Here is a 55,946-nt window from a genome sequence, read left to right on the forward strand (position 1 = left end):
GCTCGGTGATCGGCAAGCTTGAACTCGACAAGACCTTCGAGGAACGCGACTTCATCAACCATAGCGTCGTGTCGGCGCTCGATGAAGCCGCATCGAACTGGGGCGTGAAGGTGCTGCGTTACGAAATCAAGGATCTCACGCCGCCGAAGGAAATCCTGCACGCCATGCAGGCGCAGATCACCGCCGAGCGCGAAAAGCGCGCGCTCATCGCGGCCTCGGAAGGCCGCAAGCAGGAGCAGATCAACCTGGCAGCCGGCGCGCGCGAGGCAGCGATCCAGAAGTCGGAAGGCGAGCGTCAGGCGGCGATCAACCAGGCGCAGGGTCAGGCGGCCGCCATTCTCGCAGTGGCCGAGGCCAACGCGCAGGCCATCCAGAAGATCGGCAACTCGATCCAGGCGCAGGGCGGGATGGACGCCGTCAACCTCAAGGTGGCCGAACAGTACGTGAATGCTTTCGCCAATCTGGCGAAGCAGGGCAATACGCTGATCGTGCCGGGCAACATGGGCGACTTGAGCTCGATGATCGCTTCAGCGCTGACGATCGTGAACCGGGCAGGCCTGCGCGAGGGGCAGATCAGCGGGGCCGGGGCGGCGAAGGGCGCATAAGCGCTCAGGCCGCTGCAAATGACAACGGGCCGCATGAGCGGCCCGTTGTCCATCAGAACTTCCGGAAGAATCAGGTGGCCGAGCGCATCAGGCGCGCCTTTTCGCGCTCCCAATCGCGTTTCTTCTCGGTTTCGCGCTTGTCGTGCAGCTTCTTGCCCTTGGCGAGGCCGATCTCGCACTTCACGCGGCCGCCCTTGTAGTGAAAGTTCAGCGGCACGAGCGTGAAGCCGCGCTGCTCGACTTTGCCGATCAGCTTGTCGATTTCCTCGCGATGGAGCAGCAGCTTGCGGGTGCGCGTGGGGTCCGGCTGGATGTGCGTCGAGGCCTCGGGCAGCGGGCTGATGTGCGTGCCGATCAGGTAGAGCTCGCCGTCCTTGATCACGACGTAGCTTTCCTTGATGTTGGCTCGCCCGGCGCGCATGGCCTTGACTTCCCATCCTTCCAGCACGAGCCCGGCCTCGTGGCGCTCTTCGATGAAGTAATCGAAGAACGCTTTTCTGTTGTCGATGATGCTCATAGGAAAATGGGATTGGCCCAACTCGTTTAAAATTACGATTTTAGCAAAGCGGGCTCCCGAAAGCCCGTGGCGCTTTCACCCTAGCCACGCATTGCGCAATTTATGGCGGATGTCCAGAAAACCGTGTTGATTCGCCATTCGGCGGAACAAATGTTCGACCTCGTCACCGACGTCGCCGACTACCCCAACTTCCTGCCGTGGTGCGGCGGCGTCGAGATTCGCCGTCAGGACGAGAGCGGCATGGAGGCGAAGATCGACATCAACTTCAAGGGCATCAAGCAACACTTCGCCACGCGCAACTCGCAAAAGCGGCCCGAGCGCATCGACATGGAATTCGCCGATGGCCCGTTCCGCAAGTTCACGGGCTACTGGCGTTTCACGCCGCTGCGCGCCGACGCCTGCAAGATCGAGTTTGCGCTGCATTACGAGTTTTCAAACATCATTCTCGAGAAGCTCATCGGGCCAGTGTTCCATCACATCGCGAACACCTTCGTCGACTCCTTCGTGAAGCGCGCCGACCAGCGCTACGGCAAGCCATGAGCGCGAATCTTTCCATCGACGTCTGCTACGCGCTGCCGGACACGCAGACGCTCATCAGCATCGAGTTGCCGACGGGCGCGACCGTCCAGCAGGCCATCGAAGCAAGCGGCATTCTCGCGCGCCATCCCGAGATCGATCTGGCGAAGCTCAAGGTGGGCGTGTACGGCAAGCTCAAGCCGCTCGACACCGTGCTCGCGGACCACGACCGTGTGGAGATCTATCGGCCGCTGATCGTCGACCCCAAGATGGCGCGCCAGCGTCGCGTCGACAAGACCCGCAAGGAAGGCTCGATCGAAGGGCGCAAGTGGCTGCCCAAGGACTCGCGCTAGAGGTTCGAGCCGGGTTGCCACGGATTTGACGCACAAACGTAATGGGCGGGACAGCTTGCGGGACAGCTTGCGCTGTCTCGCCCATTCGGCATTTTGCGGCCCGGCGCGCTCAGGCGATGGTCGTGCGGCCGTTTTGCTTCGCGTCGACGTTGGGTTGCGCAAGGCGGCTTTCGTTGCCGATGCCCGGCAGATCGCCGTCCGGCACGATGCCGTCGCCGTGCGCGGTGTCTTCCGGACCGCCCGAATGCTGGCGCACCGACCAGCTTACGCCCGCCACGAGCAGCATGATCGCCGCGATTTCCAGCCCGCGCGGCAGCCGGTGATCGTAAATAAAGCCATAGAGCAGGGCGAACAGCGTCTCGAACACGATCATCTGACCCGAGAGCGTGAGCGGCAAGCGCTTGGCGGCGGCGTTCCAGAGTCCGTTGCCGAACCACGAGGCGCCGATCGCGAGCACCAGATTCAGCTGCCAGAACGTGGTCCAGCGGCCGGCGGCCACGGTTTCCTGCACCCAGTGCGACGGCACGACGAGAATGCCGAGCCAGAGCAGGCCGCCGAGCGCGCCCGTGACCACGCCCCAGAGCACCGACCATTCGTTGCCGCTGAAGTGCGCATTGCGCCGCAGATAACGCGCGTTCTCGACCGCGAACCAGGTCCAGCACACGAGCGAGCCGACTGCGCAGCCAATGCCTGCGATGCGCGTGAGGATACTCGCGCCGCCCGCGTCGCCGGCTGCGCTGAACACGTCCACGTTGATGCAGACGATGCCGGCCGCGATCATCGCAAGCGGCCAGACCAGACGCGAAAGCGGCACGGCGCCATGGTCACGGCGGCCGAGCAGCGTGACCGTGACGGGCAGCACGCCGACGATCAGCGAGGCCGGCGCGATGCCCACCAGATGGATGGCGCTCGCGAGAAAGAGGTAATAGAGCACGTTGCCCACCAGCGCGAGTTTCACGAGCGCGACGAGATCGGCGCGCGTCATGCGCGGCCAGACACGGCGCAGCATGGGCAAAAGCGCGGCGAGCGAGACGAGCCCATACATCGCGTAGCGGCCCGCGCTCAGGAGCAGTGGCGAGAACTCCGCCAGTTGCCGGGGCACGATGAACACCGTTCCCCATAATGCGCCGGCGAGCACGCCGTACAACACACCACGCTGCATTTGTATTGCCTCCAGATACTTCGGTGGCCCAAGGCAGGCCGTTTTGACAGAACGGCCCGAAGCATAACTGGAGGTGCGCGCACCCGTCTTGTTCAATCCTGCAGCGTGCGCCCGATATTCGGGTCGGAGGCGGGCCATGCCCGCACGGCTCGCACCGGCAGGGCCGGAGCATGGAAATAATCCCGAAAACGGCGCTAAGCTACTGTTAGCGCTGATGATTTCCAGGGCGCTATCGCGTATAATCTGCTTTTGCGCCTATAGGATTTGCCATGCGTCTGATCCAGAAAGCACTCACGTTCGATGACGTGCTCCTCGTCCCCGCCTTTTCCGACGTTCTCCCGCGCGACACCAGCCTGAAGACCCGGCTGACCCGCAATATCTCCCTGAACATTCCGCTCGTGTCGGCCGCTATGGATACCGTCACGGAAGGCCGTCTGGCAATCGCCATGGCGCAGCAGGGGGGTGTCGGCATCGTTCACAAGAACCTCACGCCGGCCGAGCAGGCGCGCGAGGTCGCGAAGGTGAAGCGCTTCGAGTCGGGCGTCGTGCGCGATCCGATCACGGTTCCGCCGCAAATGAAGGTCGCCGACGTCATCGCGCTCTCGCAGCAGCATGGCATTTCGGGCTTCCCGGTCGTGGAAGGCGCGCAACTCGTCGGCATCGTCACGAACCGCGACCTGCGTTTCGAAACGCGCCTGGATGAGCCGGTGCGCTCGATCATGACGCCGCGCGAGCGCCTCGTCACCGTCAAGGAAGGCACGCCGCTCGTCGAAGCCAAGGCGCTCATGCACAGCCACCGCCTCGAGCGCGTGCTGGTCATCAACGACGCATTCGAGCTGCGCGGTCTCATGACCGTCAAGGACATCACCAAGCAGACCGAGCACCCGGCCGCCTGTAAGGACGAGCACGGCAAGCTGCGCGCGGGCGCGGCAGTCGGCGTCGGTCCGGACAACGAAGAGCGTGTCGAGTTGCTGGTGCAAGCCGGCGTGGACGTGATCGTCGTGGATACGGCGCATGGTCACAGCAAGGGCGTGCTCGAGCGCGTTCGCTGGGTCAAGAAGAACTTTCCGCACGTCGAAGTGATCGGCGGCAACATCGCGACGGCCGACGCGGCGCGCGCGCTCGTCGAGTACGGCGCGGACGGCGTGAAGGTCGGCATCGGCCCGGGCTCCATCTGCACGACGCGTATCGTGGCCGGCGTGGGCGTGCCGCAGATCAGCGCGATCTCCAATGTCTCGGAAGCACTCAAGGGCACGGGCGTGCCGTGCATCGCCGACGGCGGCGTGCGCTACTCGGGCGACGTCTCGAAGGCGCTGGCCGCCGGCGCGAACGCCGTGATGATGGGCAGCATTTTCGCGGGCACCGAAGAGTCGCCGGGCGACGTGTTCCTGTACCAGGGCCGCCAGTACAAGTCGTATCGCGGCATGGGCTCGGTCGGCGCGATGAAGGACGGCGCCGCGGACCGCTACTTCCAGGACAACTCGGCGAACATCGACAAGCTCGTGCCGGAAGGCATCGAAGGCCGTGTCGCCTACAAGGGTCCCATCAACGCCATCCTGTTCCAGCTGATCGGCGGCGTGCGCGCCTCGATGGGTTACTGCGGCTGCCGTACGATCGAAGACCTGCACGCGAAGGCGGAGTTCGTGCAGATTACCGGCGCCGGCCTGCACGAGTCGCACGTGCACGACGTGCAGATCACGAAGGAAGCGCCCAACTATCACGTGGACTAAACCCCGATGAAGCCGCTGCTGCGCGTGCTACTGATTGTCGATGCGTTGACGTTGCTGGGGTTCGGCGTGCTGTTCGTTCTCACGCCCTGGACTCTCGTCTACGACGCGTTGCAACTGGTGCAAACGCAGCCGGCGCTCGTTGGGCAGGCGTTTGGCGTGGTGCTGCTGGGTTTCGCGTGGCTCGCGCTGCGCGCGGCCTTCCACGGGGAGATGACACTGCCTGTGGGCCGCACCGTGGGGCACGTCAACTGGATTGCCGGCGTGCTGATGCTGGTCTGGCTGATCGGACTGCGTGCGCCGCGGCTCACGGGTTTTGGCCAGTTGGTGGCAGGTGCGGTTGGGGTGTGGCTGATCGTCCTCGGCCTCGGCGGCGTCCGGCTCGCGGGCGCGGTGCGCAAGCGCCAGAAGGGGCAGGCGAGCGGCAGTTCCGCGCAGCAGCGCAAGGTGGAGAAGGCCCAGCCCGAACGGCGCGAAGAGCCGGTGTCGTACGCGAAGCCGGGCTTTATGCGAACGATGGCGTGGGGCGGTGCACAAGGGGCAAAACGGCCGGCAGCGCCGGTCGAACCCGTTGTGGAAGTCCCGACCGTGACGCCGGCGGCCGTTCCGCCGGTTGCGCCCCGTCCATCGCCGGTTACGCCGCCGCCCGCCAGTCCCGCGCAAGCTCGAGAGGCTCGCCAGGCGGCTCGCGACGAGGCGGCCGACGCACCGAGGCCGCCGCTGCGTGGCTGAAGCCACGCGCAAACCCGACCTCCCAAACAGCAGACGCAGTGCGCCCGAAGCACACCCGAACTTGCGCCACCCGGTGCCGCCGTAGCGCGGCGCTTGGGTCCTGATGAATTCACGCTGCGCGCATTTGAAGTGTCGCGCGGCTTTCCGTATCCGTTCTTTTTTAGGTCTCGTCCGCAGCCATGCACGACAAAATCCTGATCCTCGACTTCGGCTCGCAAGTCACCCAGCTCATCGCGCGCCGCGTGCGCGAAGCCCACGTTTATTCGGAAATCCATCCGTACGATGTGGATGACGCATTCGTGCGCGAATTCGCGCCAAAGGGCATCATCCTCTCCGGCGGCCCGAACTCGGTCACCGACACCGACACGCCGCGCGCGCCGCAAGCTGTGTTCGAACTGGGCGTGCCGGTTCTCGGCATTTGCTACGGCATGCAGACAATGGCCGAACAGCTCGGCGGCAAGGTCGACGGCGGCCACCTGCGCGAATTCGGCTACGCCGAAGTGCGCGCGCGCAACCACACGAGCTTCCTCGAGGGCATCGAAGACTTCCGCACGAGCGAAGGCCACGGCATGCTCAAGGTGTGGATGAGCCACGGCGACAAGGTCACGGAAATGCCGGCAGGCTTTCAGCTGATGGCGTCGACGGAATCGTGCCCGATCGCGGCCATGGCCGATGAAGCGCGCCACTTCTACGGCCTGCAATGGCACCCGGAAGTCACGCACACGGTGCAGGGCCGCGCGATGCTCGAGCGCTTCGTGCTCGGTATCTGCGGCGCGAAGGCCGACTGGGAGATGGGCCACTACATCGACGAAGCCGTCGAGACGATCCGCAGGCAGGTGGGCAACGAGCACGTGATTCTCGGCCTCTCGGGCGGCGTGGATTCGTCGGTCGCGGCGGCGCTGCTGCATCGTGCGATTGGCGACCAGCTGACCTGCGTGTTCGTCGATCACGGCCTGCTGCGTCTGAACGAAGCCGAGCAGGTGATGTCGATGTTCGCCGACAACCTCGGCGTGAAGGTGATCCATGTCGACGCGAGCGAAGCGTTCATGTCGAAGCTCGCCGGCGTGACCGATCCGGAAGCGAAGCGCAAGATCATCGGCGCGGAGTTCGTCGAAGTGTTCCAGACGGAAGCCGGCAAGCTCACCGACGCCAAATGGCTCGCGCAAGGCACGATCTATCCGGACGTCATCGAGTCGGCCGGCAAGGGCAAGAAGGCCGCGCACACGATCAAGAGCCACCACAACGTGGGCGGCCTGCCGGAAACGCTCAACCTCAAGCTGCTCGAACCGCTGCGTGAACTCTTCAAGGACGAAGTGCGCGAACTGGGTGTGAAGCTCGGCCTGCCGCACGAAATGGTCTATCGCCATCCGTTCCCGGGCCCTGGCCTCGGCGTGCGTATTCTCGGCGAAGTGAAGCGCGATTTTGCGGATCTGCTGCGCCGCGCGGATGCGATCTTCATCGAGACGCTGCGTAACACGATCGACAAGGAAACCGGCAAGTCGTGGTACGAGCTCACGAGCCAGGCGTTCGCCGTGTTTCTGCCGGTGAAGAGCGTGGGCGTGATGGGCGATGGCCGCACGTACGAGTATGTCGTTGCGCTGCGCGCGGTGCAGACGCTCGACTTCATGACGGCGCACTGGGCGCACCTGCCGCACGAGTTGCTGGGCCACGTGTCGAACCGCATCATCAATGAAGTGCGCGGCATCAACCGTGTGGTGTACGACATCTCGGGCAAGCCGCCCGCGACGATCGAATGGGAGTGACGTTCTCCCGCTAGCCTGCAGGCGAAGCAAAAAACCCGCGTTCGGCACGTTGTGCCGGCGCGGGTTTTCTTGCTTCTGGCGCTCAATGCTTCAGGCACGTATCCGCGTTCTTCCAGGTGCAAACGTCGAGACCCGTGTGGACGATCGGCTTCACCGTCTTTCCTTCGGCGAGGTCGCGCATCACCATCGCCGCCTGATAGCCCATTTCCTCAGGCCGCTGCCCGACCAGCGCATTGACCTTGTGGTCCTTGAGGGCCTGCAGCTCCGGCCCGAGCGTATCGGCTGAAACGATCACGAACTGGCCGCTGTTGATCTTGTCCATGATCGGCGCGACGACCTGCGAATACGCCTCGGGTGCGAAGAGCGGCCAGCCGCCCTCGAACACGAACGCCTGGAGCGTGCTGGCGTTCGCGGTGAGCGTGTCCTGCATCATCTGATTCGCTTTCGCGGCATCGTCGTTCACGTAGAGTGGACAGGCGCTGATCTCGTGCCAGTTGTTTTCGCCCGCCAGCTTCTTGATGCCTTTCTTGCCCGAGAGCACGTCGCGTGTGCCCTGGGCGCGCTGGTTGATGTTCTCGGCCGCGGGGTTGCCCATCACGAGGCAGATGTTGCCGCCCTTGGGCATCAGCGTCTTCAACTGCTCGCCGAGCTTCACGCCCAGCTCGTAGTTGTCGGTGCCCACATACGCCTTGCGCAACGACTGGTCCTTCGGCAGCAGATCGGCGTCCGCGGTGATGATCGGGATCTTCGCGTTGCGGCGGCGGATCACCTCGGCAATGGCCGGCGCGTTCGACGGCGAAATGGCAATCGCCGCGACGCCCTTGGTCAGCAGGTCGTCGACGATCTGCACTTCGGCGCTTTCATCCGCGGCTGTCGCGGGGCCCGTGTAGTAGCAGTTGTAGCCCTGTTTGCTGAGCTCCTTGTTGGCCCGGTCGCAGCCCTGGTGCATGAGGTCGAAGTACGGATTGTCGAGGCCCTTCACGACCAGCGCGAGGGTCTTGTCGGCTGCGTAGGCGGAAGAGGCCAGCATCGCGAGCCCTCCGATCGCAGCGAGATACTTCCACGCTTTCTTCATGGTTTCCTCCTGTTCGGCGCCGGTCGTACGGCGCGCGTGTCTCGTACAGTTTTCGTCATCGGAAGGAAAGCCCGCGCCCGTGCCTTGGGCTTTCTGCGGAACCGCGCGCAACGAGTTGCGCTTCTTGTGATGGCTGACGGCCGGCGGTTCCGCGTGCAGTCCGGCCGCGCCTCCCTGAATTCCGTTCAGTCGTTTTGCCGCTCGCCGCCCAGCCGGTTGAACAGCACGGCGATGATGATGAAGCCGCCCACGACGGTACCCTGCCAGAACGAATCGACGCCGAGCAGGATCAGGCTGTTGCGGATCACTTCGATGAGCGCGGCGCCGACAATCGTGCCGAACGCGCTGCCCACGCCGCCCGCGAGATTGGTGCCGCCGATCACCGTGGCGGCGATCACGCGTAGTTCGTCGCCGGTGCCGAGGCCGGTGGTCACCGCGCCGAGCCAGCCGACTTCGAGAATGGCGGCGACGCCTGCCATCAGGCCGCCCAGCACATAGACCGAGCAGATCACGCGCCGTACCGGCACGCCGGTGAGATTGGCCGCATGACGGTTGCCGCCGACCGCGAAGACATAGCGGCCCCAGCGCGTGAAGGCGAAGGCGAACCAGAACAGCAGGCCGAGGACGATCAGAAACCACACGGGATTGGCCACGCCGAGCGTTTTGCCGCCGCCGAGCAGGAGTAACTTGTGCCCGTCGGGTCCGAATTCGAAGATGGTCCGGCTTCCGGAGATCACGAGCGCGAGGCTGCGGCCCACGCTCAGCATGCCGAGCGTCACGACGAACGGCTGCATGTTGAGATAGGCGATGAGCAGGCCGTTCACGAGGCCGACCACTCCCGCGGTGAGCAGGCCGAGGCCGATGCCGGCCCAGATCGGGTAGCCCGCGTTCATCGTGACGGAAAGCACGATGCCGCTCAGGCCGATCGTCGAGCCGACCGAAATGTCGATCCCGCCTGTAATGATGATGGCCATCATCCCCAGCGCGACGATGGCGACAAAGGCGAAGTTGCGCGTGACGTTGAAGAGGTTTTGCTGCGTGGCGAACGTCGAGGTGACGAACGAGAGCAGGAGGCAGGCTGCGAGCGTCGCGAGCACCACCCAGAACACCTGGCTCGCGAGCAGTCCGCTCCAGCGGGTGTGGGTCTTCGCGGATTGGGGATCGTCAAGCAGTGTCGGCATCGGATTCGGCCTTTGCGGCGCATCGTTCAATTCCGGGTCTCCTGTCGGCCGCACTTAGCGCTTCAGCGCTTAGTGCGGCCCCATGCAAAGCGGTCGGCGCGCACTTAGCGCTTCAGCGCTTAGTGCGGCCCCATGCAACACAATCGCGCGCGGGCCGCTTCAGGCGGCGGCGATGGCTCCGGTGATCAGGCCGGTGACTTCCTCCGGCGAAGAGGCTTCGGTCTGCTTGTCCGCAACCTTGCGCCCGCGCCGCATGACGACCACGCGGTGGGCGACTTCGAAAACGTCAGGCATGCGGTGACTGATGAGAATGACGGCAATGCCGTGTTCGGACAGGCGTTTGATGAGGTCGAGCACCTGCGCGACCTGCCGCACGCTGATCGCGGCGGTGGGTTCGTCCATGAGCACGAGCCGCGCTTCGGACAGTCGCGTGCGCGCAATCGCCACGGCCTGGCGCTGGCCGCCCGACATCTGCCGGACGAGATCGCGCGGGCGCGTTTCGGACTTCAGTTCCTTGAACAGCTCGGCAGCGCGCCGGTACATGGCCGCGTGATCGAGTACGCGAAAGGGCCATATGCCGATGCGCGGCTCGCGCCCGAGAAAGACGTTGGCCGCCGCGGTGAGGTTGTCGCAGAGCGCGAGGTCCTGATACACGACCTCGATGCCCTTGGCGCGGGCGTCCACGGGGCGGCTGAAATGAACGGGCTTGCCGTCGATGAGGACTTCGCCGTGAGAGGGCGGGAAGTTGCCGGCGATGACCTTCACCAGCGTCGATTTTCCGGCCCCGTTGTCGCCCATGAGTCCGACCACCTGGCCGGGTTCCAGGCTCAACGTCACGTCGGTCAGCGCCTGGATGGCGCCGAAGTGCCTGGAAACGCCTCTGAGCTCAAGAAGACTCATGGACTGTCGCGCTCGCGCCTGTGAAGCCGCCCGTTGCCGTGTCCAGGATGGCCAGGAGACAGGCTAACTAGCATGTTTTTTAGAGCACGATGGGGCTTTTAGCAAGACTATTTCATCTGGCGGTCTTGCGACGCCGCGAGCAGGCCGCTGATGAGATAAAATTGCGTTTTCGCCGAAAACCCCGCCAGACGGACCTGGCGCGCGCTTGTCTCAGGCTTCCAGCGGCATCGCGCTCGTCCCCTTGAGTTCATCGAGGCAGACGATCGACTGCACGCTGTTCACGCCGGGCGCGCCCATCAGCGTATCGAGCAGGAACTCGGAAAGCGCCTTGAGATCGCGCGCCACCACCTTCAGAACGTAGTCGATATCGCCAGTCACGGAGTAGCACTCCTGCACCTGCGGCAACGTCGCGACGAGTTCCTTGAACTTGACGAGCTCGCGCATGTGCCCGCGCTCCATCGTTACCTGAATGAAGGCGACCACGCCGAAGCCGAGCGCCTGCGCGTCGAGGCGCGTCTCGTAGCGCCGGATCACGCCGAGCTCCTCGAGCCGCCGGTGACGCCTGAGTGTCTGCGCGGGCGAGAGCTTGATCGCGGCCGCGAGTTCGAGGTTCGAAGCGCGTCCGCGCTCCTGCAGTGCGGCGAGAAGCCGCATGTCGATCGTATCGAGCGCGAGATTTTGCATTTATCTTGCGTGAGATGGGTTTGAGGCGAGAGGGAATTGTATCAATCAGGGTTTGCCTGCGTACGAGATGAAATCATATTTTTCCGCGTCAACTATACACTGGGCGCACCCGATCGGGCTGGCGGCCAATACCACCAAGCCCGGCAGCGCGCCGATGCAGAAGGTTGTGTGCGCAATTTTATTTCGTGGAGCGGAGCCGGCGTCCTACCCGGATGCTTCGGCCCTGCGCACATAAGTCGGAGACAGGACGAGACATGGTTTCAAACGACACGCGTGAAAATCGCGGCCAGCTAAAACGCGGCCTCAAGAATCGCCACATCCAGCTCATTGCGCTGGGCGGGGCGATCGGCACGGGCCTGTTCCTCGGCATTGCGCAGACGATTCAGACCGCCGGCCCCTCGGTGCTGCTCGGCTACGGCGTCGCCGGCATCATTGCGTTCTTCATCATGCGGCAACTGGGCGAGATGGTCGTGGACGAGCCCGTCGCCGGTTCGTTCAGCTATTTCGCAGACAAGTATTTCGGCCCGTTCGCGGGCTTTCTCTCCGGCTGGAACTACTGGGTGCTCTACGTGCTCGTGAGCATGGCCGAGCTTTCGGCGGTCGGCATCTACATGCATTACTGGTGGCCGACGCTGCCCACGTGGGTCTCGGCGCTGGTGTTCTTCGTCGTGATCAACGGCATCAACCTCACGAGCGTCAAGTCGTACGGCGAACTCGAGTTCTGGTTCGCCATCATCAAGGTGCTCGCGATCGTCGGCATGATCGCCTTCGGCGGCTGGCTGCTGTTCTCGGGCTCGGCCGGTCCCGAGGCAAGCGTGTCGAACCTCTGGCGCAACGGCGGTTTCTTCCCGCACGGCGTCTCGGGTCTCGTCATGGCCATGGCGGTCGTGATGTTCTCGTTCGGCGGGCTGGAGCTGGTCGGCATCACCGCGGCAGAGGCCGATGATCCCTCGCACAGCATTCCGCGCGCGACGAATCAGGTGATCTACCGCATCCTGATTTTCTACATCGGCGCGCTCGGCGTGCTGCTCTCGCTCTACCCCTGGCAGAAGGTCGTGGCCGGCGGCAGCCCCTTCGTGCTGATCTTCCACGCGATGAACAGCGACCTCGTGGCCAACGTGCTGAATCTCGTCGTGCTGACGGCGGCGCTCTCGGTCTACAACAGCGGCGTGTACTGCAACAGCCGCATGCTCTACGGTCTCGCGCAGCAAGGCAATGCGCCGAAGGCGCTGCTCAAGGTGAGCCGGCGCGGCATTCCGCTGGCGGCGCTCGGCGTGTCGGCGTTCGTCACGGCCGCCTGCGTGATCATCAACTACTTCATGCCGGGCAAGGCGTTCGAACTGCTGATGGGGCTCGTCGTGTCCGCGCTCATCATCAACTGGGCGATGATCAGCCTGATTCACCTGAAGTTCCGCCGCGAGAAGGCGCGTACCGGTCAGACGACCACGTTCCGCAGCCTCGGTTATCCGCTGACGAATTACGTGTGTCTCGCGTTCCTCGGCGGCATTCTCGTTGTAATGTATCTGATCCCGGATCTGCGCATTTCCGTGTACCTGATTCCGGTCTGGCTGGGCGTGCTTGGGCTCGCCTACCGCCTGTGGTGCCGCAAGTCGGTGCCGGCGCTGCAACGCGGCGTGCCGGCTCCGTAAGCGCTGATATTCGTCCCGAATTTCGTCCAGAGAGTTAAACAGCATGTTCGAACACATCGATGCCTATCCCGGCGACCCGATCCTCTCGCTCAACGAGAATTTCCAGAAGGACCCGCGTCAGAACAAGGTCAATCTGAGCATTGGCATCTACTTCGATGACGAAGGCCGTCTGCCCGTCATGAAAGCCGTTCACGCGGCCGAGGCGGCGATTCTCGAGGAGCCGGGTCCGAAGCCGTATCTGCCGATGGCCGGTTTCGCGCAGTATCGCGACGCTGTGCAGGCACTGGTGTTCGGCGCCGACTGCCCGTCGCGCGCGGCCGGCCGCATCGCGACCGTGCAGACACTGGGCGGCTCGGGCGCGCTCAAGGTGGGCGCCGATTTCATCAAGCGCTATTTTGCGACCAGCCAGGTGTGGGTGAGCGATCCGACGTGGGAGAACCACCGTTTCATCTTCGAGCGCGCGGGCTTCACGGTGAACACGTACCCGTACTACGACGAGGTGACGGGCGGCCTGAAGTTCGAGGCGATGCTCTCGGCCATCGACGCGCTGCCGGCGAAGACCGTCGTGCTGCTGCACGCGTGCTGCCATAACCCGACGGGCGTCGACCTGGACCGCGCGCAATGGGAGCAAGTGATCGACGTGCTGCAAAAGCGCGACCTGCTGCCGTTCGTCGATATGGCGTATCAGGGCTTCGGCGCGGGCCTCGAGGACGACGCGTTCGCCGTGCGCGAGTTTGCGCGCCGTGGCGTGCCGGCGCTCGTGGCGAATTCGTTCTCGAAGAACTTCTCGCTTTACGGCGAGCGTTGCGGCGGGCTGCACGTGATCTGCGAAGACGCGGCGGCCGCCGACCGCGTGCTCGGCCAGCTCACGGGCTCGGTGCGCGCGAACTACAGCAATCCGCCGACGCACGGCGCGAAGATCGTCACGCGCGTGCTGGGCACGCCGGAACTGAAGGCGGCGTGGGAGCAGGAGCTGGCGGCGATGTGCGAGCGCATTGCGCGCATGCGCGTGGCGATCCACGACGGCCTGCGCTCGCATGCGAGCGAAGCGGCGCTCGCTCGCTACGTGAAGCAGCGCGGCATGTTCACGTACACGGGCTTGAGCGAGAAGCAGGTCGAGCGCCTGAAAGAAGAATTCGGCGTGTACATCCTGCGCTCGGGCCGTATGTGCGTGGCAGGCCTGAACGAGAAGAACGTGAGCGTGGTGGTCGACGCGGTCGGCAAGGTGATGAAGGACTAAGGGAAGGGCGGGGCGGAATGCCCCGATATCTTTTTGCGCCGCTGGCGTGCCGGTATGTGCCGGACGCTCCAGCGGCGTTTTTGCATCCAGCCCTTGGAACGGCTGCCTCAGCCGGCTGCCATCAGGCGATTCCAGATTGCGACGCCCGAGTCTTTTCATTCGCATCAAACCGTCGGTCTGTCAAGCTGCAGGGGGTAGATGGCACACATGCCGGCCGCGCACGGTCTTCCAGGTCTCACCCTGATAGAATGCGTGAGCCGCAACGTAGTGGATTGCTGATGAAATTGCTTGATGCCCTCGTCGAACAACGGATTGCCGCCGCGGCCGCGCGCGGTGACTTCGACGACCTGCCCGGCGCCGGTGCGCCGCAGACACTCGACGACGACCTGCTCGTGCCCGAAGAAGTGCGCATAGCCCACCGCATCCTGAAGAACGCGGGCTTCGTGCCGCCCGCAGTCGAACAGCTGCGGGCCTTGCGCGACCTCGAGGACGATCTCGCCACGGTGGGCGACAAGGCCGTGCAGTGTCGTCTGCGCGCGCGCATGCTGGCGCTCGACATGGCGCTCGAATCGTTGCGCGGCGGACCGATGGTCGTGCCGCACGAATATCGCCGCCGCATCGCGGAGCGTTTGTCCGAACGCGCAGCGGGCGAGCCCGGCCTCCCGGGGCTCCCGGCGGGGGCGGCGTGACGGGCAGTCCCGTCCAGCCAGACGCCCCCGGCGGCGAACGCGAAGAGGCGCACCCGGTGGTCACTTCGCCCGCTGGATCGGTTCCCGCCGATCCGCTCGTGACGGCGTCCACACCCGCGCCTCAATCCGACGTCCAGCGCAATCCCGTCTCCGAGCGCGACCGGCATTTCATGCGCCTCGCACAGGCCGCGGCCGAAGAGGCGCGCGCCGCCGGCGAAGTGCCCGTGGGCGCGGTGCTCGTGCGTGGCGACGAAGTGATCGCCTCGGGCTTCAACCACCCGATCGGCGCGCACGATCCCTCCGCGCACGCCGAAATGGCGGCCTTGCGCGCGGGCGCGCACGCGCTGGGTAACTACCGCTTGCCGGGCTGCGAACTCTATGTGACCCTTGAACCGTGCCTGATGTGTGCCGGCGCGATCATGCACGCGCGCATCGCACGTGTGGTGTTCGGCGCACATGATCCGAAAACCGGCGCGTGCGGCAGCGTGGTCGACGCCTTCGCCAACGAGCAGCTCAATCATCACACGAGCGTGTCCCCAGGCGTGCTGGCGGACGAGTGCGGCGAGGCGCTGCGCGCGTTCTTCGCCGATCGGCGCCGCGCGAGCCGGGAAGCGCGCCGCAAGGCTCGGGAACAGGCTGAGCAGGCGCAGGGAGGGACTGGCGTAGCCGGTCCGGACGGACCCGCGGGTTGAATCTCACGGTTGAAGCGAATTCGACATGACCATTCATCGCACCATCGAGCTGGTGGCTCCGTCCGGTTATCCGCATGATGCGGAAGCGGTGCACCGAGCGCTTGTCCGGTTGCGGGCGCAGGGCCATCACGTCAACGGCGTGCAGGCGACCGAGCGGCGCTATCAGCGTTTTGCCGGCACGGATGGCCAGCGCGCGGCCGAACTGAATCGCCTCGCCGACCCATCGCGCGACCTGCCGGACATCGTACTCGCCGTACGTGGCGGCTATGGCGCGGTGCGCATCCTGCACGGTCTCGATTACGACGGGCTGCAGCGGCGTTTGACGGATCAGCCCATCGCGTTCGTGGGGCATAGCGATTTCACCGCCATCCAGCTCGCGCTGCTCGCGCGCGCCGGGCTCACGACGTTCGGCGGCCCGATGCTCTGCAGCGACTTCGGCGCCGAGAGTCTCAGCAGCTTCACGATGCATCACTTCTGGGACGCTCTCTCGAAACCGAACTACACGCTCAAGGTGAACGCGCCGCAGGCCCAGTCGACGAGTGTTTCGGGCACGCTCTGGGGCGGCAATCTGGCCGTGCTGACTTCGCTGATCGGCACGCCTTATCTGCCGCCGGTCGAGGGCGGCATCCTGTTCGTCGAAGACGTGAACGAGCAGCCGTTCCGCATCGAGCGCATGATTTATCAGTTGCATCTGACAGGCATCCTTGCTCGCCAGCAAGCCCTGGTGCTGGGCGACTTCACGGGCCACAAGCAGTTCGATTACGACAATGGCTACGATCTGCGCGAAATGGTTGAGCAGGTGCGTGCCGTGGTTGGCATTCCGGTGGTCACGGGCCTGCCGTTCGGCCATATTCCGGATATGGTCACGTTGCCGATGGGCGCACCTGCGCAGTTGACAGCCACCGCACACGGTTTCGAGCTGACCGTGAGCGGGTATCCGCACCTGAGTTGATTTCGCACCGACATGGAAGCGCTTTCGGGCGCTTTTTTTCAGGGAGTCTTATGCAACTAACGGCCAGTCACAAGCGGCATCTGACAATGTTCACGCCAACGCTTCTTCTCTAAATTGTTGACAAAAAATTCGCCCGGATTGGGGCAACAAATCACCATGCAGGTGCTGAATTCCCCGAGTTGGAGCGCCTTTCACCGATACGAGGCACGTGGCAGTCGGCGCGCACGTGGGGATCTTCCCCAGGTTCGCCAACATAATTGTTGACAATATTTATGTCCAACCTAGGATACCCAGCATAGAGACACGAGCCATGCGAAAGACCGATATCGACGCCGAAGCAACCGGCATGAAGCCCGAGGCAATCGCCGCGCGAATCCGCGCAGCGATTCTCGAGCACCGGCTGCCGCCCGGCGCGAAGTTGACCGAAGCACAGTTGTGCGAAGTATTCGGCGTGAAGCGCGGCCCGATCCGCCAGGCGCTCGCGCTGCTCGCGAAGGACCACCTCGTGGATCTGGAGCCCAATCGTGGCGCGTTCGTCGCAAGCCCGTCGCTCCAGGAAGTGCACGAGGTGTTCGAGATGCGACGGATCATCGAGCTGGCAGTAGTGGGGCGCATTTGCAGCGCGCAGCACGGCAACCGTCGGCTGAAGACCATCGGCGAGACGATCCGGCGCGAGCGCAAGGCCTTCGAAGGGCGCGACTTCCCGACGTGGATCCGGCTTTCGGGCGAGTTCCATACGTCGCTGGCCACGCTCACCGGCAATACGGTGCTGTGCGACTGTCTTAACGGGCTCGTGGCGCGCTCCACGCTGATTTCGGCGCTCTACGAATCGCCGGGACGCAGTCCGTGTTCGTTCGACGATCACGAGGCGATTCTCGCGGCGCTCGAGGCCGGAAACGAGAAAGAGGCCGTCGACCTCATGGTGCGCCATTTGCAGGGTGTCGAGCTCAGGATGCTCGACCGGCCGGGAGGCGCCTCGGTCGACTTGCAGGAAGTGTTCAGTGCGCGCGAGGCGACCACGCTTGCACGCTGATACGCATGCGAAGCGGCACTGAAACGGATTGCAGTAAAGGATTGCAGTAAAGCGCGACAGCCCGCTTCGACAGGTGGCTGCCGCGGCTGAAAAGGATGGAGTGGGGCGCATGCAATGCATGCGTACGGCAAGAACAGGCACAGCGTTACAGGGCGCCATTAGGCGGCGACCGGCGCAGTGCCCGCGAAGGCCAGACCATTCGGGGATATCGCGGCGGCCGCGTCCAGCGGCGGTGCGCACGCGTTTCGAGGCGTTCAGGCGTCTTTTTTCCGTCGGCATATCCATCCAAGGAGCGGATCATGGCTCAATTCAGCGCGTCACCTGGCAGTCCGGCAGTGCCCAACTTCGAATCTGGCGAAAGCAGCGAGTCCGCAGACAATCTGCGCTTGCCGGCCGGCTACAGCGAGCGGCTCTACAACCACGACCTGGCTCCCCTCAAGGAGCAGACCTGGGGCGCGTACAACATCTTCGCGTTCTGGATGTCCGACGTGCATAGCGTCGGCGGCTATGTGTTCGCGGGGAGCCTCTTCGCGCTCGGCCTCACGAGCTGGCAAGTGCTCGTCGCGCTGATCGTCGGCATCTCCATCGTCAATGTGCTCTGCAATCTGATCGCGCGGCCGAGCCAGCGTCACGGCGTGCCGTATCCGGTGGCGTGTCGCGGCACCTTCGGCGTACTCGGCGCCAACATTCCCGCCGTGATTCGCGGCCTCATCGCCGTGGCGTGGTACGGCATCCAGACCTATCTCGCTTCGAGCGCGCTCGTGATCGTCGTGCTCAAGTTCGTTCCGCAACTCATGCCTTATGCCGACGTGCACAAGCACGGCTTGCTCGGGCTTTCCGCGGTCGGCTGGGCCGGCTTCATGACGCTCTGGGTGCTGCAGGCCCTCGTGTTCTGGAACGGCATGGAGACCATCAAGAAGTTCATCGACTTCGCGGGGCCGGCTGTTTATGTCGTGATGTTCGCGCTCGCGGGCTACATGGTGTATCGCGCGGGTTGGCGCAACATCGGTTTGAATCTCGGCGGCGTGAAGTATCACGGCACTGAAGTGATTCCCGTGATGATCACGGCGATCTCGCTCGTGGTGTCGTATTTCTCGGGGCCGATGCTCAATTTCGGCGACTTCTCGCGCTACGGCAAGTCGCTCAAGAGCGTGCACAAGGGCAACTTCTGGGGGCTGCCGGTCAACTTCCTCGCCTTCTCTCTCGTCACGGTCATCACGACGTCGGCAACGCTGCCTGTGTTCGGAGAACTGATTACCGATCCCGTCGAAACGGTCGGCCGCATCGATCATCCGACCGCGGTGATTCTCGGCGCGCTCACGTTCACGATCGCGACTATCGGCATCAACATCGTCGCGAACTTCGTTTCGCCCGCGTTCGATTTTTCCAACGTCGCGCCGCGGCTCATCAGCTGGCGTGCGGGTGGCATGCTCGCCGCCGTGGCCTCGATCTTCATCACGCCGTGGAATCTCTTCAACAACCCGGCCGTGATTCACTACACGCTCGACATACTCGGCGCCTTTATCGGGCCTTTGTATGGTGTCCTCATCGTCGACTTTTATCTCGTGAAGCGCGGTCGTCTTGCCGTGGATGATCTCTACACGGTGTCGCCGAACGGGGCGTACTGGTATCGCAACGGCGTGAACTGGCGCGCGGTGTCGGCCTTGCTGCCCGCCGCCGTCATCGCGATTCTCTGCGTGATGGTGCCTTCGCTCGGCGGCGCGGCGAACTTCTCGTGGTTCATCGGTGCCGCACTCGGCGCGTTGTTCTACCGTGCGCTCACGATGGGCGAACGTGCTCGCGCGAACGCATGAGCTGCGCGTAAAACCAGGCATCGACGAAGGAATCGAAATGCGCATCAAACTGATCAATCCGAACACTACGCAGCGTATGACCGCCGCGATGGAGCAGTGCGCGCGCGCCGTGATCGCACCGGGCACGGAGGTGGTGGCGGTGAGCCCGACGATGGGCCCGCCGTCGATCGAAGGCTATTACGACGAGGCGCTCGCCACCCCTGGCCTGCTCGCCGAAGTGGAGGCGGGCGAGCGCGAAGGCTTCGACGGCTACGTGATCGCGTGCTTTGGCGACCCGGGCTTGTACGCGGCGCGCGAGTTGGCGCGCGGGCCCGTCGTGGGCATCGCGGAAGCCGCGATGCATGCGGCGAGCGTGCTCGCGCCGGGCTTCTCGGTCGTGACGACGCTCTCGCGCACGCGCGCCATGGCCTGGCATCTCGCCGAGCGTTACGGCATGACGCGTTTTTGCCGCAACGTGCGCGCGATCGACGTGGCTGTGCTCGAACTCGATGAACCGGGGTCGGCCGCGCGCCGCGCGATCGTCGACGAGTGCCGCCGTGCGCTCGAAGAAGACGGTGCGGACGCGATCGTGCTCGGTTGCGCGGGCATGACGAGCCTGTGCGCGCAGGTGGAAGACGCGCTCGGCGTGCCGGTGGTCGACGGCGTGACGGCCGCCGTGAAGTGGGTCGAGGCGCTCGTCGCACTGCGCCTCACGACCGCCAAGCGCGGCGACTTCGCGCGCCCGCTCGCCAAGCGCTACGACGGCGACTTCGCGCGTTTCAGCCCGGCCAACCCCGCCCCGGCCACGGAAACGCCGCCGCCCGTGCGGCCGCTGCGTTACGGGTAAACGCGCAGCGCGCGCAAGCGGAGGTGGCCACCCGGATCACGTCGTATCGGGCGGCCACATACACCTCGCTTGACCCGTACTATCTGAGCGTGCGTATGGGCGCGTACAGGTGATTTCGCTACACTGGTCCGGTCCTGTGAGCAGGTTGCGCGGACCGTCCGCGAGGCCCTGCAATGCAGCGCCAGCGGCCGTTTCGCGGTGCCTCGCCGTTGTGCGGATATTGCGTTTCATTCTCTCTATTCGATTGATTCGACCAGCATGCCACTCGATCCCCAATATCCCCGCGATCTGATCGGTTATGGCCGGTATCCGGTGCAGGCCAACTGGCCCGGCCAGGCGCGCGTCGCGGTGCAGTTCGTGCTCAACTACGAAGAGGGCGGCGAAAACTGCGTGCTGCACGGCGACCCCGGCTCCGAGCAGTTCCTCTCCGAAATCGTGGGCGCCGCGGCCTATCCCGCGCGCCATATGAGCATGGAGTCGATCTACGAATATGGCTCGCGCGCGGGCGTGTGGCGCATCCTGCGCGAATTCGAAAAGCGCGGCCTGCCGCTCACCGTGTTCGGTGTGGGCATGGCGATCGAGCGTCATCCCGAAGTCGCGCGTGCGTTCGTCGAGTTGGGCCACGAGATCGCGTGCCATGGGTATCGCTGGATTCACTACCAGGACGTCTCGCCCGCCAAGGAAGCCGAGCATATGAAGCTCGGCATGGAAGCGATCGAGCGCGTGACGGGCGTGCGCCCGCTCGGCTGGTACACGGGACGCGACAGCCCGAACACGCATCGCCTCGTGGCCGAGTATGGCGGCTTCCTCTACGACTCCGATTACTACGGCGACGACCTGCCGTTCTGGATGGACGTGGAGGTCACGGGCGGCACGTCGGTGCCGCAACTGATCGTGCCTTACACGCTCGACACCAACGACATGCGCTTCGCGTCGCCCCAGGGCTTCAACACGGCGGACCACTTCTTCACCTATTTGCGCGACGCATTCGACGTGCTCTACGAAGAAGGCGACGAAGCGCCGAAGATGCTCTCGATCGGCATGCACTGCCGGCTGCTCGGGCGCCCCGGGCGTTTTCGCGCGCTGCAGCGCTTTCTCGATCACGTCGAGAAACACGAGCGCGTGTGGGTCACGCGCCGCGTGGACATCGCGCGCCACTGGCGCGAGCATCATCCCTATCAACCGCAGCAGAACGACCACCGCGGGGCCGCCGCATGAAGGCAATGCACTACACCCTCGAACAGCTGAATCAAGCCTCGGTCGACGCCTTCGTGGCGGCACTTTCGGGCATCTTCGAGCACTCGCCCTGGGTCGCCGCTGCGGCCGCGCAGCAACGCCCGTTTGCGAGCATCGACGCGCTGCATCGCGCCATGTCGCAGGCCGTGGAAACCTCCGGCGAGACGCAGCAGCTCGCGCTCATCAACGCCCACCCGGAACTTGCGGGCAAGGCCGCCGTGCGTGGCGAGCTGACCGCCGAATCCACGCGCGAGCAAAGCGGCGCGGGTCTGAACCAGTGCACGCAGGAAGAGTTCGACAAGCTGCTGGCGCTCAACGGCGCGTATCGCGAGAAGTTCGGATTCCCATTCATTCTCGCGGTGCGCGGCTATGACCGCCACGGCATCATCGCGAATTTCGAGGCGCGCGTGAACAACAGCCGCGCCGATGAAATGCGCGCGAGCCTCGACCAGATTTACCGCATTGCGCGCTTCAGGCTGGACGAACTGATCGACGCGTAACGTGGCGACGCGCCCCCCGGCTTCTCGCGGAAGGGGTGCAGCGCCGTTTTGATCTACAGAAAAGACACGAAGGAAGACAACGATGGCACTCCCGACTCTCGATCCCAACGCCCCCGATTTCACGCGCCGCTTCGTGAATCTCGCGGACCCGCGCCTGGGCGCGCAGGCGCTCGAGGCGAGCGACGACTTCTTCGCGCCGAAGGATCGCATGCTCAATCCGGAGCCGGCCGTCTTTATTCCGGGCAAGTACGACGAACACGGCAAGTGGATGGACGGCTGGGAAACGCGCCGCAAGCGCACGAGCGGCTATGACTGGTGCATCGTGAAGCTCGCACGCCCCGGCGTCATCAAGGGCCTCGATATCGACACGAGCCACTTCACGGGCAACTACCCGCCGGCGGCATCGGTGGAGGGCGCGTACGTGGCCGATGGCGCACCCACGGCCACGACACAATGGACGGAGATCGTTCCTTCGACCTCGTTGAACGGCAATAGCCACCATTACGTGGAAGTGTCGAGCGACAAGCCGTACACGCACCTGCGCGTGAATATCTATCCCGATGGCGGCATCGCGCGTCTGCGCGTGTACGGCCAGCCGCAGGTGGACTGGGCGGGCGCGAGCCGTACCGAACTGTTCGACCTGGCCGCGATGGAAAACGGTGCGTACCTCGTTAGCGCGAACAACCAGCACTTTGGCATGGCCTCCACGCTGCTCATGCCGGGCCGCGGCGTGAACATGGGCGACGGCTGGGAAACGCGCCGCCGCCGGGAGCCGGGCAACGACTGGGCGATCATTGCGCTCGCACAGCCGGGCATCATCAAAAAGATCGAAGTCGATACGGCGCACTTCAAGGGCAACTATCCCGATCGCTGCTCGTTCCAGGCCGCGCGCGTGGTGGGCGGCACGGACAGCTCGCTCGTGACCCAGGCCATGTTCTGGCCGGTGCTGCTCGGCGAGCAGAAGCTGCAGATGGACAAGCAGCACTACTACGAAAGCGAACTGGCGGCGCTCGGTCCGGTTACGCACGTGCGCTTCAACATCATCCCGGACGGCGGCGTTTCGCGTGTACGCCTCTGGGGCACGCTCGCCTGATACGCTGACGAGGCCATCATGAGTGAAACAAGGACGACGCTGACTATCGAGCCGCTCACGCCCGAGGCGTTCGCGCCCTTCGGCGACGTGATCGAACTCGCGGGTGCGAAGCAGATTCCGATCAATCTAGGGACGACCATCCGCTTTCACGATCTCGCGAAAGTGGATGTGACCGACGAGGGCGGCCGCACGCTCGTGAATCTCTTTCGCGGGCAGCCGCGCGAGCTGCCGTTCGAAGTGAAGATGCTCGAACGGCATCCGCTGGGCAGTCAGGCGTTCGTGCCGCTCAACGACAAGCCGTATCTCGTGGTGGTCGCACCGGCGGGCGATCTGGATGTCACCCGGGTTCGCGCGTTCGTTTCGCGCGGCTGGCAGGGCGTGAATTATGCAAAGGGCGTTTGGCATCACCCGCTGATTGCGTTGGGCGAGGTGAGCGATTTCATCGTCGTCGACCGCGGTGGAGACGGGCTCAATCTCAACGAGCAGGATCTGCCTGAGTCGTTCTGGTTGACGGAAGAAGCGATGAAGGCGGCGATGCGCTAATTCGCGGAATTACCAGGCAGTCCGTATCAGCAGGAGAAAGCCACGTCCGAGACGTGGCTTTTTTTCGTTTTGCGGATGAAGGCGCGGTGAAACGTGGCGAGTCATTCATGGCTGTGTGCGACGCTTCAATACGTCGATTGGATCAGGTGGCGAGGGTCGTTGGCATACGCGCTCTGTATGCTCAGCGGCGCCCGACTGCGTTATGCGCCTGCCGTCGCCAGCCCGAATGGTTCGCAGCCCAACGCGCAACCCCCTCAGCAACGACCGTACCAAAGGCAAAAGGACCCGAAGCGCGTCGCGCCTCGGGTCCTTCCAGTCACATCTCACGTAGCGCGAGGCAAACCACTCGCGCTGCCAACTACATCATTGCTTCGCACCGCCCTGGAACCAGGTGGCGATCTTCTGCCGCTCGTCGTCGGTCATGTGAGTGACGTTGCCAAGCGGCATCGCCTTGAGCGTCACAGCCTGCTGATAGAGCCGCTGCGCGTTCTGCGAAATCTCGTCGGGCGTATCGAGCATCACGCCGGCCGGCGCTGCGCCCATCAACGTCGGGTGCGCCGAGTGACAGGCCGCACAACGTTGCTGCAGGATAGGCTGAATGTCGGAAACCTTCAGCGACGGTGCGTTCGCGGCTTCGGCCTGAGGCACGACCGGGCGCGGCAGCGTCCACACCAGCGCGACGAACATCAGGGCCACGCCGCCGATCGGCAGATACCAGAGCTGCTGGCCACGGTGACGCATCACGAAGAACTGGCGAATCAGTGCGCCGGCCAGCATGATCACCACGAGCACGGCCCAGTTATAGGCGTGGGCGTAGGTCATGGCGTAGTGGTTCGACAGCATCGCGAACACCACGGGCAGCGTGAAATACGTGTTGTGCACCGAGCGCTGCTTGCCGCGCTTGCCGTAGATCGGGTTCGGCACTTCGCCCTTGAGCATCGCGGCAACCATCTTGCGCTGGCCCGGAATGATGACGAAGAACACGTTGGCCGACATGATCGTCGCGAGCATCGCGCCCATGATGAGGTACGCGGCACGGCCAGAGAAGATGTGGCAGGCGAGGTAGGCGGCGATCACGACATAGAGGCCTACGCATACGCCCAGCAGCTTGTCCTTTGTGCCAAGCACGCGGCACAGCGAGTCATAGACGATCCAGCCGGCGGCGAGGAAGCCGAGCGCGGAGAAGATTGCGACGACAGGACCCATGTCGAGCACGTTCTTGTCGATCAGATACGTGTTCGGCGCCATGAGATACAGCACCGTGAAGAGCGACGCGCCCGAGAGCCACGTGGTGTACGACGGCCACTTCGACCAGTGAAGGTCATCGGGCATTTCGGGCGGCGCCACGGTGTACTTCTGCATGTTGTAGAAGCCGCCGCCGTGCACGTGCCACAGCTCGCCGAACACGCCGCGACGACGCTGGTTCGGGTCCGTGGGCGGTTTGAGGCTGTTGTCGAGCGCGACGAAATAGAACGACTCGCCAATCCAGGCGATCGCCGCGATGACGTGGAACCAGCGCAGTGCGAGGTTCAGCCAATCGGTAATAAAGCCTTCCATGAAACGTCTCCAGTCCTGATGCATTGCGCGCGCGTCTGAACGCACGTGCTAACTGCGGGGTATGAGCGCGCCGCGTAGCGTTGGGGCCGCAGAGTGACCCATGCGCGCTGCCGCGCTGCCATTGTTTTTTGTATGTCCTCGGGCTTGATGAGTCGGGCTGGAAGATCGCCCGGAATGCCCGACGAGTTCGTGTTGCGGTGGCCGCCCAATTGATGCTCAGCTGCCCCGATAGGTGCTGTACGACCACGGCGAAACGAGTAGCGGCACGTGGTAGTGCGAGCCCGCGTCGGCGATGCCGAAGCGCAGCACCACGCGGTCGACGAAGCGCGGCTCGGGCACTTTCGTGCCGAGAGCGGCGAAATAGTCGCCGGCGTGGAACACGAGTTCGTATTCGCCTTTGGCGAGCGCAACGCCCTCGAGCAGCGGCGCGTCGCAGCGGCCGTCGTCATTGGTGGTCACGGTCTTGAGCGCGCGGCGCGCGTCGCCCGAGAGCGCAAAGAGCTCGACCTTGATGCCCGCGCCGGGACGGCCGTTCGCGGTGTCGAGCACGTGGGTAGTCAGCTTGCCCATTCGCAGTTTTCCTTGTGAGTGCCTGGTGCGATTGCGAGGTTTCAGCGGCAGCTCTCGATCCCATGCATGATGCATTGCGGCGGATCGAGGCTCCACATCAGTGGCTACATACCCGTCGGCGGATCGAAGCGAGCGCCGTGAACGCATTTTAAGAACGATCGCACCCGGAGCGCGCGCGCGATAGGAAAGATAAAGCGACACGCATGAGGGTGAGCCCTGGGACTGCCTGGATGCTGTCACTCATTGCGCCCCGGATTCGCGCGTCCCTTGTTGGCATCGTAGCGACGCCAAAAATCGACCTTTATATGCGTGGCGTAAATTTGGGTATCGCAGCGGCGCGAATTGCCACGACTATTTTGGTTGCGGATCGTATAGGCCATGCGCAGCGCGTGCTGCGCGTCCCGAAGACGGCGGTGGACGCCGGGTAACCGGGCCAGCGGCGTCCTCGTCGGGACGCGTCGGCACCGGGCGCCTGGGCGACCGGCGAGGTCGGCGGGTGAGGCGAGGGCGTCTGGTTCACGTGCCGTGCGCGAGTCCGAACGAAAAGCCAGGGCTCGTGGCGGCACGACAACGGAGCGAACAAGGACGATGGAACCCACTCTCGCACAGCGGCAAAACCCGCAAGACCCGCAAAAGCCCGGCAAGACATTGCTGGTGAAAAACGCCGACATGCTGGTGACGATGGACGGCGCGCGTCGCGAGATTCGCGGCGGCGGGCTCTACGTCGAAGGCAACCGCATCGTCGCGGTCGGCCCGACGGCCGACCTGCCCGCCACGGCCGACGAGCTGATCGACGCCAGCGGCCACCTCGTGACGCCGGGGCTCGTCAACACACACCACCACATGTACCAGAGCCTCACGCGCGCCGTGCCCGCCGCGCAGGACGCCGAACTGTTCGGCTGGCTCACCAGCCTCTACAAGGTATGGGCGAACCTCACGCCCGAGATGATCGAGGTCTCGACGCTCACCGCGATGGCGGAGCTGCTGCTCTCGGGTTGCACGACGTCCAGCGATCATCTGTACATCTATCCGAACGGCAGCAGCCTCGACGACAGCATCCGCGCGGCGCAGCGCATCGGCATGCGCTTTCATGCAAGTCGCGGCAGCATGAGCGTCGGCCAGAAGGACGGCGGCTTGCCGCCCGATTCCGTGGTCGAGCGCGAGGACGCGATTCTCGCCGACACGCAGCGCCTCATCGAGACGTATCACGACGAGGGCCGGTACGCGATGCTGCGCGTCGTCGTGGCGCCGTGCTCGCCGTTTTCGGTGAGCCGCGACCTGATGCGCGAATCGGCGGTGCTCGCACGGCACTACGGCGTGTCGATGCACACGCATCTCGCCGAGAACGCCAACGACATTGCTTACAGCCGCGAAAAGTTCGGTATGACGCCCGCCGAATATGCGGAGGACCTGGGCTGGGTGGGCCGCGACGTCTGGCATGCGCACTGCGTACAGCTCGACGATCACGGCATCGGTTTGTTCGGCCGGACCGGCACCGGCGTCGCGCATTGCCCGTGCTCGAACATGCGGCTCGCCTCCGGCATCGCGCCCGTGAAGAAGATGCGGCTCGCCGGCGTACCGGTCGGGCTCGGCGTGGATGGTTCGGCGTCGAACGACGGCGCGCAGATGGTGGCCGAGGCGCGGCAGGCCATGCTGCTCGCGCGCGTGGGCTTCGGGCCGGATGCCATGACGGCGCGCGAAGCGCTCGAAATCGCGACGCTGGGCGGCGCGCAGGTGCTGGGCCGCGACGACATCGGCGCGCTTGCACCCGGCATGGCGGCGGACTTCGTGGCGTTCGACCTGCGCCAGCCGCTTTTCGCGGGTGCGCTGCACGATCCTGTTGCTGCGCTCGTCTTCTGCGCACCCTCGCAGGTCGCGCTGAGCGTGATCGGCGGGCGCGTGGTCGTGAAGGACGGCGTGTTGCAGACGGTGGAGCTTGGGCCGGTCATCGAGCGGCATAACCGGCTCGCGGCGCAACTCGTGCAGATGGCGCGCTGAGGCAAGCGCGCCACGCATGGACGTATTGAAAGTTCAGGCGGCCGCAGCAGCGTGCGGCCGTGCTGCTCAAGGCTTGTCGATCAGCGTCTTCGTCGCTTCGGCGATGAGGCTGCGTAACCAGCGTACTTCGTCCGAGTAATGACAGCGTTCGTGCCACAACTGGTAGTACTGCATCGGCGGGAAGTCGAGCGGCGCGGGTACGACCGTGAGCGGCAGGAAGCGCGCATAGTGGTCGGCGAACAGGCGCGTGGTCGTGAAGACCAGGTCCGACTTCACGAGCACGTAGGGCGCGAGATTGAAGTACGGCAGCGTGACGACCACGTGGCGCTTGAGGCGCTCGCGCGCGAGGTGCACGTCGATGGCGCCGCGCTGGCCCACGGAGTAGGGCGTGGGCGCGAGATGCGGCGCGTTCAGATACTGGTCGAGCGTGAGCCCGCCGCGCTTGGCGAACGGGTGCGAGTTGCTCATCAGGCAGACGATCTGGTCGACGAACAGGTTCGACAGGTGCAGTTGTTCGGGCGGCTCGGGCCAGTTGCCGATGACGATATCGAGCTTGCCTTCCTCGAGCGCGAGCTCGTAGTCGAACGCAGGCCCGAGCGAGTGAAACTCGAGCGTGGCGTTGGGCGCGGCCAGGCGGAAGCGCTCGACCACGGTCGGCACGAACAGGACGTTCAAATAGTCAGGACAGCCAATCCGATAGCAACGGATAGAGGTGGCCGGATCGAAATTGTGCTGCTGGAAGCGGATGCGCTCGATCTCGCGCAGTGCGTTCTGCACGGGCTCGAGCAGGCGCAGGCCGTACTCGGTCGGCACCATGCCGGACTTGCCGCGCACGAGCAGCGGGTCGCCGGTGATGTCGCGCAGGCGCCGAAGCGCCGCGCTGATTGCGGGCTGGGACTGATTGAGCTTGACGGCTGCGCGTGTCACGCTGCGCTCCATCAGAAGCGTGTGCAAGACGCGCAAGAGGTACGTGTCGATCGCCTCGCGTTGCTGACTCATGAATTCTCCGAATTATATGTTCTGGCTGATCGATGAGGCTTGGGGGTATATCGTTTTTAATATGGACAAAAAGTGGCGTCAAGCGAGGCTTACCCCGAGGCTCGCGCCGGGGTCATGCCGGCCAGCCTCATGCAGCGAGGCAACAGCGAATTTTGACGGCTCGACCTTCGCAGGGCTAACAGGTATCGTCACCCCCGCACGGCGGCCAGCGTCAATCGGGTTAACGAACAGCAATTACGTACAACGGCGGAACCTCCATGGGTGATTCTTCTTCTCGTCAGGCAACGCTTGGGCAAAACGGCAGCGATGTGCCGCGCCTCGCGCTTGCCGGCATCACGAAGCAGTACCCGGCGGTGCGCGCGAACGACGATGTCACGCTCTCGGTCGCGCCGGGCGAAATCCACGCCTTGCTCGGCGAGAACGGCGCGGGCAAGAGCACGCTCATGAAGATCGTCTACGGCGCGGTGCGGCCCGACGCGGGCGAGATCCGCTGGGAAGGCCACGCCGTCGAAATCGCGAGTCCGGCTGCGGCGCGCAAACTCGGCATCGGCATGGTGTTCCAGCATTTTTCGTTGTTCGAAACGCTTACCGTCGGCGAGAACATCGCGCTCTCGCTCGACGAACCGTTCGACCTGAAAACGCTCGGCAAACGCATTCGCGAGGTGTCGGCGCAATACGGCCTCGATGTCGATCCGCAGCGCCACGTGCATAGCCTCACGGTGGGCGAGCGTCAGCGCGTGGAGATCGTGCGCTGCCTGCTGCAGAATCCGCGTTTGTTGATCATGGACGAACCGACTTCGGTGCTCACGCCGCAAGCGGTGCGCAAGTTGTTCGGCACGCTGCGGCGTCTCGCTTCCGAAGGCTGCAGCATTCTCTATATCAGCCACAAGCTCGACGAAATCCAGGAGCTTTGCGACACGGCCACCGTGCTGCGCGGCGGCAAGGTCACGGGCCGCGTCATTCCGCGCGAAGAAACGCATGCGTCGCTCGCGCGGCTGATGGTCGGGCGCGAACTGCCCGACTACACGCGGCGCGCACACGCGCCCGGCGACGTGCTGCTCGAAGCACGGCATCTGTCGATGCCGAGCGACGATCCGTTCGGCACCTCGCTCAACGACGTTTCGTTCGGCGTGCATGCGGGCGAGATACTCGGTATCGCCGGCGTCTCGGGCAACGGCCAGGCGGAACTGCTCGCCGCGCTCTCGGGCGAGGCGCAAGCGGCCCGTCACGGGGTGAGCGCCGATGCCGTCAGGATTTGCGGCAAGGCCTCGGGACGCCTTTCGGCTGGGGCGCGCCGAAAGCTCGGCTTCGCTTTCGTGCCGGAGGAACGCCTTGGGCGCGGCGCGGTCCCGGCCATGTCGCTTGCCGAAAACGCCTTGCTCACGGCACACCGCGAAGGCATGGTGCGCTCGGGTTGGCTCAGGACGGGCGCGATGCGCGCGTTCGCCGAGCGCTGCATCGGCGCGTTCGATGTGCGCTGCGGCGGCCCGGATGCGCTCGCGCAAAGCCTCTCGGGCGGCAACTTGCAGAAGTACATCGTGGGGCGCGAGATTCTCCAGGCGCCGAAGGTGCTCGTGGTCGCGCAACCCACCTGGGGCGTGGACGTGGGCGCGGCCGCATTCATTCGCCAGCAGTTGCTCGATCTTTCGGCGCGCGGTGTGGCGATACTCGTGATCTCGGAAGAACTGGAAGAGCTTTTCGACATCTGCGACCGCATTGCCGTGCTCGCGGGCGGACGCCTTTCGCCCGCGCGTTTGACCGGCGAGACGAACGCCGAGGAAATCGGCCGCTGGATGGCGGGGCTCTTCGGCGAGCGCGCGGATCGCGGAGACGGCGGCCGGCCCAACGGCGAGCCGCCCGCGCAGACCGTGGCGAACGCGTGACCTGCGACACATAACAACGCGCTAAAGCACATCGACCACCCGAGACCGACCACCGACTTCACGACCATGATCTTCCCGTACCGACTCGAAGCCCGCACGACGCCGTCGCGCACGGTGCGCATCGCCGTGCCGCTCATCGCGGCGCTGCTCACGCTCGCCATCGGCTTCCTGATCTTCGGCCTCGTGGGCCGCGATCCCTTGCAGGCGATGCACGCGTTCTTCATCGAACCGCTGTCGAGCATCAACGGCTGGTCCGAGCTCCTGCTCAAGGCCTCGCCGCTATGCCTGATCGCGCTCGGTCTCGCGGCGGGGTATCGCGCCAACGTGTGGAACATCGGCGCGGAAGGGCAGATGGTGCTGGGCGGCATCGCGGCGAGCGGCGTGGCGATCTATTTCGATCAGGCCACGGGCTGGTGGATCCTGTTCCTGATGATGTTCGCGGGCGTACTGGGCGGCATGGCGTGGGCGGCGATTCCCGCGTGGCTCAAGAGCCGCTTCAACACCAACGAGATCCTCACGAGCCTGATGCTCACCTACGTCGCCACGCAGCTACTGATCTGGCTCGTGAGCGGTCCGTGGCGCGACCCGCAGGGCATGAACTTTCCGCTCTCCGAAATGTTCAGCGGCGACGCGCTCTATCCGACCTTCGGCGGCGACTGGCGCATCCACTGGCTGCGCGGCACGCGCCTGAACGCATCGATCTTCCTGACGCTCGCGGCCATTCCGCTCGTGTGGCTCTTCATGCGCCGCAGCTTTGCGGGCTATCGCATGAGCGTGGGCGGCCTCGCGCCGCTCGCTGCGCGCTATGCGGGCTTCTCCGAGAAGAAGACGATCTGGACCTCGCTGCTGCTTTCCGGCGGCCTCGCCGGCCTCGCGGGCATGGGCGAGATTGCCGGTCCCATCGGTCAGCTGCAGGCGACCTGGTCGCCGGGCTACGGCTTCACGGCGATCATCGTCGTGTTCGTGGGGCGTCTGCATCCGGTCGGCATCGTGCTCGCGAGCCTCTTGATGGCGCTGCTCTACCTGGGCGGCGAAGCCGTGCAGACATCGCTGCAATTGCCGCAGGCGCTTTCCGGCGTGTTCCAGGGGCTGCTGCTGTTCTGCCTGCTCGGCGCGGACCTCTTCGTGAACTATCGCGTGCGCCGCCGTCATCCGGTCGCGGTTGCGAACTGACCAGCGCAAGCCAGAGAACAATCAAAAGGGCCACACGACATGGATATCCAGCAAGCCAGCTCGCTCGCCTCGAGCGCCGTCACCGCCGCCATCCCGCTCATGTTCGCGGGCGTGGGCGAGCTCGTCACCGAGAAGTCGGGCGTGCTCAACCTCGGCGTGGAAGGCATGATGCTGATGGGCGCCGTCACAGGCTACGCGGTCGCGACCATTACCGGCAGCCCATGGCTCGGCCTCGTTGCGGGTATGGCCGCCGGCATTGCGATGTCGTTGCTGTTCGGCTTTCTCGTGCTCACCATGCTCGCCAACCAGGTCGCCACGGGCCTCTCGCTCACGATCTTCGGCGTCGGGCTCTCGGCGTATGTCGGCAAGCCGTACACCTCGGCCGCGACCTCGGCGACCATCGCGGCCTGGCCGATTCCGGGGCTCTCGCAACTGCCCGTGGTCGGGCAGGCGCTCTTCAGCCTCACGCCTGTCGACTACCTTGCGTTCATCATGTTCGCCGTAGTCGGCTGGTTTCTCTATCGCACGCGCGCCGGGCTCGTGCTGCGCTCGGTCGGGGAGTCGCCGCAGGTCGCGCATTCGGTGGGCTTTCCCGTGATCGGCGTGTGCTATGGCGCGACCGCCTTCGGCGGCGCGATGGCGGGCCTCGCGGGCAGCTACTACTCCGTGGTGCAGCTGCATCTGTGGCAGGAGCAGATCACCGCAGGGCGCGGCTGGATCGCGCTCGCGCTCGTCGTGTTCGCGACGTGGCGCCCGGGCCGCCTCCTGATCGGCGCGCTGCTCTTCGGCGCGGTCACGGGCGCGCAGTTCTATGCGCAGGCCGTGGGCGTGCCGGTGCCCACGCAGTTCCTCGCCATGCTGCCGTACGTCGCGACGATCGTCGTGCTCGTGCTCATTTCGCGCAACCCGAACACGATCCGCCTGAACGCGCCGGCTTCGCTCGGCAAGCCGTTCTTTGGGGCCGCATAGGCGCGGTTGCTTAAGACGGGCAGTCTATCGGGAATACTAACCAAAACGCCTTGAACGCTCGCAGTTCCCCATTCACGACAGGAGATCCACGATGAAAAAAACCATCCTGACCGCTTTCGCCGTCGCCGCCACGTGCGGCACGGCGGCCCTCGCGCCCGTGGCCCACGCCGCCGACGCGCCGGGCGTCGCGTTCGTCTATCTCGGCAATCCGGGCGATGCCGGCTGGACCTTCGCGCACGATCAGGGCTCGAAGGTCGCCGAGCAGAAGTTCGGCAACAAGATCAAGATCACGCGCGTGGAAAACGTGCCGGAGTCGGCGGACTCGGAGCGCGTGTTCCGCGATCTCGCGAACAAGGGCAACAAGATCATCTTCGGCACGAGCTTCGGTTATCAGGACTTCCAGCTCAAGGTGGCGAAGGATTTCCCGGACACCGTGTTCCTGCACGCGACGGGCTACAAGAAGGCGCCGAACTTCGGCACCTATGACGTGCGCATGTATCAGGGCGCGTATCTCGCGGGCGTCGCCGCGGGTTACGCGACGAAGACCAACGCGCTCGGTTTCGTCGCCTCGGTGCCGATTCCCGAAGTCGTGCGCAACATCAACGCGTACACGCTCGGCGCGCGCTCGGTGAATCCGAAGGTGCATACCAAGGTCATCTGGATCAACAGCTGGTTCGATCCGGGCAAGGAGAAGCAGGCCGCCGAAACGTTGATCGGCCAGGGCGCCGACGTGCTGCTGCAAAACACCGATTCGAGCGCGACGCTCGCCACCGCCGAAGAGAAGAAGGTCCACGCGTTCGGCTGGGATTCAAACATGAAGAAGTTCGGCCCGCACGCGCACCTGGGCTCGGTCGAGGCGAACTGGGGCGTGTACTACGTCGCGGCGATCCAGCAGGTGCTCGATGGCAAGTGGAAGAACGACCCCGTGTGGTGGGGCATTCCGCAAAAGGCCGTCGATCTCGGCGACGTCAACACGTCCGAGCTCCCGGCAGACGCGCAAAAGGCGGTCGCCGCGAAGCGCGAACAGATCGCGAGCGGCAAGTGGGACGTCTTCACGGGCCCGATCAAGGATCAGACGGGCGCAGTCAAGGTTCCGGCCGGCAAGACGCTGACCGACCCGGAACTGCAACGCCTGAACTGGTACGTCGAAGGCGTGGACGGCTCGCTGCCGAAATAGGCATATGCCTGCACGGCGCGGGTGCGAGTTGCATTCCTCGTACGATTTCGACGTGCGTACGCGAAGCGGCTGCGTGTAGCGCTGAGAGGCGCGCGCAGCCGTTTGACGTTCTAGCAGCGCAACGCCGCGCCGCGTCAGTCGTCGATGCGTATGCCGACCTTGATCGTGACCTGCCAGTGCGAGACCTGATCGTTTTCGATCAGGCCGCGCGTTTCCACGACCTCGAACCAGTGCAGGTAGCGCAACGTCTTCGATGCCCGCGCGATGGCGCAACGAATGGCGTCGTCGCTGGACACCTTCGACGAGCCGGTAAGTTCGATCTGCTTGTAGACGTGGTCGTTCATGGCAGAGTCTCCTCGTGGGTCGCGCGGCGTCGGCGCGTCAATCGAGTATAGGTAACGGACCGGGGCGCAAGGGCAAAGATGAGAGAAGCCCGGCGCCAGTTATCATGACGCCTCGCGCGAAAACGAGCATTCGACGTGCCCGTTTTGCAGGCGTGAATGCGCAACGGCGATCGACAGGAGACGGAGAAAATGGACGGGCAGGTGTTGGGTTTTTGCGGACCGGGGCTGATGGGCGCGCCGATGATCCGTCACTTGCTGCGCGCCGGGCATGCAGTGCGCGTGTGGAACCGCTCGCCGGCGAAGGCGCAGGCGCTGATCGCCGACGGCGCGCAGGTGGCCGCGACGCCTGGCGAGCTCGCGCGCGAGGCTGACGTGGTGTTGCTGTGCGTCGCCGACGCGGCGGCGGTCGAGCAGGTGGTGTTCGGCGAACACGGGCTTTTGGCCGGTACGCCCGGCGCGAGCGGGCGCGTGCGCGTGCGTCGCATCGTCGATCATTCGAGCATTCCTCCCGACGCGACACGCAGGCTCGCAGAGCGCGCGGCGGCGTTCGGCGTGGATTGGGTCGACGCGCCGGTTTCGGGCGGCGTGGCGGGCGCGCAAAACGGCACGCTGGCGATCATGGCGGGCGGCGCAGCGGCCGACGTCGAAGCCGTTACGCCGATCCTCGGCGCCTACGCGGCGCGCGTGACCCATATGGGTGGCGTGGGCGCGGGTCAGACCACCAAGCTGTGCAACCAGGCCATCGTCACGGCTACGGTTGCCGCAATTGCCGAAGCGGTGAGCCTCGCGCGGCGCAGCGGCATCGAGGCGGCGAAGCTGCCCGAGGCGCTTGCGGGCGGCTGGGCCGATTCGACGTTGCTGCGCACGTTCGTGCCGCGTATGACGCAAGACGGGTTCGAATCCATCGGCACGCTCAAAACGTTCCAGAAAGACGTGGACACGATCGCCGCCGCGGCCGCTCAGACCGGCACGCCTATGCCCGTCTCGGGCACGGTCCAGCAATTGCTGCGTCTCGCGGCAGCCATGGGCCTCGAGCAGGCCGATTTTTCGGGCTTCATCGACGTGCTGCAGACACCGCGCAGCGGCGAAGCGTGACCTGATCAGGCACCCGCAGGCCTCGCGAGCGATGCGGCCCCGTTGTAACCGGCGTGCATGGCGGCCTTCACATTGTTCACTTCCTGCCGTGTCATGCTGCGCGGAGCAAGGCTGTCCGCGCGGCTGGAACTCGCGCGCGAAGTGGCATAACCTGCTAAAATTACAGGTTTTTCGTCGATCTACTTTCCGGGACGCGCTGTGCTCTCTACCGCCAACATCACCATGCAATTCGGGCCGAAGCCCTTGTTCGAGAACATCTCGGTCAAATTCGGCGAAGGCAACCGCTATGGCCTGATCGGCGCGAACGGTTGCGGCAAATCCACGTTCATGAAGATCCTCGGTGGGGATCTCGAGCAGAGTTCGGGCAACGTCATCCTCGAGCCGAACGTGCGTCTGGGCAAGCTGCGTCAGGACCAGTTCGCGTACGAAGACGTGCGCGTGCTCGACGTCGTCATGATGGGCCACACCGAAATGTGGGCCGCGATGAGCGAGCGCGACGCGATCTACGCGAACCCCGAAGCCACCGACGACGACTACATGCATGCCGCCGAACTCGAAGCGAAGTTCGCCGAGTACGACGGTTACACGGCCGAAGCGCGCGCGGGCGAGCTGCTGCTCGGCATCGGCATCGGCACGGAATTCCACAACGGCCCGATGAGCGGCGTGGCGCCGGGCTGGAAGCTGCGCGTGCTGCTCGCGCAGGCGCTGTTCTCGAAGCCGGACGTGCTGCTGCTCGACGAACCGACCAACAACCTCGACATCAATTCGATCCGCTGGCTGGAAGATGTTCTGAACGAGTACAACTCGACCATGATCATCATCTCCCACGATCGACACTTCCTGAACCAGGTCTGCACGCACATGGCGGACATGGACTACGGCACGCTGAAGGTCTGGCCGGGCAATTACGACGACTACATGCTGGCGTCGACGCAGGCGCGCGAGCGTCAGCAGGCCGCGAACCAGAAGGCGAAGGAGCGCGTGGCCGACCTGCAGGACTTCGTGCGCCGCTTCTCGGCGAACAAGTCGAAGGCACGCCAGGCCACCAGCCGCCTGAAGATGATCGACAAGATCAAGATCGAGGACTTCAAGCCCTCGTCGCGCCAGAACCCGTTCATCCGCTTCGAATTCGAGAAGAAGCTGCACAACATCGTCGTGGTCGCGGAAGAGATCACGAAGACGTACGAGCGCCGCATCTTCAACAAGCTCAGCATCAGCGTGCAGCCGGGCGAGCGCATCGCGATCATCGGCGAGAACGGCGCGGGCAAGACCACGCTGCTGCGTTCGCTGCTCGGCAATCTGGCCGTCGACAACGGCTCGGTAAAGTGGGCGGAGAATGCGAACGTCGGCTACATGCCGCAGGACACGTACGAAGAGTTTCCGGCCGACGTGACGCTGATGGACTGGATCGACCAGTACCGCCAGGAAGGCGACGACGAGCAGTCGGTGCGCGGCACGCTGGGCCGTCTGCTCTTCAATGCGGACGACATCAGGAAGTCGGTGAAGGTGCTGTCGGGTGGCGAGAAGGGTCGCATGATCTGGGGCAAGCTGATGCTCGGCCGCCACAACGTGCTGCTCATGGACGAGCCGACCAACCACATGGACATGGAATCGATCGAGTCGTTGCAGATCGCGCTCGAAAAGTTCGAAGGCACGCTTATTTTCGTGTCGCACGACCGCGAGTTCGTGAACGGCCTGGCCAACCGCATCATCGAGGTGAAAACCGATGGCACGGTCAAGGACTACAGCGGCAACTACGAAGACTTCCTGGTGAGCCAGGGGCTGCAATGAATTTCGATCGCTGATCGAGGCGTGAAATGAAAACGGGCGGCGCGTGAGCGTCGCCCGTTTTGTTTTTGGCCTGCGTGCCTTAGCCTACGGCGCGCCCGCTTTACGTATGCGTCAACCACGCTAGAATGCACTGTCGCCGCGGCGAGCGCCGCGATGAAATCGCGAACGAACACAGAGCTTTGCATGGGATGGCAGTAAGCGCTAAAGCGCAAGCCGCCATCGACAGACAGGAGACAAGTAGATGAACGACTACGCGCAGTTCTACATCAACGGCCAATGGGTCGCCCCGCACGGCAAGGGCACGATCGACGTGATCGATTCGGGCACCGAGGCGGTGATGGGCCGCATCCCCGAGGGCGCCGAAGCCGATGCCGAAGCGGCCGTCGCCGCCGCGCGCGCCGCCTTCGACGGTTGGGCCGCGACGCCCGCCGCCGAGCGCGGGGCGTATCTGCAAAAAATTGCCGACAATCTCAAGGCCCGCACCGACGAACTCGCGCAGCTGATCGCAGGCGAAGTCGGCATGCCGCTCAAGCTCGCGCGCGCCATTCAGGTGGGCGGCCCGGTCTACAACTGGGGCGCTTACGCGCAGCTCGCAAGCGAGTTCCAGTACGAGGAGCGCGTGGGCAACTCGCTCGTCGTGCGCGAACCGGTGGGCGTCGTCGCGGCTATCACGCCGTGGAACTATCCGCTCAACCAGATCACGCTCAAGGTCGCCGCCGCGCTCGCCGCCGGCTGCACCGTCGTGCTCAAGCCCTCCGAGATCGCGCCGCTGAACGCATTCGTGCTCGCCGAGGCCATCCACGACGCCGGCCTGCCCGCGGGTGTGTTCAATCTCGTGACGGGCTACGGTCCCGTGGTGGGCGAGCTGCTCGCGCGCCATCCGGACGTCGACATGGTGTCGTTCACCGGTTCGACGCGTGCGGGCAAACGTGTGTCGGAAGTCGCGTCGGCCACGGTCAAGCGCGTCGCGCTGGAGCTGGGCGGAAAATCGGCCTCCGTCGTGCTCGATGACGCCGACTTCGCGGCTGCCGTGAAAGGCACGGTGGGCGCGTGCTTCCTCAACTCGGGGCAGACCTGTTCGGCCCACACGCGCATGATCGTGCCGGAGTCGCGCTACGAAGAAGCGCGAGACCTCGCGAAGCAGGCCGCCGAGGCGTTCAAGGTGGGCGACCCGCGCGACGACAAAGCGAAGCTCGGCCCGCTCGCCTCGAAGGTGCAGCAGGAACGCGTGCTGCACTACATCGAGCGCGGCATGGCCGACGGCGCCGAACTCGTGACGGGCGGCCCCGGCATGCCGGAAGGCGTGACGCAGGGCTTCTTCGTGAAACCGACCGTGTTCGGCCGCGTGCCGCGCGATGCGGCCATCGCGCAGGAAGAGATCTTCGGCCCGGTGCTGACGATTCTCACGGCGAAGGACGAAGACGACGCCGTCGCGATCGCCAACGACTCGCTCTATGGCCTCGGCGGCGCGGTCTGGGCCGGCAGCGACGAGCGCGCGATGCGCGTGGCACGCCGTATCCGTACGGGCCAGATCGACATCAACGGCGGCGCCTGGAACATGGCCGCACCCTTCGGCGGCTTCAAACAGTCGGGACACGGCCGCGAAAACGGCGCGTATGGCCTCGAGGAATACCTCGAATACAAGTCGATGCAGTTCAAGGTGCCGAAGGGCTGATGAGGCATCTCGTCGCGCGCTATCGCAAATCTTTTAATACGACGTGTTGATGCAAGTCATGAACGCGGACTTCTTTGCTGAAGTCCGCGTTTTTGTTTGATGTGCGTCAATGTCATATGTGGGGTACGCGCGACCATAAGCGCTTTGTCATCGACAGAGCACAACATGTTTCCTGGCCACTCCTTCGCTCCCCTCCAGATTCGCGGTCGTCAACTCCTGCCCGTCGTGCAGGGCGGCATGGGTGTCGGCATTTCGGCACACCGGCTGGCCGGCAGTGTGGCGCGTGAAGGCGCGCTCGGCACGATTGCGAGCATCGACCTGCGCCATCATCACAGCGACCTCATGGACATGTGCCGCGCGGACCCGCGGCACGAAACGCTCGCACGCGCGAACCTCGTCGCGCTCGGCCGCGAAATCGCGGCGGCGCGCAAGCTTGCGGGCGGCAACGGCATGATCGCCGTGAACGTCATGAAGGCGGTGAACGCCCATGCCGACTACGTGCGCGCCGCGTGCGAGCACGGCGCCGACGCCATCGTCATGGGCGCGGGCCTGCCGCTGGATCTGCCCGACCTCACGGCGGGCGTGGATATCGCGCTTGTGCCGATCCTGTCGGACGCACGCGGCGTCGCGCTCGTGCTCAAGAAGTGGATGAAGAAGGGTCGCCTGCCCGACGCCATCGTGATCGAGCATCCGGCCTACGCGGGCGGCCACCTCGGCGTGACCGACATCGCCGACATGGGCAACGAGCGCTTCGCCTTCACGAAGATATTCGAGGAACTCGAATGCGTCTATGCCACGCTCGGCATTTCGCGGCGTGACGTGCCGCTCGTCGTGGCGGGCGGCGTCAACAGCCACGAGGCCGTGCGCAAATGGCTCGAGGCGGGCGCGAACGGCGTGCAGGTCGGCACGCCGTTCGCCGTGACCGAGGAGGGCGACGCGCACCCCGACTTCAAGCGCGTGCTCGCCGAAGCGAAGCCTGAAGACATCGTCGAGTTCGTGAGTGTGACGGGCCTGCCCGCGCGCGCGGTGAAAACGCCGTGGCTCGAACGTTACTTGCGCAACGAGTCGCGCATTCGCGCCAAGATCGGCTCGCTCAAGCTTGCTTGCCCAACCGGTCTCGAATGTCTTTCGGCCTGCGGGCTGCGCGACGGCATCGAGAAGTTCGGCCACTTCTGCATCGACACGCGCCTTGCCGCGGCGTTGCGTGGCGACGTCGCGAACGGCTTGTTCTTCCGCGGGCGTGAAGCGTTGCCGTTCGGCAATGCGATCCGCAGCGTCCGCGACCTGTTGGAGTTGCTGCTGACCGGCGCTGCGCGACCTGCGGTCGCACGCCGCGCAGCCTTCGCACTGGCTTGACACGTATCAAAACGGCGCCAGACCCCGTCTCTGACAATTTGTGGGCCTTCAAGGCTAGACCTACAGACACGGGGATCAACGATGTATAAAGCAATTAGAAAGGCAGCAGCAACTGCCGCGCTCACCATGGGCGCGGTCTTTCTGGCAGTGCCGGCCAGCGCGGCCGGTTCGCCCGACTCGGGCATTTACGCGGGCGACTGGCTGGTGCGCCTGCGCGCGATCGAAATCGCGCCGGATGCACGCGGCAGCGGTACGCTCGGCGCGCTTGGCGCGGACGTGAACAACGCCATCGTGCCCGAGGTCGACTTCACCTACATGGCGACCAACAACATCGGCGTCGAACTGATTCTCGGCACGTCGCGCAACCAGGTGACGTCGAATATCGGTGCACTCGGCGGCGTGGGCGTGCTGCCGCCAACGCTGCTCCTGCAGTACCACTTCAATAACGCGGGCAAGGTGCGGCCGTACGTGGGTGCGGGCATCAACTACACGCTGTTCTACAACAACGGTCTGCACGCAGGCGGGCAGTCGGTTTCGATCGACAACCACAGCTGGGGCCCGGCGCTGCAGTTCGGCATCGACTTCCAGGTGACGAAGCGCATCTTCGTGAATGCCGATATCAAGAAGATCTGGATGCACACCGACGCATCGCTAGGTGGCACGTCTATCGGCACGTTGCATATCGATCCGCTCGTGGTGGGTCTGGGCGTCGGCATGAAGTTCTGATCGGTCGCCTCATCACCGCTTTTTCGAACGCCGGCTCGCCCGGCGTTTTTTTATCCGCGTTCAGGCGCGGTCTTTCTGGAAGCGCATGGCGGTGCCGTCGCGCTCGATGCGCTCCCACACGGCGCGCTTTTCTTCGTCGCTCAGAAATACCCAGTTGGAGACTTCCCCGGCGGTGCGCCCGCAGCCTTTGCAGACGTCGTCAAAGAGTGTCGAGCACACGCCGATGCACGGGCTGTCGGGGAGGTCGTGGAGATTGGATGCCATTGAAGAACCTTGGGGCGTGGCCGGGCGTCGCGCGCGCCGGCTTCGGTACGAAACGCCGCTATGTTAACCGATACGGCGCGACGCGGCCGCCTGCACCGCGAGGCGATCCGCGGCGACGCGCGATGCGCGATGAATGGGCCACGCCGCTGCAAGGCGATAGCAAGGTGGAAGGTGGCGCTGCGCCCCGCCGACAGCCGGTCGTCGCGCGCATGCGCCACAGAAGCGGTTTTTTGTGGACACGGCCCGTGAAACGGCTAAAATTGCGCGCGATTTCCCGTCCGCGCACGGCTTGCCGGCTCTCCATGGCCCATGTTCCGTTTGCGCGACACACCCGCGTTTTATTTCTTGCCGGGCGGGTTTGATGGTAGGTTCTGGGAAAGTCAGGGGAGCCGTGCACAGGTGAAACGAAGCACGGCACGAAGCGAGGCAGGCGGCCGGCCGGAGCCGGTCAGGATCGGAGAACGGGATGAAGAAAGGGGTTGTGGCGCAACTGGCCGCGCTCGCACTGTGCGCGGCGCCGTGGATGACGTCGGTGGCGAAGGACACGCAGCTGAACGTGTACAACTGGTCCGATTACATCGCCAAGGACACGATTCCGAACTTCACCAAACAGACAGGCGTTCAGGTCAAGTACGACAACTACGACAGCGATGACACGCTCCAGGCCAAGCTGCTCGCTGGCAACTCGGGCTATGACATCGTCGTGCCGACCAGCAATTACGCAGGCAAGCAGATCGCCGCCGGCATTTTCGCGCCGCTCGACAAGTCGAAGATCCCCAACCTCAAGTACCTCGATCCGCAGCTGATGGCGCTCGTCGCCGGCGCGGATCCGGGCAACAAGTACGCGGTGCCCTGGGCGTACGGCACGACGGGTCTCGCCTATAACGTCACGAAGGCGCAGCAGATCCTCGGCAAGAATGTACCGCTCGACAACTGGGACATCCTCTTCAAGCCCGAGAACATCTCGAAGCTGAAGGCCTGCGGCGTGTCCGTGCTCGACGCGCCGGACCAGATGTTCGCGGCCGCGCTGCACTACATCGGCAAGGACCCGCTCTCGACGAACCCGGACGATTATCGCGCCGCGCTCGCGATGATGAAAAAGATCCGTCCGTACATCACGCAGTTCAACTCGTCGGGCTACATCAACGACCTCGTGGGCGGCGACATCTGCTTCGCGTACGGCTGGTCGGGCGACGTCGTGATCGCCAAGCACCGCGCCATCGACGCGAAGAAGCCCTACAAGATCGAGTACTACATCCCGAAGGGCGGCGCGCCGATCTGGTTTGACGTGATGACCATCCCGAAGGATGCTCAGCACAAGGAAGCCGCGCACGAGTGGATCAACTACATCGAGACGCCGCAGGTCCACGCAGCGATCACGAATGCGGTCTACTACCCGAGCGCGAACGCGGAAGCACGCAAGTACGTGGACAAGGACATCGCCAACGACCCGGCCGTGTACCCGCCGCCCGAAGTCCTGAAGACGCTGTTCCTGCTCAAGCCGCTGCCGCCTGAGATCCAGCGCCTGCAGACGCGTCTGTGGACCGAGTTCAAGTCGGGCCGCTGACGCGCTCGCAGCCGCGGTTGAAATTCGATCCCGTTTTACCCCGAGCCCTCGGCACGATGCCGGGGGCTTTGTTCGTCAACCCCGTCCAGCATTCACGCAGAAACAGGCAGGGCAGAGAGAATCATGAGTGACCAGTCGAGCGCGCCGGCATCCGCCGGCTCGCTGCCTTCGGGCTTCACCGCGGCAGATTCGGCCGCGGACAACTTCGTGCAGATCGTCGATGTCGTCAAGAAGTTCGGCGAGACGACCGCCGTGAAGGGCGTCAATCTGTCGGTGAAGAAGGGCGAGCTGTTCGCGCTGCTCGGCAGCTCGGGCTGCGGCAAGTCCACCTTGCTGCGCATGCTCGCGGGTCTCGAGACCGTGACCTCGGGCAAGATCATGATCGACGGCGAGGATCTCGCGTCGATGCCGCCGTACCGCCGTCCGGTCAACATGATGTTCCAGTCGTACGCGCTCTTTCCGCACATGACGGTGGAGTCGAACGTGGGCTTCGGGCTGCGCCAGGAAGGCGTGAAGAAGGGCGAGCTCAAGGACCGGGTGGCCAACGCGCTCGAACTCGTGCAGATGACGCGCTTTGCCAGGCGCAAGCCGCATCAGCTCTCGGGCGGCCAACAGCAGCGCGTGGCGCTCGCGCGTTCGCTCGTGAAGCGCCCCAAGCTGCTCCTGCTCGACGAGCCGATGTCGGCGCTAGACAAGCAGATTCGCCAGCGCACGCAAATCGAACTCGTCAACATTCTGGACAAGGTCGGCGTCACCTGCATCATGGTCACGCACGACCAGGAAGAAGCGATGACGATGGCGGGGCGCCTCGCGGTGATGAGCGAAGGCGAGATCGTCCAGCTCGGCACGCCCAACCAGGTCTACGAATTCCCGAACAGCCGCTTCTCGGCGGAGTTCATCGGCTCGACCAATCTTTTCGATGGCAACGTGGTCGAGGACGAGCCCGACCATGTATTCGTCGAGTGCCCCGAACTGCCGGTGCGCCTCTACGTGAACCACGGCATCACCGGGCCGCTCGGCATGCCTGTGACGATCTCGGTGCGCCCGGAGCGTATCTCGCTCACGCGCAAACCGCCCGAGGGCGTGTTCAACTGGGGCAAGGGCGTAGTGAAGAACATCGCCTACATGGGCGGCTACTCGCTCTATCACGTCAAGCTCGACTCGGGCAAGACGGTGATCGCGAACATGTCGAGCCTCGCGCTCTCCGAGATCGATTCGCCCACCTGGGAAGACGAAGTCTACGTGCGCTGGAGCGCTTCGGCCGGTGTGGTGCTGACGTCATGAGCGCGACGACTTTGCGCAGCATCCTGAACTGGCCGGCGAAACGCTTCAACCTGACCGGGCGTACGGCCGTCGTGGCGGGCCCGTTCATCTGGCTGCTGCTGTTCTTCCTCGTGCCGTTCATCCTGGTGGTGAAGATCAGCTTCGCCGACCAGCAACTCGGGATTCCGCCGTACACGGAGCTGACGTCGTTCGCGGATGGCATCTGGCATATCTCGCTCGACCTTTCGCACTACGCGTTCCTGTTCCAGGACAGCCTGTACTTCGCGACCTACGTGAATTCGGTCGTGGTGGCGGCGATTTCGACGCTGCTATGCCTCATCATCGGTTATCCGATGGCGTATTACATTGCGCGCTCGAATCCGGCGTCGCGCAACATCCTCATGATGGCCGTGATGCTGCCGTTCTGGACGTCGTTCCTGATCCGCGTGTACGCATGGATCGGCATCCTGAAGAACAACGGACTGCTGAACAATTTCCTGATGTCGATCGGCATCATCCATTCGCCCATCGAGCTGTATCACACGAACACGGCCGTCTACATCGGCATGGTGTATTCGTATCTGCCGTTTCTCGTGATGCCGCTCTATGCGCACCTCGTGAAGATGGACCTCACGCTGCTCGAAGCCGCCTACGACCTCGGCGCGAAGCCGTGGCGCGCGTTCGTGGAGATCACGCTGCCGCTCTCGAAGAACGGCATCATCGCCGGCTGCCTGCTCGTGTTCATTCCGGCGGTGGGCGAGTACGTGATTCCTGAGCTGCTCGGCGGCGCGAACACGCTGATGATCGGCCGCGTCATGTGGAACGAGTTCTTCGACAACGCCGACTGGCCGATGGCCTCCGCGGTGACCTGCGCGATGGTGCTCCTGCTGCTCGTGCCGATGGCGCTGTTCCAGCACTATCAGGCGAAGGAACTGGAGGGCCGCGGCAAATGAAACCGAATCGCGTTCTGCAGTTCATCGCGCTCGGCCTCGGCTTCGCGTTCCTCTACATTCCGATCCTGAGCCTCGTCGTCTACTCGTTCAACGAGTCGCAACTCGTGACGGTGTGGACGCGCTTTTCCACGCGCTGGTATCAGGCGCTCATCACCGACGACGAGTTGATCACCGCCGCGTGGCTCTCGCTGCGCATTGCGCTGATGACAGCGTTCGCCTCGGTGTTCATCGGCACGTGGGCGGGCTTCGTGCTCGCGCGCATGGGGCGCTTTCGCGGCTTCACGCTCTTCTCGGGCATGATCAATGCGCCGCTCGTGATTCCCGAAGTGATCCAGGGCATTTCGCTGCTGCTGCTGTTCGTGGAAATGGGCAAGCTGATCGGCTGGCCCGCGGGGCGCGGTGTGTTCACGATCTGGATCGGCCACGTCATGCTGTGCATTTCGTACGTCGCCATCATCGTGCAGTCGCGCGTGCGCGAGCTGAACCCGTCGCTCGAAGAAGCGGCCTTGGACCTTGGCGCAACGCCGTTCAAGGTATTCTTCCAGATCACATTACCGCTCATCTCGCAGGCGCTTGCGGCAGGCTGGCTGCTGTCGTTCACGCTGTCGATCGACGATCTGGTGCTCTCGGCGTTCCTCTCGGGCCCGGGCTCGACCACCTTGCCGCTCGTGGTGTTCTCGCGCGTACGCCTTGGCCTGAACCCGGAGATGAACGCGCTCGCGACGCTCTTCATCGCGGTCGTGACGGTGGGCGTGATCGCCGGCAACTACTTCATGCAGCGCGCGGAGCGCAAGCGGATGGCGATGGCGGTCTGAGCGCCGCCGCGCTTCGAAGCGCCTGCAATAGACGGCGCGCGGGCAGTCATGTCCGCGCGCCGTTTGCTTTATTCGGCGCAGTCCTTACAGCCGGTATCCCATACGAAACCCGCCCCAGTGCCGCCCGTTCACGAAGATCGGCGCGGAGGCGTCCTTCATCATCACGAACGTGCCGCCGCCCATGTCGCGACGATAGGTTTGCAGCAGGAAGGGCTTGGTATGCGAGCCGGCCGCGCGGCCCGCGCGGTCGTTGAAGATTCGATGATTGCGGCAGTTCGCGGCGTTCCACACCGGGTCGGCGCCCTGCGGATGCGAGAACTTGCGATTGTGCGTCGGTATGTAGCCGCGCGGATCGATCGCGACACAGAAGGCGACGCGTTCGTCGAACGTGAGCAGCGGTTCGAGGACCGGGGGCAGCACGCGGTCCGTGAAGGCCGTAAAGCGTGTCATATGCTGCTGCGGGTTCGTGTTCGGCACCGGCGCGTAGACGCTGTCGAACAGATCCGCTTCGCCGATCTCGCCGCGCGCGAGCGCGCCTTCGAACAGCTTGCTCACCTGGGCGGCGGCGCGCTGCACCGTCTCGATGAAGCGGGTGTCGTCGGTTTCCACGCCGGTTGCGGCGGACAGCTCGATGAGCGTTTCCGAGACCTCGAGCAGCTTGCCGAGCTGATCCTTCGCCTGCACGAAGTTGCGCCCCGAATCTTCGACGCCCGCGACCATTTCGCCCACCTGACTTTCGAGCCCGTCGCATTTCGTTTCGATCTCGCCCGTGAGCTGGGCGATCTGGCCGGCGTGCTCGTCGAGTTGCATGATCGCCTGGCCGGTGCTGTGCACGGCCTCGCCGATCGTGTGCGTGCCCTCGCGCACGCGATGCGCGCGTTCGGTGTTGGCGGTGCCCTCGGCGATGAGTTGCTCGGTCTGCTGCGTGAGTTGTCCGAGCGTCTGCTCGATCTGGCCGGTGGCCTGCGCCGTCTTGGCGGAGAGGTTTTTCACCTCGGCCGCGACCACGGCGAAGCTCTTGCCGGACTCGCCCGCGCGCGCCGCTTCGATGGCTGCGTTGAGCGCGAGAAGCTGGGTTTGCCGCGCGATCAGGGAGATTTCCTCGGAGACCTTCGAGACATGCGCGAGCGCGCTTTTGAGCGCCCGGATCTGCGTCTCGATGACGGTGACGCTCTCCACGAGACCGTGAATGTCGGCAAGCGACTCCTCGATGGTCTGCTGCGACTGCTGCACGGTGGCGGCGGTGCCGGTGCTCAGCTCGCGCATGGCGCGGGCCGCCGTGGCGATCTGATGGTTGCCGGCGAGGGTGTGGGCCGCCGACTCGCGCAGGGCGTGGCAGACGTCGGTCTGACGCTGCACGCGCGCGGCGACTTCGTCGACATGGCCCGCCACGTCGCAGATCTCGATACCGAGCCTGCCGGCATGTGCGGCAATGTCGCCGACGACGCCGGCGGATTTCCCCGCGCGGCGACCGCGCAGGCCCAACAAACGCAAACGTGCCATCGGGTGTCTCCTTTCCCGGTGCGCCATGAAAGCTGCGGACAACTGCCCAAAGCTGCAGGCCCGGTCGTCGGCAGGTTCGATCGCCGGGCTTTCTGAACTGGTTTACGGCGCGTAATACGGCGACTTGAGCGCAGGGGTGGCGCCTGGCGCTATGATCGGGAACTCGGGCGCTCCGAAAGCCGGAAAAGAGGGGCAAAGGGGCGTCGCGACGGGAGCAAGATGATAGAAGCGATTTTCGGCGGGAGCGCGCCGCTCGCGCTCTGGCAGCAGCTGATCCAGCTCTGGGAGCTGATCGTGATGGTGTTGCGCTTCCTCTGGGAGCTGGTGAAGCTCCTCGGCGGCGGCGGTTGAACGACAAAAGGGCAGACGATGATCGACGATTCCACCCGGCGTTTCACCGACCGGGTCGCAGATTACGTGAAATTCCGGCCGGCCTATCCGCGCGAAGTGGCGACTTTCGTGCATGTGGAGTGCGGCATCGCGCCGGGCGCGCCCGTGGCCGACATCGGCGCGGGTACGGGCCTCTCCACGAAGCTCTTTCTCGACGCGGGTCATCCTGTCACGGCAGTCGAGCCGAACGCGGCCATGCGTGCCGCGGCGGACGAACTGCTAGGCGGCTATCAAGGCTATCGCAGCGTGGCGGGCACGGCGGAGGCGACGACGCTCGAAGACGCGAGCGTGGATCTCGTGAGCGCCGCACAGGCGTTTCACTGGTTCCACAAGACCGACACGCAGCGCGAATTCGCGCGCATCCTCAGGCCGCGCGGCAAGATCGTGCTGTTCTGGAACAGCCGCCTGCTCGAGGGCTCGGCGTTTTTGGCAGGCTACGAGGCGCTCCTGCAGCGTTTTTGCCCCGACTACGCGCGCGTGGCCGAGACCTATCCGGACTCGGCCGCGATGGCCGACTGGTTCGGCGATGGCTTCGAGCATCAGACCGTGTTCCCAAACGCGCAACTGCTCGACTTCGATGGCCTGCGCGGACGGCTGATGTCGTCGTCATACGCGCCGCGCGCGGGCGACGAACGCCACGAGCCGATGCTCGCGGCGCTGCGCGAGCTGTTCGAGGCCACGCAAAAGGACGGCACCGTGAACTTCGCCTACGAGACGCGCGTGTACGCGGGGCAGCCGCAGCGCATCTAGCGCTCGAACGCGTAGTCGGCGGTGCGCACGCGGCGCGTTTTGCGGCGGAACATGAACGTGAAGCCAGGCCACAGCGCGGTGTTCTTGCCCGCCTGCGTGAGGTAGTAGCTGCGGCAGCCCGACTGCCACACGGTGCGCGCGAAGCGCGCCTGCACGCGCGCGTTCCAGTTTTGCTGCGCCTCGGCGCGAACCTCCATCGTGCGGGCGCCCGAGCGCTGCAGCGCGCGGATGCAGGCCGCGATATAGGCGATATGCGACTCGATCATGTAGATCATCGAGTTGTGCCCGAGCGCCGTGTTCGGCCCGATCACGAAAAAGAGATTCGGGAAGCCCGCGACGCTCGCGCCGAGGTAGGCCTCGGGGCCGTCGCGCCGCCACGTCTCGCCGAGGTCCTGGCCACCCACGCCCGTCACCTGGAAGGGCGCGTCCACATCGTTGACCTGGAAGCCCGTGCCGCACACGATCGCGTCGTAGGGCCGATGCATACCGTCGGCGGTGACGATGCCATCGGCGACGACCTCGCGGATCGCGTCGGTCACCAGCTCGACGTTGGGCTGCGCGAGGGCAGCGTAGTAGTCGCTCGACAGCAGCACGCGCTTGCAGCCCAGCCGATAGTCGGGCGTGAGGCGCGCGCGCAGCTCGGGGTCTTTCACCTTGTGCGCGAGGTAGCTCAGCGCGAACTTCGTCGGCGTCTTGAGCAGGCGCGGCTCGACCGCGAAGCCGACCGCGCGCGATTCGTGCTGCCAGTAAATCTTTGCGCGCGCCACACGTTGCGCGAACGGCATGTGCCGATAAATCCAGCGCCAGCGTTCGCTGATGGCGCGGTCGCGCCGCGGCATGATCCACGGTGGCGTGCGCTGAAACACCGTGAGCTGAGCTGCGCGCGGCTGGATATGCGGCACGAACTGGATCGCGCTCGCACCGGTGCCGATCACGGCGATGCGCTTGCCTTCGAGCGCGTAGTCGTGGTCCCAGCGCGCCGAGTGGAAGAGCGTCCCTTCGAAGCGCTCGATGCCCGCGATATGCGGCAGCGCCGGGCGCGAGAGCGGACCGTTCGCGGCGATCACCATATCGGCTTCGATCGTCGTGCTCGCGCCGTCGCGTTCGATCTCCACCTGCCAGACGCCGCGCGCCTCCAGGAAGCGCGCCGCGCGCACGCGCGAACGGTATTCGATGAAGCGCTCGACATCGTACTTGTGCGCGCAATGGCGCAGGTAGTCGAGAATTTCATGCTGCGGCGCGAAGGTGCGCGTCCACGCCGGATTCAGCTCGAACGAAAATGAGTAGAGATGCGAAGGAATATCGCAAGCGGCCCCCGGATAGGCGTTGTCGCGCCAGGTGCCGCCGAGGCCTTCGGCGGCCTCATAGATCGTGAACGAATCCACCCCCATGCGACGCAGCCGGATCGCCATGCCGATGCCGGAAAAACCGCTGCCGATGATGGCGATGCGCAGCGCGCCCCCGTTGCCGAGCGCTTGATTGGCCATGTGTGCGTCCGCCGTTATGTGTGTGTGCTGCGTATTTTGCGCCGATGCAAAACGGGCTCCATGAAGGAGCCCGTCGTTGCTTTAGCGGCGTGCGCTGGGCAAGCCTCAGGCGTTCAGGAGTTGTTCCAGTCGTCCGAGCTGTCGTTGCTGCCCATATCGACACCGCCGCCGCCCGAGCCGTCGTCCCAGTCGTTCGAGCCCTGGCCGAAGTCGAGGCCGCCGCCGTTGTTGCCGTCGCGCTGAACCCTGCGGCCCTCGTCGTCGACATACACATCGCGCTCGATCACGCGGTCACGGCCATGATTCAGGGCTTCGCCGAGCAGCACGCCCGTGAGCAGGCCACCCATGCCGCCCATGCCACCGCCGCCTTGCTGCACGATGACCTGCGGCGGTTGCTGCGGCGGCGCAGGCGGATACTGCGGCTGACGTCCGAAGGCGGCGTCGGCTTCGCGCGCGTAGGGGGAGTTGCTGCCGTAGTCGGGCGCGGCAGGCTGCGCATTCGGATCGGCGCGGCCCTCGGCGCGCGCCTTGAGGCTCGCGAACTGGCGTTCGAGATCCTCGATCTCATACGACGGCCGCGGATTCGCGCTGTTCGAAAGCGTTTCGACGAGGCTGCGCAACTGCGCTTCGAGTCCTTCGACTTCCTTTTCGAGCGCTTCGTGACCGGGTGCGGTCGAGAGCTTCACGTCGAGCTTGAGCGAGCGCACGCCGTTGAGCAACTCGGTGGCGCGCTTGAGCTGGTCGCGGCGGTCGTCGCCGGCCTTCGCGTCTTCGGTGGACTTCGCGCGACGCAGCGTCCAGCGCAGCACGAGCACAATGCCGACCAGCAAGATGGCGATACCAATCCACATGCCCATACCAGGACCTCGCTTCTGTGGCGCGGGCGCGGCCAACTGCTGCTGCGTGAACGGGTTGCCCGTGCTGTTCGTGTTGACACTGCCGGCGCGTGAAGCGTCGGAACGAATCTTCGCTTCGACCTGCGCGAAACGTTGCGGCTGGGTGAAGCGGATTTGCGGATCGAGCGACTTCGCCTGCTCGACCTGGGTAAGCGCGTCGCTGTAACGACCTTCGCGGTCGAGGACCTGGGCGTAGAGGTAGTGCGCGCGAGCGTTGTCCGGATGCGCCTGCAGGACTTCGGTCAGGCCGGAATCGGCGCGCTGCCAGTCACCCTGCGACATCGCGGATTCGATCTGCTGCACGCTCGGCAAGGCGAACGCAACGCCGCCCGTAAAGGCGAGCGACGCGACGGCGATACTGGCAGCGGCAAGAAATTTTTTCATGTTGCAGGCCGGGCGGATTGACGCCCGTCTCCATGGCATTCGATACGGGGATGCGGCGCTCTCGCGCGCCTGCCGATTGCCATCGGCCGCACGGATCGTGCCGCGCCGCATCCAGCACGCAGGCGCTTACTGTGCCGGCGTGTTCATCTGCTTCTTGAGCGCCTCGAGGCGCTCGTCTACCGACGGACCCTTGTTGAGCGCCGCGAGCTTGTCGTCGAGCGCCTTGCCGCTCGACTGGTCGGACGAATTCAGGCGGGCGTCCGAGCGCGCGTTCGAGAGCGCGACCTTTTCTTCCAGCTTCTGGAAATCGCCGTCGAGATTCTTCCCGCCGATGCCGCCCAGCGCCGTAGCCGCGACATCCTTCGCCTGGGCGATCTGCTGCTTCGCCTGCAGGATGTTCGAGCGCGCGTTCAGGTCGTTGCGGCGCTGGCGCATGTCGTCGATCTGCTGCTTCAGTTGATCGACCGACGGTTCGAGCTTCGCGAGTTCGCCCGCGAGCGCGTCGCGTTCGGCTTCCGCGGTTTGCTGCGCGCCGAGCGCTTCGCGTGCGAGCGCTTCGTCGCCCGATTGCAGCGCGCGCTTCGCGCCGTCTTCGTACTTCTTCGCCTTGTCGGCGGCCACGTCGCGCTTGCTTTGCTGCGTCGCGACCTGCGCCTGGATCTCGACGAGCGAGTTCTCCGCGCGGCCGATGCTGTCGTCGAGCTCACGCACGATCTGGCGCGCGTCGCGCGACGGATCCTGCACCGAGTCTGCGGCGTCGTTGAGCAGGCCCTTGACGGTGCGGGAGATGGAGTCGAAAAGCGACATGAATTCCTCCAGTGAAATGAGATCGGCCGTGGTGGGCCGAGGTGCGTGTTCGCGGTTTGGCCTCACGCGCCAGCCGGCCGGCAGAGGGCTGATCCATCTGCCAGCTTACGCCGCTTTGCGCCTGGCGCGCATGCACGGCGAAAATCGGGGCGAGTGCGGCAATTGCAATAGCGTGAAGCTGTTTTCTTGCACGCGTATGTTCATCAGGACGGGGCCTGGCTGCGCGGCGTGAAGCACCGCTGCAGGCCGGGCGCCGCCATCGATCGCGGATATTACACCACGGCCCGTCTTAAAAGGGACTTAAAGGAATCGGGCCTGCCCAGCGCTCGCGGCGCGTATGTAAGCGGGCGTTAAGCCGATTGTGACTCGTGTGTATGGCGGCGTGGATGCTGCGCGTGTCAGGCGTATTTGCCGCCTTCGGGCGCGGCGTCGTCGCTGCGGGCTTCGTCGCGTGGATCGCTCGCGTCGCGCCGGGAGCGGGCGAAGGGCGCCGAGCTCAGCGGCTGCAGCGGTTCGACGTCCAGCGATTGTGCGGCGGCCGTATCGAGCGCGGCGCTTTGCGCTGCAGCGGCCGCTTCGGCGCTCAGCCGGGCGACAGCCTGGGCGATTTCGCGCGCGGCATGGCTCACGTCCGCCTCGTCGGTGTGCGCGGCGGGCAGGGGTATGTTTGACGCTTGAAGCGTTGTCTCGTGGGCGTCGTCGTCGTGAAGGGCCGCGGCCGCTTCGCCAGCCTTTTGCGCGTCCGCGTTCGCGTCGCTCGCGCCGATGGCCGCCGCCGCGCCCACTGCTGGCCGGATCGCGCCGGCTCGACCCACACGCAGCGGTCTCGCTGCCTTTTGCAGCACCTGCGCGAGCGCGTCGGGCTGACGCGGCGCGTTCAGCCGGTCGACGATGCTCGCGGCCTTCACCTGATCGCTCGTCGCGCTGAACGCGATCACGGCGCGGCGCATGAGTTCGCTGAGGCTGATGCCGAGCTCGTCGGCGGTGGCGGAGATCGCGCGCTTTTGCGCGGGCGTAACGAAGACGACGATGCGTTCGCTGGGCTTGTTCATGATCGACGGGCCGTTGGGTCGGCTTCGTATGACGTCGGTTTGCCTGCCTGCGCAACAGCTTTTTGTAAGAATGGATGGGTGCTTGCCTGGGCGCGAACAGGGGCGTGTAGCAGATCTTTCATGATAAGACGAGTGCGCCGATGCGCAATGAGAAGGTGCGCGACCAGGAACAACCCTGCCTGCAAAAATCTGCCGTCAACAACCAGTCGATGCCTAATTTATCGCGCTACACAAGGGCGGTTACGAAACTTTTCGCGCATAAAACCATGATCGACGCAAGCGATCGCCTGGACGGCCAGAAATCGGGCAGGAAGTGTTTCCCAAGAAACTCTTACAAAAAAAGCGCGACCCGGCGTGCGCGATTTCTTTAGAATGCGCTGTTACATTTCGCGAATGGCGCCCGAACGAGCGGTATTCGCATGTGGCGTGCCATAGTGCGCGCCGCGCGGCCGGACGGGGGCGTTGCCGGTCGCGCCGCGTCGCCGGGATTGAGCCGGCGACGTCGTATGCCGCATTGGCGCCATGACGCCGTGGTCGAGATCCATGCGCGCGAGTTGCGCGCAGCCGGCGCGCGCGAGACGCGCCCATCATTCCAGTCATGCCTATCATCAAACGACCGCCTTCACCGCAGTACCCGAACGAAGATCGGGAACCCTCCTTCAACAACGGGCGCCAGCCGCCTCGCCGGCCTGAATCGGGCGGCGGGTCCGGCGGCAACGGGCCGCGCGACGGGAGCCCGAAGCGGCGCTCCATCGGCACCACGCTCGCGCTCTGGTTCGTCGGCCTGATCGGCACGCTCTGCGTGGTCGGTGCGCTGCTCGTGGGCTACGCGCTCGTCGTGATGGAGCCGCAACTGCCGTCGCTCGATGCGCTCACCAACTATCAGCCCAAGGTGCCGCTGCGCATCTATACCGCCGATCACGTGCTGATCGGCGAGTTCGGCGAAGAGCGACGTCAGCTCGTGCGTTTTCAGGATATCCCTGATATTCAGAAGAAGGCCGTGCTCGCCATCGAGGACTACCGGTTCTACGAGCACGGCGGCGTGGACTTCGTCGGCATCCTGCGCGCGGGCGTGGCCGACCTGATGCACGGCGGCGCCTCGCAGGGCGCGAGCACGATCACGATGCAGGTCGCGCGCAACTTCTTCCTGTCGAGCGAGAAGACCTACACGCGTAAGGTCTACGAGATGCTGCTCGCCTACAAGATCGAGCGCGCGCTCACGAAGGACCAGATTCTCGAGTTGTACATGAACCAGATTTATCTGGGTCAGCGCGCCTACGGTTTTTCGGCGGCGGCGCGCGTGTACTTCGGCAAGGACCTGAAGGACATTACGGTGGCCCAGGCGGCGATGCTCGCGGGCCTGCCGAAGGCGCCTTCGGCGTATAACCCGATCGTCAATCCGCACCGCGCGAAGATTCGCCAGGAGTACATCCTCAAGCGCATGCTCGACCTCGGCTACATCACGCAAGCGCAGTACGACGAAGCGATCAAGGAGCCGCTGCAGACGAAGACGGCCGGCACCGAGTACAACGTGCACGCCGAATACGTCGCCGAAATGGTGCGCCAGATGATGTACGCGCAATACAAGGACGAGACCTATACGCGCGGCCTCACGGTGACGACGACGATCGATTCGGCCGACCAGGATGCCGCGTACGCGGCTGTGCGCAAGGGCGTGATGGACTACGAGCGCCGCCACGGCTATCGCGGACCGGAGGGCTTCGTGCAGTTGCCCGCGGACGGCGACGACCGCGAGCAGGCCATCGAAGACGCGCTCACCGATCACCCGGACAACGGCGACCTCGTTTCGGCAGTCGTGACCGACGCGGGCCCGAAGTCGGTGACGGCGCAACAGCTCGACGGCACCTCGGTGACGGTGACGGGCGAGGGCCTGCGCTTCGTCGCGGCCGCGCTCTCGCCGCGCGCCTCGCAGGCGCTGCGCATTCGCCCGGGCTCGATCGTGCGCCTGATGGAGGACGCGAAGGGCAACTGGCAGATCACGCAGCTGCCGCAGGTCGAAGGCGCGCTCGTCTCGCTCACGCCGCAGGACGGCGCGATCCGCGCGCTGATCGGCGGCTTCGACTTCAACAAGAACAAGTTCAATCACATCACGCAGGCGTGGCGTCAGCCGGGCTCGAGCTTCAAGCCGTTCATCTACTCGGCTTCGCTCGAAAAGGGCCTTGGGCCGGCGACGATCATCAACGACGCGCCGCTGTACTTCCCCCCCAGCACGCCGGGCGGCGACGCGTGGGAGCCGAAGGACGACGACCAGCCCGAAGGGCCGATGTCGATGCGCCTCGCGCTGCAGAAGTCGAAGAACCTCGTGTCGATCCGCATCCTCTCGTACATCGGCACGAAGTACGCGCAGGACTACGTGACGCAGCGCTTCGGCTTCGACGCGGACAAGACCCCGCCGTACCTGCCGATGGCGCTCGGCGCGGGCCTCGTCACGCCGCTGCAGTCGGCGGGCGCGTATAGCGTGTTCGCGAACGGCGGCTATCGCATCAACCCGTATCTGATCGCCGAAGTGGACGACGCGCGCGGCCAGCCGATCCTGCGCGCGCAGCCGTTGGTGGCGGGCCAGAATGCGCCGCAAACGCTTTCGCCGCGCAACGCATTCGTGATGAACAGCCTGCTGCACTCGGTGGCGACGGCGGGTACGGGCGCCGGCACCAACGTGCTCCATCGCAACGACCTGCAGGGCAAGACCGGTACGACCAACGACGCCAAGGACGGCTGGTTCGCGGGTTATCAGCGCACACTGGTCGCCGTGGCGTGGATGGGCTATGACCAGCCGAAGAGTCTCGGCAGCCGCGAATTCGGCGCGCAGCTCGCGTTGCCGATCTGGGTGGAGTACATGCAGCGTGCGCTGCGCGGCGTGCCGCAGGAAGAACCGGCGATGCCCGAGGGCCTCACGACGATCAACGACGAACTGTTCTTCTCGGACATGACGCCGGGTAACGGCTTCGTGGCGAGCATCGGTCTGGACTCGGCGAACCCGGCCGGTGCGGCGAGCGACG

The 55,946-nt window shown here is 64.9% G+C and carries 53 protein-coding genes (2 of these 53 running past the window's edge); 36 read left to right on the forward strand and 17 right to left on the reverse strand.

The features are described from left to right. Window positions 1-605, forward strand: the 3' portion of a protein-coding gene (locus AB4Y36_RS11415) for an SPFH domain-containing protein (RefSeq protein WP_069265629.1). Its footprint begins 355 nt before the window's first position; 605 of the gene's 960 nt are visible here — the last part of the coding sequence; its start codon lies off the left edge, out of view; it ends in the stop codon at window positions 603-605. A 70-nt stretch (window positions 606-675) separates the two neighbouring features. On the opposite strand, the gene smpB is transcribed toward AB4Y36_RS11415, so the two are convergent. Beyond that, window positions 676-1,122, reverse strand: coding sequence for an SsrA-binding protein SmpB (gene smpB, locus AB4Y36_RS11420; protein ID WP_368617633.1), 447 nt, complete (start codon window positions 1,120-1,122; stop codon window positions 676-678). Between the two features lie 102 nt (window positions 1,123-1,224). Here smpB and AB4Y36_RS11425 point away from each other — a divergent pair, with 102 nt between their 5' ends. Both AB4Y36_RS11425 and AB4Y36_RS11430 read left to right on the forward strand, forming a co-directional pair. After that, window positions 1,225-1,662, forward strand: a complete 438-nt coding sequence (locus AB4Y36_RS11425; RefSeq protein WP_042265786.1) for a type II toxin-antitoxin system RatA family toxin — start codon at window positions 1,225-1,227, stop codon at window positions 1,660-1,662. Continuing rightward, window positions 1,659-1,991, forward strand: a complete 333-nt coding sequence (locus AB4Y36_RS11430; protein ID WP_342945826.1) for an RnfH family protein — start codon at window positions 1,659-1,661, stop codon at window positions 1,989-1,991. The genes AB4Y36_RS11425 and AB4Y36_RS11430 overlap by 4 nt, the downstream gene beginning before the upstream one ends. A 109-nt stretch (window positions 1,992-2,100) precedes the next feature. Here AB4Y36_RS11430 and AB4Y36_RS11435 read toward each other — a convergent pair whose 3' ends face one another. Beyond that, a complete protein-coding gene (locus AB4Y36_RS11435) occupies window positions 2,101-3,153 on the reverse strand; it encodes a DMT family transporter (protein WP_368683004.1) in 1,053 nt (350 codons plus the stop codon). A 269-nt stretch (window positions 3,154-3,422) separates the two neighbouring features. On the opposite strand from AB4Y36_RS11435, the gene guaB reads away from it, so the two are divergent. From guaB to guaA, 3 genes are all read left to right on the forward strand, one after another. Beyond that, window positions 3,423-4,883, forward strand: a complete 1,461-nt coding sequence (guaB, locus tag AB4Y36_RS11440) for an IMP dehydrogenase (protein WP_368683005.1) — start codon at window positions 3,423-3,425, stop codon at window positions 4,881-4,883. A gap of 6 nt (window positions 4,884-4,889) precedes the next feature. Beyond that, a complete protein-coding gene (locus AB4Y36_RS11445) occupies window positions 4,890-5,612 on the forward strand; it encodes a hypothetical protein (RefSeq protein WP_368605418.1) in 723 nt (240 codons plus the stop codon). A 179-nt stretch (window positions 5,613-5,791) separates the two neighbouring features. Further along, complete coding sequence (gene guaA, locus AB4Y36_RS11450) at window positions 5,792-7,375, forward strand: glutamine-hydrolyzing GMP synthase (RefSeq protein ID WP_069265635.1); 1,584 nt, start codon at window positions 5,792-5,794, stop codon at window positions 7,373-7,375. An 82-nt stretch (window positions 7,376-7,457) separates the two neighbouring features. On the opposite strand, the gene AB4Y36_RS11455 is transcribed toward guaA, so the two are convergent. The 4 genes from AB4Y36_RS11455 to AB4Y36_RS11470 all read right to left on the reverse strand — a co-directional run bounded on the left by AB4Y36_RS11455 (window position 7,458) and on the right by AB4Y36_RS11470 (window position 11,215). Beyond that, a complete protein-coding gene (locus AB4Y36_RS11455; RefSeq protein ID WP_165979471.1) occupies window positions 7,458-8,450 on the reverse strand; it encodes a sugar-binding protein in 993 nt (330 codons plus the stop codon). Between the two features lie 185 nt (window positions 8,451-8,635). After that, complete coding sequence (locus AB4Y36_RS11460) at window positions 8,636-9,631, reverse strand: ABC transporter permease (protein ID WP_342945823.1); 996 nt, start codon at window positions 9,629-9,631, stop codon at window positions 8,636-8,638. Between the two features lie 159 nt (window positions 9,632-9,790). Continuing rightward, the gene (locus AB4Y36_RS11465; protein ID WP_368617630.1) at window positions 9,791-10,531 is read right to left on the reverse strand and encodes an ATP-binding cassette domain-containing protein; all 741 of its coding nucleotides are present in this window, start codon (window positions 10,529-10,531) and stop codon (window positions 9,791-9,793) included. Window positions 10,532-10,741: 210 nt separating this feature from the next. Next, a complete protein-coding gene (locus tag AB4Y36_RS11470; protein ID WP_368683006.1) occupies window positions 10,742-11,215 on the reverse strand; it encodes an Lrp/AsnC family transcriptional regulator in 474 nt (157 codons plus the stop codon). 254 nt (window positions 11,216-11,469) lie between these two features. Between AB4Y36_RS11470 and AB4Y36_RS11475 the strand changes: the two genes are divergently transcribed. From AB4Y36_RS11475 to AB4Y36_RS11530, 12 genes are all read left to right on the forward strand, one after another. Beyond that, window positions 11,470-12,864: an amino acid permease gene (locus AB4Y36_RS11475; protein WP_069265639.1), complete on the forward strand. Its 1,395-nt coding sequence runs from the start codon at window positions 11,470-11,472 to the stop codon at window positions 12,862-12,864. A gap of 43 nt (window positions 12,865-12,907) precedes the next feature. Further along, window positions 12,908-14,104 (forward strand): amino acid aminotransferase, encoded by a 1,197-nt coding sequence (locus tag AB4Y36_RS11480; protein ID WP_368683007.1) that lies wholly within the window; start codon window positions 12,908-12,910, stop codon window positions 14,102-14,104. Between the two features lie 278 nt (window positions 14,105-14,382). Next, window positions 14,383-14,793, forward strand: a complete 411-nt coding sequence (locus AB4Y36_RS11485; RefSeq protein WP_368683008.1) for a DnaJ family domain-containing protein — start codon at window positions 14,383-14,385, stop codon at window positions 14,791-14,793. 98 nt (window positions 14,794-14,891) lie between these two features. Beyond that, the gene (gene tadA / locus AB4Y36_RS11490) at window positions 14,892-15,485 is read left to right on the forward strand and encodes a tRNA adenosine(34) deaminase TadA (protein ID WP_368683077.1); all 594 of its coding nucleotides are present in this window, start codon (window positions 14,892-14,894) and stop codon (window positions 15,483-15,485) included. Window positions 15,486-15,510: 25 nt separating this feature from the next. Then, window positions 15,511-16,437, forward strand: coding sequence for a muramoyltetrapeptide carboxypeptidase (ldcA, locus tag AB4Y36_RS11495; protein WP_368683009.1), 927 nt, complete (start codon window positions 15,511-15,513; stop codon window positions 16,435-16,437). A 310-nt stretch (window positions 16,438-16,747) separates the two neighbouring features. Beyond that, entirely contained in the window at window positions 16,748-17,470 is a 723-nt protein-coding gene (locus AB4Y36_RS11500; RefSeq protein ID WP_342945819.1) for a GntR family transcriptional regulator, read from the forward strand. 299 nt (window positions 17,471-17,769) lie between these two features. After that, the gene (locus AB4Y36_RS11505; protein WP_342945818.1) at window positions 17,770-19,284 is read left to right on the forward strand and encodes an NCS1 family nucleobase:cation symporter-1; all 1,515 of its coding nucleotides are present in this window, start codon (window positions 17,770-17,772) and stop codon (window positions 19,282-19,284) included. A gap of 37 nt (window positions 19,285-19,321) precedes the next feature. Then, entirely contained in the window at window positions 19,322-20,110 is a 789-nt protein-coding gene (locus tag AB4Y36_RS11510) for an aspartate/glutamate racemase family protein (RefSeq protein WP_069265743.1), read from the forward strand. A 258-nt stretch (window positions 20,111-20,368) separates the two neighbouring features. After that, window positions 20,369-21,328 (forward strand): allantoinase PuuE, encoded by a 960-nt coding sequence (gene puuE / locus AB4Y36_RS11515; protein ID WP_368683010.1) that lies wholly within the window; start codon window positions 20,369-20,371, stop codon window positions 21,326-21,328. Next, window positions 21,325-21,846, forward strand: a complete 522-nt coding sequence (gene uraD, locus AB4Y36_RS11520) for a 2-oxo-4-hydroxy-4-carboxy-5-ureidoimidazoline decarboxylase (RefSeq protein WP_342945816.1) — start codon at window positions 21,325-21,327, stop codon at window positions 21,844-21,846. The genes puuE and uraD overlap by 4 nt, the downstream gene beginning before the upstream one ends. A gap of 82 nt (window positions 21,847-21,928) precedes the next feature. After that, entirely contained in the window at window positions 21,929-22,939 is a 1,011-nt protein-coding gene (alc, locus tag AB4Y36_RS11525; protein ID WP_342945815.1) for an allantoicase, read from the forward strand. Between the two features lie 18 nt (window positions 22,940-22,957). Further along, window positions 22,958-23,482 (forward strand): ureidoglycolate lyase, encoded by a 525-nt coding sequence (locus tag AB4Y36_RS11530; RefSeq protein WP_069265648.1) that lies wholly within the window; start codon window positions 22,958-22,960, stop codon window positions 23,480-23,482. Window positions 23,483-23,845: 363 nt separating this feature from the next. On the opposite strand, the gene AB4Y36_RS11535 is transcribed toward AB4Y36_RS11530, so the two are convergent. The 3 genes from AB4Y36_RS11535 to AB4Y36_RS11545 all read right to left on the reverse strand — a co-directional run bounded on the left by AB4Y36_RS11535 (window position 23,846) and on the right by AB4Y36_RS11545 (window position 25,989). Then, a complete protein-coding gene (locus tag AB4Y36_RS11535; RefSeq protein ID WP_069265649.1) occupies window positions 23,846-25,039 on the reverse strand; it encodes a urate hydroxylase PuuD in 1,194 nt (397 codons plus the stop codon). Window positions 25,040-25,255: 216 nt separating this feature from the next. Beyond that, complete coding sequence (gene uraH / locus AB4Y36_RS11540) at window positions 25,256-25,609, reverse strand: hydroxyisourate hydrolase (protein ID WP_028204021.1); 354 nt, start codon at window positions 25,607-25,609, stop codon at window positions 25,256-25,258. Between the two features lie 236 nt (window positions 25,610-25,845). Further along, entirely contained in the window at window positions 25,846-25,989 is a 144-nt protein-coding gene (locus AB4Y36_RS11545) for a hypothetical protein (RefSeq protein ID WP_368683011.1), read from the reverse strand. A gap of 208 nt (window positions 25,990-26,197) precedes the next feature. Between AB4Y36_RS11545 and AB4Y36_RS11550 the strand changes: the two genes are divergently transcribed. After that, window positions 26,198-27,607, forward strand: coding sequence for an 8-oxoguanine deaminase (locus tag AB4Y36_RS11550; protein WP_368683012.1), 1,410 nt, complete (start codon window positions 26,198-26,200; stop codon window positions 27,605-27,607). A gap of 66 nt (window positions 27,608-27,673) precedes the next feature. Here AB4Y36_RS11550 and AB4Y36_RS11555 read toward each other — a convergent pair whose 3' ends face one another. Then, window positions 27,674-28,606, reverse strand: coding sequence for a LysR substrate-binding domain-containing protein (locus AB4Y36_RS11555; RefSeq protein ID WP_069265652.1), 933 nt, complete (start codon window positions 28,604-28,606; stop codon window positions 27,674-27,676). Window positions 28,607-28,863: 257 nt separating this feature from the next. On the opposite strand from AB4Y36_RS11555, the gene AB4Y36_RS11560 reads away from it, so the two are divergent. From AB4Y36_RS11560 to AB4Y36_RS11575, 4 genes are all read left to right on the forward strand, one after another. Then, the gene (locus AB4Y36_RS11560) at window positions 28,864-30,489 is read left to right on the forward strand and encodes an ABC transporter ATP-binding protein (RefSeq protein WP_342945813.1); all 1,626 of its coding nucleotides are present in this window, start codon (window positions 28,864-28,866) and stop codon (window positions 30,487-30,489) included. A 66-nt stretch (window positions 30,490-30,555) separates the two neighbouring features. After that, window positions 30,556-31,662 (forward strand): ABC transporter permease, encoded by a 1,107-nt coding sequence (locus AB4Y36_RS11565; protein WP_069265654.1) that lies wholly within the window; start codon window positions 30,556-30,558, stop codon window positions 31,660-31,662. Between the two features lie 39 nt (window positions 31,663-31,701). Further along, on the forward strand, window positions 31,702-32,631 hold the full coding sequence (locus tag AB4Y36_RS11570; protein ID WP_368683013.1) for an ABC transporter permease: 930 nt from the start codon (window positions 31,702-31,704) through the stop codon (window positions 32,629-32,631). 91 nt (window positions 32,632-32,722) lie between these two features. Further along, on the forward strand, window positions 32,723-33,808 hold the full coding sequence (locus AB4Y36_RS11575) for a BMP family ABC transporter substrate-binding protein (RefSeq protein ID WP_368683014.1): 1,086 nt from the start codon (window positions 32,723-32,725) through the stop codon (window positions 33,806-33,808). Window positions 33,809-33,942: 134 nt separating this feature from the next. Here AB4Y36_RS11575 and AB4Y36_RS11580 read toward each other — a convergent pair whose 3' ends face one another. Next, complete coding sequence (locus tag AB4Y36_RS11580; protein WP_069265657.1) at window positions 33,943-34,152, reverse strand: dodecin; 210 nt, start codon at window positions 34,150-34,152, stop codon at window positions 33,943-33,945. A gap of 189 nt (window positions 34,153-34,341) precedes the next feature. Here AB4Y36_RS11580 and AB4Y36_RS11585 point away from each other — a divergent pair, with 189 nt between their 5' ends. From AB4Y36_RS11585 to AB4Y36_RS11605, 5 genes are all read left to right on the forward strand, one after another. Next, window positions 34,342-35,247 (forward strand): NAD(P)-dependent oxidoreductase, encoded by a 906-nt coding sequence (locus AB4Y36_RS11585; protein ID WP_368683015.1) that lies wholly within the window; start codon window positions 34,342-34,344, stop codon window positions 35,245-35,247. 198 nt (window positions 35,248-35,445) lie between these two features. Then, complete coding sequence (locus AB4Y36_RS11590) at window positions 35,446-37,038, forward strand: ABC-F family ATPase (RefSeq protein ID WP_069265658.1); 1,593 nt, start codon at window positions 35,446-35,448, stop codon at window positions 37,036-37,038. 241 nt (window positions 37,039-37,279) lie between these two features. Next, on the forward strand, window positions 37,280-38,713 hold the full coding sequence (locus tag AB4Y36_RS11595; RefSeq protein WP_368683016.1) for an aldehyde dehydrogenase family protein: 1,434 nt from the start codon (window positions 37,280-37,282) through the stop codon (window positions 38,711-38,713). A gap of 165 nt (window positions 38,714-38,878) precedes the next feature. Then, entirely contained in the window at window positions 38,879-40,069 is a 1,191-nt protein-coding gene (locus AB4Y36_RS11600) for an NAD(P)H-dependent flavin oxidoreductase (protein ID WP_368683017.1), read from the forward strand. Between the two features lie 126 nt (window positions 40,070-40,195). Beyond that, window positions 40,196-40,795, forward strand: a complete 600-nt coding sequence (locus AB4Y36_RS11605; RefSeq protein WP_368683078.1) for an OmpW family protein — start codon at window positions 40,196-40,198, stop codon at window positions 40,793-40,795. A 60-nt stretch (window positions 40,796-40,855) separates the two neighbouring features. Here AB4Y36_RS11605 and AB4Y36_RS11610 read toward each other — a convergent pair whose 3' ends face one another. Further along, window positions 40,856-41,059: a DUF1289 domain-containing protein gene (locus AB4Y36_RS11610; protein WP_321925507.1), complete on the reverse strand. Its 204-nt coding sequence runs from the start codon at window positions 41,057-41,059 to the stop codon at window positions 40,856-40,858. A 466-nt stretch (window positions 41,060-41,525) separates the two neighbouring features. Between AB4Y36_RS11610 and AB4Y36_RS11615 the strand changes: the two genes are divergently transcribed. The 4 genes from AB4Y36_RS11615 to AB4Y36_RS11630 all read left to right on the forward strand — a co-directional run bounded on the left by AB4Y36_RS11615 (window position 41,526) and on the right by AB4Y36_RS11630 (window position 45,657). Continuing rightward, window positions 41,526-42,626, forward strand: a complete 1,101-nt coding sequence (locus tag AB4Y36_RS11615) for a polyamine ABC transporter substrate-binding protein (RefSeq protein ID WP_133186742.1) — start codon at window positions 41,526-41,528, stop codon at window positions 42,624-42,626. Between the two features lie 120 nt (window positions 42,627-42,746). Further along, entirely contained in the window at window positions 42,747-43,910 is a 1,164-nt protein-coding gene (locus AB4Y36_RS11620; RefSeq protein ID WP_368617770.1) for an ABC transporter ATP-binding protein, read from the forward strand. Then, entirely contained in the window at window positions 43,907-44,842 is a 936-nt protein-coding gene (locus AB4Y36_RS11625) for an ABC transporter permease subunit (RefSeq protein WP_342945805.1), read from the forward strand. The genes AB4Y36_RS11620 and AB4Y36_RS11625 overlap by 4 nt, the downstream gene beginning before the upstream one ends. Further along, window positions 44,839-45,657, forward strand: a complete 819-nt coding sequence (locus AB4Y36_RS11630; protein ID WP_069265666.1) for an ABC transporter permease subunit — start codon at window positions 44,839-44,841, stop codon at window positions 45,655-45,657. The genes AB4Y36_RS11625 and AB4Y36_RS11630 overlap by 4 nt, the downstream gene beginning before the upstream one ends. 84 nt (window positions 45,658-45,741) lie before the next feature. On the opposite strand, the gene AB4Y36_RS11635 is transcribed toward AB4Y36_RS11630, so the two are convergent. Beyond that, complete coding sequence (locus AB4Y36_RS11635; RefSeq protein WP_069265667.1) at window positions 45,742-47,160, reverse strand: methyl-accepting chemotaxis protein; 1,419 nt, start codon at window positions 47,158-47,160, stop codon at window positions 45,742-45,744. A 219-nt stretch (window positions 47,161-47,379) separates the two neighbouring features. Between AB4Y36_RS11635 and AB4Y36_RS11640 the strand changes: the two genes are divergently transcribed. Then, window positions 47,380-47,511: a hypothetical protein gene (locus AB4Y36_RS11640; RefSeq protein ID WP_256094777.1), complete on the forward strand. Its 132-nt coding sequence runs from the start codon at window positions 47,380-47,382 to the stop codon at window positions 47,509-47,511. An 18-nt stretch (window positions 47,512-47,529) separates the two neighbouring features. Beyond that, the gene (locus AB4Y36_RS11645; protein ID WP_368683018.1) at window positions 47,530-48,300 is read left to right on the forward strand and encodes a class I SAM-dependent methyltransferase; all 771 of its coding nucleotides are present in this window, start codon (window positions 47,530-47,532) and stop codon (window positions 48,298-48,300) included. On the opposite strand, the gene AB4Y36_RS11650 is transcribed toward AB4Y36_RS11645, so the two are convergent. From AB4Y36_RS11650 to AB4Y36_RS11665, 4 genes are all read right to left on the reverse strand, one after another. After that, window positions 48,297-49,787: a flavin-containing monooxygenase gene (locus tag AB4Y36_RS11650; RefSeq protein WP_368683019.1), complete on the reverse strand. Its 1,491-nt coding sequence runs from the start codon at window positions 49,785-49,787 to the stop codon at window positions 48,297-48,299. The genes AB4Y36_RS11645 and AB4Y36_RS11650 overlap by 4 nt on opposite strands. A 113-nt stretch (window positions 49,788-49,900) precedes the next feature. Then, complete coding sequence (locus AB4Y36_RS11655) at window positions 49,901-51,067, reverse strand: tetratricopeptide repeat protein (protein WP_368683020.1); 1,167 nt, start codon at window positions 51,065-51,067, stop codon at window positions 49,901-49,903. A 126-nt stretch (window positions 51,068-51,193) separates the two neighbouring features. Beyond that, a complete protein-coding gene (locus AB4Y36_RS11660; protein ID WP_069265671.1) occupies window positions 51,194-51,874 on the reverse strand; it encodes a PspA/IM30 family protein in 681 nt (226 codons plus the stop codon). A 398-nt stretch (window positions 51,875-52,272) separates the two neighbouring features. Beyond that, window positions 52,273-52,926, reverse strand: coding sequence for a hypothetical protein (locus tag AB4Y36_RS11665; protein ID WP_368683021.1), 654 nt, complete (start codon window positions 52,924-52,926; stop codon window positions 52,273-52,275). 140 nt (window positions 52,927-53,066) lie between these two features. On the opposite strand from AB4Y36_RS11665, the gene AB4Y36_RS11670 reads away from it, so the two are divergent. Together AB4Y36_RS11670 and AB4Y36_RS11675 are read left to right on the forward strand one after the other, a co-directional pair. Then, on the forward strand, window positions 53,067-53,297 hold the full coding sequence (locus tag AB4Y36_RS11670; protein WP_342945801.1) for a hypothetical protein: 231 nt from the start codon (window positions 53,067-53,069) through the stop codon (window positions 53,295-53,297). Between the two features lie 227 nt (window positions 53,298-53,524). Then, a protein-coding gene (locus AB4Y36_RS11675; RefSeq protein ID WP_368683022.1) for a penicillin-binding protein 1A crosses the window boundary here: on the forward strand, window positions 53,525-55,946 show its 5' portion. 107 nt of this gene lie beyond the right edge of the window; the window shows 2,422 of its 2,529 coding nt (coding positions 1-2,422); the start codon lies at window positions 53,525-53,527; the stop codon falls past the right edge of the window.

It is taken from the genome of Paraburkholderia sp. BR10936, from assembly GCF_040965735.1.
GTDB classification, from domain to species: Bacteria; Pseudomonadota; Gammaproteobacteria; order Burkholderiales; family Burkholderiaceae; genus Paraburkholderia; species Paraburkholderia nodosa_A.

What these genes read in the sequence shown, in the direction of transcription:
- smpB (WP_368617633.1), bottom strand. Translation starts at nt 1,122, where the DNA reads ATGAGCATCATCGACAACAGAAAAGCGTTCTTCGATTACTTCATCGAA.
- AB4Y36_RS11425 (WP_042265786.1), top strand. Translation starts at nt 1,225, where the DNA reads ATGGCGGATGTCCAGAAAACCGTGTTGATTCGCCATTCGGCGGAACAA.
- AB4Y36_RS11430 (WP_342945826.1), top strand. Translation starts at nt 1,659, where the DNA reads ATGAGCGCGAATCTTTCCATCGACGTCTGCTACGCGCTGCCGGACACG.
- AB4Y36_RS11435 (WP_368683004.1), bottom strand. Translation starts at nt 3,153, where the DNA reads ATGCAGCGTGGTGTGTTGTACGGCGTGCTCGCCGGCGCATTATGGGGA.
- guaB (WP_368683005.1), top strand. Translation starts at nt 3,423, where the DNA reads ATGCGTCTGATCCAGAAAGCACTCACGTTCGATGACGTGCTCCTCGTC.
- AB4Y36_RS11445 (WP_368605418.1), top strand. Translation starts at nt 4,890, where the DNA reads ATGAAGCCGCTGCTGCGCGTGCTACTGATTGTCGATGCGTTGACGTTG.
- guaA (WP_069265635.1), top strand. Translation starts at nt 5,792, where the DNA reads ATGCACGACAAAATCCTGATCCTCGACTTCGGCTCGCAAGTCACCCAG.
- AB4Y36_RS11455 (WP_165979471.1), bottom strand. Translation starts at nt 8,450, where the DNA reads ATGAAGAAAGCGTGGAAGTATCTCGCTGCGATCGGAGGGCTCGCGATG.
- AB4Y36_RS11460 (WP_342945823.1), bottom strand. Translation starts at nt 9,631, where the DNA reads ATGCCGACACTGCTTGACGATCCCCAATCCGCGAAGACCCACACCCGC.
- AB4Y36_RS11465 (WP_368617630.1), bottom strand. Translation starts at nt 10,531, where the DNA reads ATGAGTCTTCTTGAGCTCAGAGGCGTTTCCAGGCACTTCGGCGCCATC.
- AB4Y36_RS11470 (WP_368683006.1), bottom strand. Translation starts at nt 11,215, where the DNA reads ATGCAAAATCTCGCGCTCGATACGATCGACATGCGGCTTCTCGCCGCA.
- AB4Y36_RS11475 (WP_069265639.1), top strand. Translation starts at nt 11,470, where the DNA reads ATGGTTTCAAACGACACGCGTGAAAATCGCGGCCAGCTAAAACGCGGC.
- AB4Y36_RS11480 (WP_368683007.1), top strand. Translation starts at nt 12,908, where the DNA reads ATGTTCGAACACATCGATGCCTATCCCGGCGACCCGATCCTCTCGCTC.
- AB4Y36_RS11485 (WP_368683008.1), top strand. Translation starts at nt 14,383, where the DNA reads ATGAAATTGCTTGATGCCCTCGTCGAACAACGGATTGCCGCCGCGGCC.
- ldcA (WP_368683009.1), top strand. Translation starts at nt 15,511, where the DNA reads ATGACCATTCATCGCACCATCGAGCTGGTGGCTCCGTCCGGTTATCCG.
- AB4Y36_RS11500 (WP_342945819.1), top strand. Translation starts at nt 16,748, where the DNA reads ATGCGAAAGACCGATATCGACGCCGAAGCAACCGGCATGAAGCCCGAG.
- AB4Y36_RS11505 (WP_342945818.1), top strand. Translation starts at nt 17,770, where the DNA reads ATGGCTCAATTCAGCGCGTCACCTGGCAGTCCGGCAGTGCCCAACTTC.
- AB4Y36_RS11510 (WP_069265743.1), top strand. Translation starts at nt 19,322, where the DNA reads ATGCGCATCAAACTGATCAATCCGAACACTACGCAGCGTATGACCGCC.
- puuE (WP_368683010.1), top strand. Translation starts at nt 20,369, where the DNA reads ATGCCACTCGATCCCCAATATCCCCGCGATCTGATCGGTTATGGCCGG.
- uraD (WP_342945816.1), top strand. Translation starts at nt 21,325, where the DNA reads ATGAAGGCAATGCACTACACCCTCGAACAGCTGAATCAAGCCTCGGTC.
- alc (WP_342945815.1), top strand. Translation starts at nt 21,929, where the DNA reads ATGGCACTCCCGACTCTCGATCCCAACGCCCCCGATTTCACGCGCCGC.
- AB4Y36_RS11530 (WP_069265648.1), top strand. Translation starts at nt 22,958, where the DNA reads ATGAGTGAAACAAGGACGACGCTGACTATCGAGCCGCTCACGCCCGAG.
- AB4Y36_RS11535 (WP_069265649.1), bottom strand. Translation starts at nt 25,039, where the DNA reads ATGGAAGGCTTTATTACCGATTGGCTGAACCTCGCACTGCGCTGGTTC.
- uraH (WP_028204021.1), bottom strand. Translation starts at nt 25,609, where the DNA reads ATGGGCAAGCTGACTACCCACGTGCTCGACACCGCGAACGGCCGTCCC.
- AB4Y36_RS11545 (WP_368683011.1), bottom strand. Translation starts at nt 25,989, where the DNA reads ATGGCCTATACGATCCGCAACCAAAATAGTCGTGGCAATTCGCGCCGC.
- AB4Y36_RS11550 (WP_368683012.1), top strand. Translation starts at nt 26,198, where the DNA reads ATGGAACCCACTCTCGCACAGCGGCAAAACCCGCAAGACCCGCAAAAG.
- AB4Y36_RS11555 (WP_069265652.1), bottom strand. Translation starts at nt 28,606, where the DNA reads ATGAGTCAGCAACGCGAGGCGATCGACACGTACCTCTTGCGCGTCTTG.
- AB4Y36_RS11560 (WP_342945813.1), top strand. Translation starts at nt 28,864, where the DNA reads ATGGGTGATTCTTCTTCTCGTCAGGCAACGCTTGGGCAAAACGGCAGC.
- AB4Y36_RS11565 (WP_069265654.1), top strand. Translation starts at nt 30,556, where the DNA reads ATGATCTTCCCGTACCGACTCGAAGCCCGCACGACGCCGTCGCGCACG.
- AB4Y36_RS11570 (WP_368683013.1), top strand. Translation starts at nt 31,702, where the DNA reads ATGGATATCCAGCAAGCCAGCTCGCTCGCCTCGAGCGCCGTCACCGCC.
- AB4Y36_RS11575 (WP_368683014.1), top strand. Translation starts at nt 32,723, where the DNA reads ATGAAAAAAACCATCCTGACCGCTTTCGCCGTCGCCGCCACGTGCGGC.
- AB4Y36_RS11580 (WP_069265657.1), bottom strand. Translation starts at nt 34,152, where the DNA reads ATGAACGACCACGTCTACAAGCAGATCGAACTTACCGGCTCGTCGAAG.
- AB4Y36_RS11585 (WP_368683015.1), top strand. Translation starts at nt 34,342, where the DNA reads ATGGACGGGCAGGTGTTGGGTTTTTGCGGACCGGGGCTGATGGGCGCG.
- AB4Y36_RS11595 (WP_368683016.1), top strand. Translation starts at nt 37,280, where the DNA reads ATGAACGACTACGCGCAGTTCTACATCAACGGCCAATGGGTCGCCCCG.
- AB4Y36_RS11600 (WP_368683017.1), top strand. Translation starts at nt 38,879, where the DNA reads ATGTTTCCTGGCCACTCCTTCGCTCCCCTCCAGATTCGCGGTCGTCAA.
- AB4Y36_RS11605 (WP_368683078.1), top strand. Translation starts at nt 40,196, where the DNA reads ATGGGCGCGGTCTTTCTGGCAGTGCCGGCCAGCGCGGCCGGTTCGCCC.
- AB4Y36_RS11610 (WP_321925507.1), bottom strand. Translation starts at nt 41,059, where the DNA reads ATGGCATCCAATCTCCACGACCTCCCCGACAGCCCGTGCATCGGCGTG.
- AB4Y36_RS11615 (WP_133186742.1), top strand. Translation starts at nt 41,526, where the DNA reads ATGAAGAAAGGGGTTGTGGCGCAACTGGCCGCGCTCGCACTGTGCGCG.
- AB4Y36_RS11625 (WP_342945805.1), top strand. Translation starts at nt 43,907, where the DNA reads ATGAGCGCGACGACTTTGCGCAGCATCCTGAACTGGCCGGCGAAACGC.
- AB4Y36_RS11630 (WP_069265666.1), top strand. Translation starts at nt 44,839, where the DNA reads ATGAAACCGAATCGCGTTCTGCAGTTCATCGCGCTCGGCCTCGGCTTC.
- AB4Y36_RS11635 (WP_069265667.1), bottom strand. Translation starts at nt 47,160, where the DNA reads ATGGCACGTTTGCGTTTGTTGGGCCTGCGCGGTCGCCGCGCGGGGAAA.
- AB4Y36_RS11640 (WP_256094777.1), top strand. Translation starts at nt 47,380, where the DNA reads ATGATAGAAGCGATTTTCGGCGGGAGCGCGCCGCTCGCGCTCTGGCAG.
- AB4Y36_RS11645 (WP_368683018.1), top strand. Translation starts at nt 47,530, where the DNA reads ATGATCGACGATTCCACCCGGCGTTTCACCGACCGGGTCGCAGATTAC.
- AB4Y36_RS11650 (WP_368683019.1), bottom strand. Translation starts at nt 49,787, where the DNA reads ATGGCCAATCAAGCGCTCGGCAACGGGGGCGCGCTGCGCATCGCCATC.
- AB4Y36_RS11655 (WP_368683020.1), bottom strand. Translation starts at nt 51,067, where the DNA reads ATGAAAAAATTTCTTGCCGCTGCCAGTATCGCCGTCGCGTCGCTCGCC.
- AB4Y36_RS11660 (WP_069265671.1), bottom strand. Translation starts at nt 51,874, where the DNA reads ATGTCGCTTTTCGACTCCATCTCCCGCACCGTCAAGGGCCTGCTCAAC.
- AB4Y36_RS11665 (WP_368683021.1), bottom strand. Translation starts at nt 52,926, where the DNA reads ATGAACAAGCCCAGCGAACGCATCGTCGTCTTCGTTACGCCCGCGCAA.
- AB4Y36_RS11670 (WP_342945801.1), top strand. Translation starts at nt 53,067, where the DNA reads ATGCGCAATGAGAAGGTGCGCGACCAGGAACAACCCTGCCTGCAAAAA.